We start from the raw sequence: 57,671 nt of genomic DNA, 5'->3' as shown, positions 1-57,671 counted from the left end.
TGCTGGACTTGTTGGGGTTATCTCATAAAGCTGCTTAATTGCTGTAATATAAGGCGTACTAGCATTACGAACGGTAAATGGCATTGGGAAATTTGCTGTCAGACCATTGTATGGCGTACTTTTAACGTAGAGTGTATACTTTCCATTCGTTCCCGTACTGAATGTTCCTGTAGACTGGAAAGAAAATTGCGTAAAATCAGTACTTGTTGATTCTTTTGTAACCGTGGTAGTGAGTGTATTTTCCAAAACACCAGCTTCATTATAAAGCTCTAACGTAACGGTAGGATCAGCAATCGTCGTTGTAGGTGTTTTGAACAATATCTTACCGCTAATTGTATTGGCAGAGATTTGTGCAATAACAGGATTGCCATCAAGCAAAGTATTAGACGGCGAAGCTATTACATTAAAAGGTGTAGCTGTATTGGCTGGAAAATAAACAACCTGGCGTTCAAGCGTAAAGCTTTTATCACCATTTTTAGAGACAATAGTAAGATAATTCAAACCTGCCTGCATAGTAAGCGAAGACATTACAAATGTACCTGCGCCACCATTAAACATGGCAACACCGTTGATCAATACATCAGTAGCATTGCTAGCTTTTACAGTAAAAGAAGTATTAGCATTTGTAACGATAACAGGCTGTCCTTCTAAAAGAGGAGTACCATTGCCAAGCTGAACGCTAGTAATGACAGGAACGTTGCCATAAGTAACATAGCTTGTTCCTTCAACTACGCTGCCGCTAGTGCCGGTGCTCGTACCCATAACTGTAATTTTATTAAGTCCATCATATAGCTGTACCCCTGCGAATAAGAAGGTATTGCCGATAATGGATGGGGTGAGTGCGCCGTTTGAAGAGGCTACAACCGAACCATTCACCAGTCGCTCTACTTTAAACGTAATGGAGTTTGGAGATACATCCGCGAATGAACCGCGCAGGTTAACCGTGTTTGTATTTACAATAGTCGGGCTTGACTCAATTGTGCTAAAGTCGGTGAACTGGAAATACAATGACGCAGCTTTCGCCGGTTGGAGCGGAGCCAACGTTACAATCAAAGCAATTGATAAAAATAAGCTAAACATTTGTTTCCACTTTCTCATCACACTGGTTCCTCCTTATATGCATTGCTTTTGAACAAATACCTCAATAGCCGATACTTGTTCGTCAAAAAAATGGTTTATGACCTTGCTGTATAGACAAACGTTGATATCTTACAAAAGAGCTTATCGTTCTCTACTCTATAAACTTTCCTCCTTCTCCCTCTTGAGTGAATGTTTGCCATCGATTGTTACAATTAGACGCAAAGACCCAAGAAAAGTTCCGTACTGTTGTTATCGGTTAATACGGCCTATATTTTTAGTCTATTTGGGAAAGTTACGCAAAAAAGCTCCACAGCCTTTGCAAAGGCTGTGGAGCTTCGTCATAAAATCCTATTAATAAATAATAGCGGGAATTCTAAATTATTTCGAACGCGATTGCGCATCTACCTTTGTCCGCAGCAGCACGCGATTAAAGAAGTTAATGACCGGGCGGCGCGTTTTGTCAACGATACCAATAAGTTCGGCGCCAATTTGCAGGCTGAACATCAGCAAACAAATGACGGAGAACGTGACCCAATTCGCTGCGGTAGACTGTATGACAGTAGACTGCAAAATCGCAAATCCTCCGAATATCGCCGCCACACCCCAGATAATCAGAACGGTACGGCGATGGCTAAAGCCAAGCTCCTGCAAGCAATGATGCAAGTGCCCTTTATCTGGCGCGAAAATCGGGCGCTTATTCACCCAGCGGCGGACGATGGCAAAAAAGGTATCCGAAAGCGGAACGCCAATAATCAGCAACGGTGTAACGAACGAAACAATTGTAACCTGCTTAAAGCCAATCATAGACAATGTGGCAAGGCTGAATCCAAGGAACAGCGAGCCCGAATCGCCCATAAAGATTTTCGCAGGATGGAAGTTGAAAAATAAAAATCCGACGATGCCGCCGAGCAGCAAGCTGCAGAGCAGAATAATAGGGATATTGCCCATTACAATCGCCATGATCAAAATAGTAGAGATCGCGATGCCAGAAACACCAGCCGCGAGCCCATCCAAGCCATCAATCAAATTAATCGCATTGGTTACGCCAACAATCCAGAGAATCGTAATCGGAACAGCGATCCAGCCTGCAATCGGCTGCATAGCATCTCCGAATGGAATGTTAACCAGATCAATTTTAATGCCAAAGCCAAAAACGACGACGCTTGCCGCAGCCAGCTGGCCCAGCAGCTTCACTTTGGCGGACAGCTCAAAACGGTCATCCAAGGCGCCTATTAAAATAATAATTGTGCCGCCTACAAGCAGCGCTTTAATCATATTCATATTTGCATCTGTCAGCATTCCATCAGGAATGAACGGGAACAGCAACAAAAACCCTGCAACAAATGCAGCATAAATTGCCAAACCACCCATGCGTGGCATAATGCGGGTATGAACCTTCCGATGATTCGGCTTATCAATCGCACCGACGAAAAAAGCGAATTTTTTTACAAGCGGTGTCATGACAAGCGCTAACGTCAGAGCAAGAATAAAACCAATTGAATACAATAAGCCTTCTGGCATGTAATGCAGCTCCCCTTTTGTTTCTACCGAAGTGAATTATACTCCGATCGAAAAAGAAACTCCAATCCCGTTTTCATTCAATTTCAACGGTTTTCACGAGTTTTTACGATAATGGCCCATGTTTTGTTACGTTTTCTTTGTCGCGCATCACTTTCACAACGAATTTCGGCAAAACGAGCATTCTTGGCAGCCTTTTTGGCTCCTGAAGCAAGCGGTAAAACCACTCTAAACGCAGCTTTTGAAAAATCATCGGCGCACGCTTGAGCTTGCCCGCAATAATATCGAAGCTGCCGCCAATGCCCATAATATAAGGGACGCCCAGCTGATGCTTATACTTCGCAATCCAAGGCTCCTGCGTCTCTGCTCCTCTGGCAACGAGCAATATGTGCGGCGCAGCCTGACGAATCTCCTCCACAACCTCCTGATCCTGATCTGGACCAAAAAATCCATTGCGATATCCTACGACTCGCACCTGCGGATATTGAAGCTGCAGCTTTTCCGCTGCCGCTTCAATAACCTCTTGAGATGTTCCGAGCAGGTAAGCCGTCCACTTGCGCTGCTCGCCTTCACGCATCAAACGATGCATCAGGTCAAAGCCGGCAACTCGCTCGGCTACAGGGGTACCTACATATTTGGCGGCCCATACAACGCCAGCGCCGTCAGGAACAATAAGCTCTGCCTTCGTCATCATCCGGTAGTAGTCAGGACTCTCCAAGGCAGACATCACCATAATCGGATTAGCTGTAATGACATGCGTTTGACGCTTCTCCTCAATTGCTTTCACTAAGTAGCTGACCGTCTCATCCATTGTCATTTTAGAGAAGGGTATGCCGTAAATAGATACGGTTGGAACTTGGTTCGACAAACGAATATCACCTCGATATGGGATGGAGCAGCAGCTTCATAATTTGCTCAGCAGGCTGCTGCGCTTGTTGCTTCAACTTTGAAATAGCTTCCTGATGCGATCTGCGCCAGCTGTCGCCGTTCTCCAGCATCCGCTCCGCCTCATCGGCGAAAGCTTCTGCATCAAGCAGCTCCGTTGAGCCAATTGGCTGCAAATCGATCCGTTTCAGAAATTGATCGATTTTCGGATCATAGGATAAGCCAAGCATCGGCACCATCTGATTGGCTGCATAAATTAATGCATGCAGCCGCATGCCGAATAAAATATTGCAATGGCTCACTTCCAGCAGCATTTGCTGCGGGTCATCGCCCGGCGACGCCAGCTCAGCGATGCTTCCGCTGGCCAGCTGCCCTTGCAGCCGTTCCATGACCTGCTCCGAGCTTTGCACATCATCTGGGGTATGGAACGGGAGAAACCGCAGCCGCACCTGGCGGCGGCGCGTCAGCGCGATTAGCGCATCGGCGGCGCGCGCAAGATCCGCGCCGTCTTCGCGCCAGCGGCGCAGGGACACGCCGACGACCGGCATAGCTTCGCTGCCGGCCTTCGCGGTCCCCGCACCGCCAGGCGCAGCCGCCGCGGTTGCTTCGCCGCCTGGCGCCCCGGCCGCCGCTGCGCCTAGCGGCAGCGGCAAGCCCATAACCGGATCGGGTACAACCTCGATCCGGTCATGCGGCAAGCCCATCCGCCCCAGCAAAGCGGCGGATTGCTCGTCCCGCACTGAAACATACGCGCTCCGCCGCATAATATGGCGGATCATCGGGTCCATCCATCGGCGGTTCACCGGCCCGATGCCCTGCGAATAAATGAACGTCGGCTTGCCTAGCAATTGGGCAAGCTTCACGATTCCGGTATAATACGGAATCGTCTTCGTGCCTGTGGCATCCTGCAGCAGGCTTCCGCCGCCGCTGATCAGCCCATCGCAGCTGCGCAGCGCGCCCCACACATCCGCGGGGCGCATCCGATGCACGGACTCTACGCCGTACATCGCCTTCGTCCAGGCCGGGTCGCCCGACAGCACGACTGGCTGCACCTCAAGTCCATGCGCCTTGCTCTGCTCGGCAAGCGCCAGCAAAATCGAGCGCAGCACCGCCTCGTCGCCGCTATTACTAAAGCCGTAGTAGCCAGAAATCGCTATTCGGCGAATATGCGTTTGAGGGCCGGCGACCATTTAGACCAGACTCCTTCCAGCAGCTGCCACACTCCGATGAGTATAAATCCGACTGCCGCACCAAGGCCAAGGCCAAGGAATACGCGGATGATGGAAATATGCAGCGGCGTATGGATATGCGCAAATGTATCGACCATCGAAAGCTGGCCAATTGAGCCAATAATAACGAACAGCCATGCTGCGCGGTAACGCAGCGCGGCGAACAATCCAACTAGCAGCAATGGATGCGCCAGCAAAAACTCTTTATTTCGCGGACGAACGCCGAACGTACCTTCCAGCCATTCGCGGAATGGACGTTCAAATGGCAGCGTCGTCCCTTCGTTGCCTGTACGTGATAAATAATACATACCCGCAGCTACAACAATTAAACCAACGACAACCATCAGCACATTAATCGGTGTAGACAGCATTTTGCGAACACGGGCGATTGGAGCATGTCCTGTATAAAACACAACATAAATCGCAACAAGCGCAATCGGCGCGAGATGCAGCAGGCTGACTCCACGGAATTGCTGGAGCACTAGCATATACGTTATATTGTTCAGCAAACCGAACACATAAGGCACTGCAATAAGCGACATAAGCGCTACTACAATAAACCAGCTAAAAGCAAGTCCCAGACGGCGGCGTGCCGGCAAGCCTTCGAATACCCACTTGCCGCCAGCATCAACGGAGCTGCTCAGCGGGATAACAACGCCTTGTCCTTTATCTTTGTTGCGAAAAGTCCAATCCGCTCCGCCAACAAAACGCTGGTTTCCTTCGGTCTTGGAGTAAATACGGTTCATGACCCAGATGAGCGCAAGTGTTGGCGCACTAATACCGGCTCCAAGCGCAAGCGCCTGCTCCAGCATGGAGCTGCTCAGCACATACAAGCCGGCACTTCCCACAATACCAAGTAGGAAAACTGCAATAAGCGTACCTGGCAGAAAAGCATTAACTAACAGCGCAATCAAGGCAATAGCACCAATGACGACGATTCCTTTCAGCATTTTAACCCATGACGGATATTCCCGATCAAAGGGCTCCGCTGTACCCGGAGCAAATCCGGCATCAGCCAGACGCTGAATCGTGCCTTTGTTGCCATCCTCCCCTTTAAGAGACAGGTAGAGGTTGTCCAGCGGATTTATAACAGCCGATTTTTCCTGGCTCGACGATGGAGCACCATTCAGGAAAAACATCCGAATATTGCGGTCCTTCGCTGCAAGCAGGAAGCGATCAGCAATATCTTCCGGCTTCATTCTCATTGCATCCGTAGGAGACAACGAATATAGACGTACAATATTATAGTCCGTCAGGTAGGCAAGTGTTGTCATGCCCGATTGCTCTTTTTTCAAATTCTCGATGGTCGTTACACCGATTTGATATTTGTTAAGCAGCTCGGCAAATGCGCGCAAGCTCTTATCCTCGGCATTATCGGTGTAGCCTTTTACTTTATCGCCGTCGAACAAAATCCGTGTAACGCCGTAATTCTTTAACTGAGCAAGAGTCGCCTCTGCTTCTTCCTGTGTATACGGAAGCACCCGGTCAGTCAAACGAGGCAAAACATCGAAGCCTGCTGCTTTGATCCTTTCCAGTGACATTGGATCAAAGCCAAGCGGTTGAAGCAGCGAATTTTGCAGCGGCAGCTCCACCACAAGGCCATCGCGGCCATCGAAGGACCAGTCCCGATAGACGACGCCCGCCCGGTCAAATGCTGCGCGAACAAGCGGCCCAATTTGCTCCTTCTCAACACTGCCAGAATACAAAATATAAGTGAAATTTTGACCTGGCGTCTCAAGCTTTCCTTGGAGCAAAGCCGCCTCCTTGGAGTTGTAGTAGGTCAATCTGCCCGCCTGCATCAGCTCGCGTAACGAGCTTTCATAGACAGCCATGGTCGAAATGCCGGCTTCTTTCATAAAAACAAGATGCTGCGATATAAAATCCTGCGGCTTTGCCGAATATTCCGCAATTTCGATCAAGTCGCGATAATCAAACACATATTCCACTTGCTTAGACGTCGACTCCGTATTCATACGATTATAACCAATAGGAAGTGCCGCCATCACGCCAATGAGCGTAATGATCCAGAGCCACTGCTTAGCTCTGCGATTCCATTGCAGCCAGTTTTGAAGCACGAAAATCCTCCGTTCATCTATCCTTGTCATTCCGCTTCCTACTGCTCTATTGTCGAGCGGTTGCCCACGGTTAAAGCCAAATAATCCTTACCCGTCTACTCTTGCCATAACCGCCTGGCGCAAAGCATCCAGCGCTTCTTCAGCTTGCACAGTCGATTCACCGCGAACCGCAAAATAAACTTTAATCTTCGGCTCGGTACCCGATGGACGAAGACAGAACCATGAGCCATCGGCAAGCATATATTTCAACACGTTTTCCGGGCGGAGACCGTCCAGTCCGAGCTTGTAATCCAATATCTGCTCTATCTTCACGCCGTTAATATCAACGGGCGGCTGATTACGCCAGCTGTCCATAATGCCAGCTATTTTTTGTACGCCGTCAAGACCCTTCAGCGTCCGCGACTCCAAACCTTCCAAATAAACGCCATGCTTCTCATACAGCTCAAGCAATACATCATATAGTGTTTTACCTAAGCTTCTATAATATGCTGCTGCTTCACAAATCAGCAAAGCCGCTACGATAGCATCCTTATCCCGTGCATAAGTTCCAGTCAAATAACCGTAGCTTTCTTCATAGCCGAAAAGGAACGAGCGCTCACCCGTTTTTTCATAACCTGTCATTTTCTCACCGATATATTTAAAGCCAGTAAGCGTATTTTCAACAGCTACACCGTAAGAGCGGGCAATATCCGCACCCATCTCGCTTGTAACAATCGTTTTGATAACAACACCATTATCCGGCAATTGTCCGCGCTCCGTGAGCTGGCTGAGCACATAATTCACCATCAAGGCGCCCGACTGGTTGCCTGTCAGCACAACATATTCGCCGTTATTGTTTTTTACAACTGCACCCATACGGTCTGCATCCGGGTCTGTTCCGATAATAATATCGGCATTAACCTGCTGCGCCAGCTTGATCGCTAGCGTAAACGCCTCGCGTTCTTCCGGATTAGGAGATTTGACCGTGCTAAAGTAGCCATCGGGCTGTTCCTGCTCCGCGACAATATGTACATTGCTGAATCCGACCTTCGCAAGCACCTCGCGTACTGGCATATTGCCTGTTCCATGAAGAGGGGTGAATACTACGCTGAACTGCTCGCCTACGCCACTGCGAAGAAGCTCCACATTCAAGCTTTGCGCGACCACCGTATTAATGTAGGATTCGTCGGCATCCTCGCCCAGCCATACGAGCAGGCCTTGCGCCTCTGCCTCATCACGGCTCATACGCTTCACCTGATCAAAACCCGTCACCTGCTGAATGGAAGCGATAACCTGCTCCGCATCCTCAGGAATAAGCTGGCAGCCGTCAGCTCCATACGCCTTATATCCATTATATTCAGGCGGATTATGGCTAGCTGTAATCACAATACCGCTGGAAGCTTTAAGCGAGCGTACCGCATACGACAGCTGTGGCGTTGCGCGAAGCGATTTGAACAAATAAGTTTTCACGCCGTTTGCCGCCAGTACAAGCGCTGAATCCAGCGCAAATTCCGGTGAATAGTTGCGGGAATCATGAGCAATAACCATTGATGGAGCATCGCCCGAAGCATGCCTTAGCAGCCAGTTCGCCAGCCCTTGCGTCGCTTTGCCGACGGTATACGTATTAAGACGGTTCGTGCCCGCGCCCATAACTCCGCGCAGTCCACCTGTTCCGAATTCCAGATCGCGATAGAAACGGTCTGTAATCTCCTTCTCATCGCCCGCGATGCCGCGAAGTTCCTCTTTTGTCGCATCATCGATCAATGGATCATTTAACCAAGCATGGTACCTCTGGATTGCCGCTTCATTTTGACTCATATGGATCTCTCCCTTATATATAAATTGAAACGGCTGTCGCCATCCTCTGGCGGTGCAGCTCGTTTCAGTCCGAGAAATATAAGTCCATTTATAAGAGTAAAACTTATAAATCCTTATATTTTAATAAATTTAGGCTGGATCGGACAGGGCAAACATGAGCTCGCCTTCAGCAACAACTTGGTCTCCCACTTTCGCAGTAGCTTGTCCTTTGCCGATGCTGCCTTTTAATCTCGTAATGACGACCTCAAGTGTAAGCGTATCGCCAGGCTTCACCTGACCACGGAATCGAAAGCCATCAATGCCTGCAAAAAAGCCTAATTTGCCTTTGTTGACCTCCAGCATGAGCATTGCTACAGTGCCGACTTGGGCCAGCGCCTCAACGATAAGTACGCCAGGCATAACCGGATAACCTGGAAAATGTCCTACAAAATAAGGTTCGTTCATCGTTACATTTTTAAGGCCAACCGCTCTGACACCCGGCTCTACCTCCAAAATACGGTCAATGAGCAGAAATGGCGGGCGATGGGGGATAATTTCCTGAATTTGATTAATATCGAGCATGAATAAAGCTCCTTCCTTGTTTTCGAGGGTATAAAAAATGCAATTTTTACTGACACTATAGATATCCTTCATGAAGCTGCAGTTTGTGAAGGTTGAGATAGAGGGCTTGGCTGTGCGGACCCGAAGCGTCTGCGGCCAAGCTTCTTTCATTTTACCGCGAATCCCTCTGGACTCCCTGGCGGCTCGCAAGCGCAGAATGGCAAGCATTCTACCCCTTGGCGGGCGCGGCATTAAGGCTCCAAACCATTATACAACTACCGTATCAAAAATAAAACTGCCATAGCCCCCGTATGTCTAAACTTGGGACTTGCAGGTACAATTGCGGCGGCAAATGATTTTTTTCAAACAAATTACGACATCTTTATTCATTTCCTCTATATGTAAACCGTTATATAGAATAGAGAGTTTTTTATTCTATAGACGAAGGGATAGGATGTAGTGAATTTAAGTGTAAACGGGAACAAGTCGCTCAGAGAAATCAGGAGATGGCTCGCCGCCGTTCTATCTGTCATGCTCATCGCTACCACATTCAGCAGCATTGCGAGTGCTGCGGACGAAACTGTAACAGGCATTGAACTAAGCTATGATTCTTGGGATTACAATAACAGCACTTCATCTCTGGAAGTATTTATTGATGACGATGCCGTTATCGTCTCCTTGCTAGCTGCCACTTCAAGCTCTTCCACCAAGAAGGACGTTAGCGCCTCCGCTACTTGGAAATCGTCTAACACCTCCTACGTCAAAGTGGACAAGGGCGTCCTGACGGCTGTGGGCAAAGGAACGGCTACGATCAGCGCTACTTATGGCGGTTACACCCAAAATATTAAAGTTACATCCGATTACGTGTACGATTCTGTACAAATTTTGAAAAACGGCAGCAACGCCGCAGAAAGCTACGACGTAAGTCTCGGCGCAGAGCAAGTGTTTACGCTAAGCGGGATTAAGAGCGGCGCCTCCAATGAAAACATTACGACCAATGCAACCTGGACATCCTCCAGCTCTTCCGTCGCGACAGTCGATGACGGTACGGTTACGCTAGTGGGTACAGGAACAACAACGATTACAGCAAAATACAAAGGAAAGTCCGACACGGTAAAGCTCGTCGTCACTTCTCCTTATAAATCATTGGCTTTGTCGCCAAAGACGCTGCTTGAAATCGATATGGGTGATGATGACCAGACGATTCAAGCAATCGCTACTACGACAAGCGGCTCGACAGAAACCGTAACAACAAAAGCAACTTGGACAACAAGCAGCGCTGCTGTTGCAACCGTCGAGGATGGCGTCGTAACTCCAGTTGCGACTGGCCAAACTAAAATCACCGCAACTTATTTGGGAGTAAGCTCGACTATTGATGTTGTCGTTCGCACACCATACCAATCGATCAAGCTGTCGCCAGCCAAGGAATATCAAATGATGCTGAACAGCCCAGGCTTGCAAATTACGGCTGAAGTTCAGGGGCTTTCCGGAAATGATGAAAACGTGACTACGCAGGCGGAATGGACATCCTCCAATCTGATCGTCGCTACAGTGACGAATGGGCTTGTTACACCTAAAGCGGTCGGAACAACTAAAATTACGGCATCCATTAAAGGCATCAGCCGGAGCATTGATATTACGGTTTTCCCTAGCGTCTCCGAGCTGACAATCGATAAAGAGTCTATCGATACATTCCCGGAAAAAAGCGAGACGCTGCCTAAAGTGAGCGGAACTACTTTCGGCGGAGATACAGCTGACGTTTCCAAAATCGTGAAATGGACCGTAGCCGATGAAAAAATCGCTACCATTGAAGATGGCAAATGGACAGCAGTAGCTGTAGGCAAAGCAGTTGTAACAGCTGAGCTTAATGGCCTGAAAGCGACATTTGAGCTCAATGTACACCTTACACCTGTGAAGCTCGTACCAAGCACCAAAGAACTTAGCGTAGTGATCGGCAAGGATTCGGCGCTGCCTACGATTACCGTTGTAAATCAAGATGGATCGGAAGAAGATGTTTCCTCTAAAGCAACATGGAAAGCATCATCGGACAATGCAATTGTCGTTAATGGCAAAGTAAAGGGGCTTGAAGCCTCTAAAGTGACGTTAACAGCAACCTATTTAAATAAAACAACTACCGTCAAAGCTTACGTGGAAGAAGAGATTGAGAAACTGGTAGCAGAACCATCCAGCCTTGAGCTCTACCCAGGCAAAAGCAAGTCGGTTAAAGTAACAGGCTACTATGTAAGCGGCAAAAAAGTGGTTCTGAGCTCCAAAATGAACTGGACCGTTTCTTCCAGCACCTTAGCAACGGTTAATGGCAGCACCGTCAAAGCGCTGGCTGTTGGCAGCGGCAAGCTGACTGGCTCTTATCAAGGCAAAACGCTGGAAATTCCGATCACGGTTTCACCTAAGCTTAAATCGCTAACCCTTTCGGATAAATCGCTTAAGCTTAGCCCAGGCGCTTCTTATTCGCTGAAGCTGCAAGCCAATTATACGACTGGCAATCCAGCAGACGTAACAACGAGCGCAGCTTGGGTAACAAGCAAAGCGAGCGTAGCTACTGTATCCAATGGCAAAATTATCGCGCTGAGCAAAGGTTCCGCTACCATTAAAGCTACCTTTGACGGCAAAACAGTATCGATGCGTGTAACTGTAAAATAAACATATGATATTATGAAAAAGAATACCTTCCGTTTGTTTTTTAAACAAACGGAGCGGTGTTCTTTTTTTATCTGCTGATTCCTCTCCCGCAAAAGACGCAAAAAAGCGGCATCCGCAAAAAGCTGCGAATACCGCCTTCAACCAATCGTACGGTGCGAACTACGAATCCGAGAATACAAGATCATAGACATGCTGCCAAGTTGACCACTCAAACACATCATCTCCCGATTGCTTGCCCAGCACCGTATAACCGATATAGAGGCCCGCAATCAGCATAATGACCATGATGCAAGGCACAATGCTGCGGCGCAAAATCCATAATATGATTCTCAGTACCAGGGGCCGCTTCTTCTTCTCTGGAGTGGAGCCTTGCCCCTTCCTGCGCGAGCTGCTGCGGGTCTGCTCTGCTTGTTCATCTTCCAGCCTCTCATCCGCAAAGTCAGCTCGTTCATTCGTCGTACTCATTACCACCATCACCCTATCTATCTGCGCAAGCCGTTCGCCAACCCCATCATCGAATCGCTTGATGTTAATGCCCTAGCTACCAGTTGGTAAGCACGTTGTACATTAATCAGCTCAGTCATCTCGCTGCTCATATCCACATTGGATTGCTCAAGAGAGCCTTGGCGCAGCGCGATCGCATTATCCGCGTCAGGAGTAACCTCTTGGATTACATCACCCACATTCAGTCCTTCAGCTACGGCAAACAAATTGTCATCCAGCTGAGTAAGAGCAGAAGGTCGGGTTGCTTGCATCAATTTAATTGTGCCTAAATTAATGGTTGTACCGTCAGCAGCAACACCTTGCGCACTGCCATCAGCGCCAATAACCAGCTTATAGCCATCTGGAACCGTTATGGGCTGCTCAACTACTACATTTCCTGGCTGGGTTACCATTGTCGAAACAATAGGATAGCCTTCAGCCGTTGCCAAAATGTTATCACCGTTTGCATTAACCGTCAACTGAAACGCACCGTTGCGCGTATAAGCACGGTCGCCATTAGCGTTCACAATGACCTCGAACAACGCATTTCCTTCAATAGCAAAATCCGTGTCCTTTCCTGTCGTTGCGATCGTTCCTTGCTCCAGATTCGGCTTAATCATCGTCAGCTGGGAGCCCCAGCCTTGGTTAAAATCAAGCGGCGTCATACGGCCCGGCTGTTTAAAATCATTGGGCTGCTTGTTGACATTCGTCAGCAAATCCTCGAAGGTTGCTTCCTTCCGCTTATAGCCTACTGTATTCACGTTGGCGATATTATCAGCGATCATATCAAGCTTCTGCTGGAGTCCACCCATCGAGACTACCGCATTAATCATTGAGCCGTTCATCGTCTGCCTCCTTCACGTTCCGTTGCTGACTTCGTCTTAAACGCGGCCTACTTCCGTTACAGCCTTCTCCAGACTTTGATCATAAAATTGTACAACCTTCTGGTTGGCTTCATAGGCGCGAAGCGCCGCCATTAAATCAACGGAGGATTGTGCCGCATCTACGTTGGAACGCTCCACATAGCCCTGCTGCACCTCCACCTGATCCGTTTCCTGAAGCGCTACGGCTTGCGCGGCGTCTCCATTAAAACGGAACTGGCCGTCTCCAGCGCGTACGAGTTGGTTCGGCTCGTTTATTCGCGTCACCAGAAGCGGCTGTGCGCCACTATCCACACCGGTTTGCGTATTAACAAAACGCAAATCCTTCGTCAGCGACAGCTGCTCAAGCCCAATGCCTGCTGCGAATTGAATAGGATTCCCATCAGCTCCCAGCACATTGGCGCCGTCTCCGTTAACGAGAAAACCGTCCGCTGTCAGCGTAAAGGAGCCGCCCCGCGTATAGCGAAGATCCCCTTGCGCATCCTGCAGCGTAAAGAATGCTTGCGGCTGGAACGTCACCGTACCGTCATCAGCCACGTATTTGCCGGACTCGTCAAACGCCGCACCCTCCACCGCAATGTTGGACACGAGTGCGAAGTCAGTAGGCTTGTCCGTCTGGGACAAGTCCCCTTGAACATGCAGCGACAAGCTCTCCTCTGCAAATACCCCCATGCCGAGACGACCGATGGACTTGCTTGACTCGCCCTGTACGCCTGTCATGGAAAGCAGCGTATCCGGGAACGAACGCGTGACCGCATTCGTCTGCTTATAGCCCGGTGTATTTATATTTGAAATATTATTCGTTACGGTATCATGTCTGCGCTGCTGGGCCGTCAAGCCTGCAGCTGCTGTGTAAAGCCCTCTAAGCATTGCAATTGCCTCCTCGAAGATCGTATAAGGCTGTTCCCTCTCGCTGTATATGCCACTATTTATATATCGGTTAAAGGCATGTCTTCAGTTATAGCTTCCTATGCGACCTTTGACTCAATTTAACGCCTCGGCGCGTCCCCTTTTAAACGCCCTACCCGCGCAAACGGCTATGCAAGCGCTGCTTCTGCCTAACTCCTTAGAAGCGAGGCTTCTTGCCAAGCTTGTCCAAGTTATCAAGCAGAATGCCGGTACCTTTAACGACGCAATGCATCGGATCTTCCGCAATCAGTACCGGAACCTTGAGTTCTTCCGCAAGCAGCGTATCCAGGCCATTCAGCAATGCACCGCCACCGGTCAAAATAACGCCCCTGTCAATAATATCTGCCGACAGCTCAGGCGGCGTTTTTTCCAGTACGGACTTCGCCGTTGCCACGATTGACATGACCGAATCCCAAAGCGCTTCTTGAATCTCTTCCGAATGAATCGTCATGGTAAGCGGCAAGCCCGTTACCATATCGCGTCCACGGATATCCATTTCCGAGCGTTGTCCGTCCTCGTAAACTTTACCGATTTTGATCTTGATATCCTCGCTTGTCCGCTCGCCGATCAGCAGCTTGTACTTATCTTTAATATACTTCATGATCGCAGCATCGAACTTGTCTCCTGCGATTTTAATAGAAGAGGCGGTCACGACGTCGCCCATGGACAGAACCGCTACATCCGTCGTGCCTCCGCCAATATCCACAACCATGTTGCCGCTAGGCTGGAAGATGTCCATTCCAGCCCCGATAGCGGCAGCTTTAGCTTCCTCTTCCAAAAATACTTCCTTGGCTCCGCTGCGTTCCGCCGCTTCACGAATCGCCTTCTGCTCAACGGATGTAATATTCGTTGGCGCACAAATCAAGATGCGCGGACGGCTCAGCCATTTACGCCCTTCTACTCGATCAATAAACGCTTTCAGCATAATTTCCGTTATTTCGAAGTCAGCAATAACCCCATCCCTTAACGGGCGGATTGCAATAATGTTGCCTGGCGTACGGCCGACCATCCGATGAGCTTCCTCACCAACGGCAAGCACCTTCTTCGTGTCGCTCTCAATCGCGACGACAGACGGCTCATCGAGCACAACGCCTCTCCCTTTTACATGAATAGATACGTTAGCCGTTCCCAAATCAATTCCAATGTCCTTGCTCAGCATAAGGCGTAAGTCCTCCAACGAATAGTGTAAACGCTACGGTCAATTAGTTCCCACGACGTAGAAACCCCTAACGTACATTATTCGCCAAAAAACTATAAAATCCTCTACCCGTTTGTAATAATTTGCGAATAAATTATGTTTTCCCGGCGGCCAGAACTTCCCTCTTCTTCGTGCTCGTTTTCTTATATTTGATTTTCGTTGCTTCACCCCCGCGCAGATGGCGGATTGACTTGTGATACTCCAAAATGTGCTTCACCTGATCCGCCAGGTCGGGGTTAATTTCCGGCAGCCGTTCGGTTAAATCCTTATGGACCGTACTCTTGGATACGCCGAACTCCTTGGCGATCGTTCGTACCGTGTGCTTCGTCTCCACGATGCAACGGCCTATTTTAATGGTTCGCTCTTTGATGTAATCGTGCACGTTCCCGCCTCCCTACTCGAGATAGTTTGGTACATTATATGAGGGGCGCGGGTATATATTCTTTATGGTCAAGCCTGACAAGCCAGTTTGTCATAAAATTTTCATAAAAATACAAAACAGGCAGGGGATATTCCCCTGCCTGCAAGGCCTGAAGACCTATTTTGTTAGCGTTTATTGCTCGCCGACTACGGTGCTTGGATTGACAGCTTTTCCGTTTTCACGCACTTCAAAGTGCAGATGGACGCCCAAATCCTTCTCCTGCTCGTTGCGAGCCGCTTTGGCAATAATCGTTCCCTGTTTCACTTCATCGCCAACTGCCACGTTCACGTCGCTAAGGCTTTGGTAAGTGGTCACCAGACCGTCGCCATGGTTGATTTCGATAATGCTGCCATTCGTCGGATGGTTAAGCACGAGGCTCACTTTGCCCGACATAGCGGCTACCACATCAAACGACCGGTCATTCGGGTCTACAAGATCGATACCCATGTGCGGCGAGAAGGTATTTCCCATCTGCACCATAGCTGCCTGACGCTCATCACTGCTCGCGTTAGCATCATAGAAAGGGGTTTCGATTTGCAGCGCGTCCTTGTTCACAACCGGCCATTGCAACTGCTCGCCTTCGCGAATGACTTCATCAACCGCGCCCTCCGGCTGTGTTACCGTACCCTCGCCTACTGCGGCTTCCGTTTGGCCCGGATGTTCTGAAGCTGTCGTTAGCTTGCTGTCATCCGCCCCCTGGTAGACCCACATTAAGGTTACGATAATTGCTGCCGCGGCCATAAATATTGCTGGCGAAACCCATTTGCGTGCCAGCAGCCTTTTAAATCCATTGCCTGAACCCGCGGCAGATGATGCTCCCAGTCCATTTTTGGGAGTTTCCTCTGAGCCTTGCTTTGGTTTGTTTTGATTGTTCATTTCTATCACCTCACTAGCCATTGTTGCCAGATTCGCTAGGTTTATACGTGAGGGCAGATGGAAAGATCGATAAAAATATAGAGACTTTAAGATTTCGAAAAAGCCTTTGTTTACCTGCGCTAGGAGCGACCAAGCAGCACTCCCGAGAACTTGGAAGCCTGCTCTACCTTCACATCGGTATAATAGTAGGTTAATATATCTTTCGCCGAATAGCCTAGCTTTGCCATGCCGTTCGCTCCCCATTGGCTCATGCCGACGCCATGTCCATAACCATAGGTAGTAATGGTAATGGTCTTATCGTTCATTTTCCATGTAAAAGCGGCTGAGGCTAGTCCCAATCGTTCGCGCACCTCGCGGCCAGTGAATACCGTTCCGGCGATTTCGATTTGGCTGATGCTTTTTCCTGCCGTCGCAGCTAATACCCGAATGGAAGGCTGAACCCTGCTCTCCCCCTGAAGGCCAAGCTTCTCATAAAATTGCGCCAGCGTCAGCTCCACGCTTTCTTTATATCGCGGTGAAAGCTCGATGTCCCATGGACTCGCGACGCTGCGCAAATAAGGAATCCCACTAGACCAATAGTCTTCGGAATTTTCCGTATACCCGCTGCTGGTGGAAAAAAAAGCGGCCTGGATCGGCTCGCCATTATAGGTGACGATTAGTCCCTCCGTCTGCTTCACCGCTTCATTCAGCTTTTTCATATTAGCGCTCTGCTTGGCTCGTTGCCAATGCTGCTTCAGCTGCGCGAGCGGCAAATAGGCCTGATGGGCAATTGTGTCCGTTACGTCTGCCTCTACATGCTCCACGCCGCTGTCATCACCAGAAACGAGGCGGCGTACGATATAGGTGCGTGCGGCTATCGCCTGAGCCTTGAGAGCCTCCAGCTCAAAATCGGCCGGCATTTCCGCTGCGATAACGCCGCGCACATACTCCTCCAACGGCAAGCTTTCCGTGCGCTGTTCCTTCATCATATAGGTGCGTACGATGAGCCCGTTAAGCGCGCCTGTCGTTTTGGGCAACAGCCCGCCCATATGCTGCGCGATGACGGCACTGCCCGCTTCGACTTTATTCGCCCCGCTGCCCCTACCCGTGCCGGGTGGCTCAAAAGCCATCCCCACTGCCTCTTCTGGCTGGGCATTCGCTAGAGTCGCGGGCATGCGAGCTGGCATGCCTCCAAGGGAAACTTTCATTAAAGCTACGGTAATGCCGAGCAATAGACCTATTGAAAATATTGGCACCCAGCGGCTGATCTTCAAGCGTTGCAGCTCTTCTGACACTCTGCGTTCGATTCTTCTTCGTCTCATCCCTGCTCCTTCCGCTACCTTTTTATAGCAATGCCATCCTGCTTAACTGGATAGTTCATTCTATGAGCGGATTTAATAGGGTAGAACAGAAAGGAGAGCTAATCGTGGCGCAGCGCGTCGACTGGCTTCAGCCTCGAAGCTTTATTGGCCGGGAAAATGCCGAACACGATTCCGACAAAAGCAGAGAAGGCAAACGACAAAATGACCGTATTAAACGGAACCGAAGTATCCGTCCCATTCACCACACCGATGACATAGGAACCCAAATAACCGAACCCAATGCCGAGTGCGCCGCCCATGCCGCTAATGACAACGGCCTCCACAAGAAATTGGAACAAAATATCTCTGCGCTTTGCGCCCAGCGACTTGCGAATGCCGATTTCCCGCGTCCGCTCCGTAACGGACACCAGCATAATATTCATGACTCCAATGCCGCCGACGAGCAGCGTAATAGCCGCCACATAAAGCAGCATCGTATTCATCGTCTCATTGACCGAATTAAGCGTCTCGACCGCATCCTGCTGGTTGAATACCCGATAGCTGCTGTCATCGCCCCTGAATTTCTCCAGCAGCTTGGCCTCAAGCGCTGCGACGGTTATATCCATCAGATCAAGATCGGTCACCTTGAGAGCGACTGTACGCACACCGACACTATCAAAAAGCTTTTGCGCCGTCGTGATCGGAATCGCAATTTTTTCATCATTGGAGCCGGTGAGCGAGCTGCCCTTCGCCTCCAACAGCCCGACGATCGTAAAGCGGCTGCCGTTCACTTGAATCGTTTTGCCAACCGGGTCCTCTTCTTCGAACAGCTCCGTTGCCGTATCAACCCCGATTAATGCAACCTTTTGGGTGCTTTTTACATCCATCGAGGCAATGTATCTGCCGGACTGCACGCTGAAATCGCTCACCTGCTCGTAATCCGGTGTAATGCCCTCTACTGTTACACTCGTACTATTTTTCGCATACTTCACCGTTGCACTGCCACTGACCGTCGGGGATACGCCCTCCACATTCGGAATATCAGCCAAAGCCATTGCATCGTCGAGTGAGAGGGAGGTTGCCGTTCCACGGCCTGTTATAGTTACCGACAAGGAGTTGGTACCAAGGCTGGCAACCTGCTCCTCCACTTGCTTCGTCGAGCCTTGCCCCATACCGACCAGCGCAATAACCGTCGCTACGCCGATCAGTATGCCCAGCATGGAGAGGGCTGTTCTAAGCTTGCTTGACAAGACGCTCTTGATCGCCATCCTGAACCCCTGCGTCAGCTTCATCCCTGTCCCTCCCTTCCTCGGTCAGCACGCCGTCCCGCATAATAACCGTACGGCTTGCCCGATGAGCAACCTCCATATCATGCGTAATCAGCACAATCGTGTGACCCTGCTGATTCAAGTCTTCCATAAGCTGCAGCACTTCCTGCCCCGTCTTCATATCAAGTGCTCCAGTCGGCTCATCCGCCAGCAAAATCGGCGGGTTCGTCGCCAGCGCCCGGGCGATGGCAACCCGCTGCTGCTGTCCGCCCGACAGCTCGCTCGGGCGGTGATGCACCCGCTCTCCAAGGCCGACCTGCTCCAGCGCCTTCATCGCCATAGCCCGGCGCTGCTTCGCAGGCAGCCCTCGATAAATGAGCGGCAGCTCGCAATTTTCAAGCGCGGTGAGCCGTGGCAGCAGGTGAAAGCCTTGAAAAATAAACCCGATCTTCTTGTTGCGAATATCCGCCAGCTTATTCTCACTCATTCCTCTAACCTCAATGCCGTCCAGCTTGTAGCTGCCGTCGGTCGGCGTATCCAGACAGCCGATAACATTCATCATCGTTGATTTTCCCGAGCCGGAGGGCCCGACAATGGCGACAAAATCACCTTTTTCCACCTGAAAGGATACGCCTTTAAGAATCGTCACCGTTTCCCGGCCCATCACATAATTTTTAACGAGATGGTTAATGTCGATTAAAATGCTGCTGCTTTCGCTGGTCATGGGCGCCCACCGCCTGCTCCGCCGCCGCCAGTGAATCCGCCGCCGAATCCGACACCTCCACCGCCGAAGCCACCCTGCATCATGCCGCCTCCCATAGTCGCTTGATTTTGCTGGGTCGTCGTTGTTGTCATGCCTACCGTGCCCTGCGGCGTTGGGATAAGCACCGAGTCGCCTTCATTCAGCCCCGAAATAATTTCCACATACGTTTCATCGCTGATTCCCGCTTCTACTTCGACTAACTGCCCTTCCATCTGAGCGCCACCGCGCTGCATGTTTGCCGTGCCTTGCGCCGTTCCACCCGTACCTGCCGCTCCCTGTGCACCATTCACACCTTGAGTGCCCGCTGCGCCTTGTGTTCCACGCGTTCCCTGCGTGCCAGCTGCACCTTGCGCAGCTCCGCCCGCAGCTTGGCCACCGGTTCCACCTTGTGCCCCACGTGTTCCTTGTGCACCCGTACCGTCTTGAGCATCGTTTGAACCTTGAGCTCCGGCAGCGCCTTGTGCCCCTGCTGCCCCGCTTGTACCTTGTGTCCCGCTCGCACCCTGCGTGCTCGTCGTTGGCACGCGAACGAAGGATTTGCCGCCACGTTCAATAACAGCGTCTACTGGTACAACGACGACATCATTTCTGGACTCCAAAATAATGTCCGCTTCCCCCGACATGCCCGTCATCACGCCCTCAATCGTATCAAGCGAAATCGTCACCTCATAAGCGGATACGCCATTAGATGCCGTGCCCTCACGTGCCAAGCTGGCTACTTTGCCTTCGATCGTCTTGTCCGTCAGCGCGCTCAAATACACTTGCACCACTTGGCCTGTTTTGACCGACGGAATGTCCAGCTCATCGACCTGCACGACAAAATCAAGCAAAGCATAATTGACGATAGACGCAATAACCGTATTCGCTACAACCTCGTCTCCAACGGAAACCTCGCTTTCCGTCACCTCGCCATCAATCGTCGCCACAACCTCAGTCACCTTTAGTTGATCTTCCCTCATGGTGCTCAGGCTGTCCTCGTTTTGCTTGATTTCCAGCGCCAGCATCTCCATATCTGTTTTGATGCTTTGCTGGGTCGCCAGTTCATCCTCCGTGCCCGCAGCTTCCTTATATTTGGTCTGATATTGCTCCATCTGCACCTGCTGCTTCTTAATAGAAAGCTCCGTCTGCTCAATCTGGCTATCGTAGTCCTTCTCGGATTCAAACGTTGCCAGCACTTGGCCTGCCTTCACCTTATCGCCGACTTTGAAGTTCAGCTTTGCAATCGTACCGGATACGCCGGACGTTACGGTTTCGCGAGAATTGGCTTCCACACTGCCTGTCGCGCTTATTTTCAGCTCAATATTGCCCCGCGTCGCTTTCACCGTTTGCGAGGTTGCCGCCTGCACCGTCGCCGGCTGCCCCATCTTCAAATAATAATAGGCACCGCCTCCCCCGGCCGCGCCTACTACAAGGATAATACCAAGCCATAGCTTCCACTTTTTCATCGACTGTATTCCACCCTCCGACTGACATATTCGTGACGAATATAGCATGAAAAAATGAACGGAGAATGAACAAGCCTGACCGGGTATCCGCCCTAGCTAGTTCCGCGCTGCAAGAACATCCATCGTTTCTGCCGCTGAAAATAAAAAAGAGAACAGGACATAACCTCTGTCCTGTTCTCAAACCTGGCATGCGCCAGTCACGCTCATGTTTACAGTACCGCTCTAAACTAGCCGCGATGTTGCCCTCGCCTATAGGGAAGCTGCATTAAAGCTGGCGCTCAATATCCCATTTTTTAAATGAAACGAGTGTACTCGTTCCGCCCGAGGCGAAGGCGGCAATGCCTGTCGAGGCTTCGCCCGGGTAAATACGTCCGGTCATCACTTTTTCCCCGCCCTGGAGAAACACCTCAACTGACGACTGATCGACGAAAATGCGCAGCGAAAGCTCGCCGCCTTCCGCCAGTGCAATAGCCGTCCTTCTTTCACCGCCTTGTCCGATACCGGAACAATCCCGATTGAAGCGAAACAGCCCCTCATCCGCATGATAAGCAAGCACCGTCTCTTCTCCTGCCCCATTCGTCCGCAGCTTCAAGCCAAGCTCACGGGCGCTGCCGATACGGAACACTACTTCAAGCTCATAGCAATCTCCCTGTGCAGCAAGCAATTGCTCCCCCGAAAGCTCCAGCCCACTCCGCTCATAGCCATCGCGGCGGTACGCCTTCAGCTCTTCCAGCGGCTGAAACAGCAGCTTCCTATCGCTGCTGCGCAGCACAGCTTCACGCGGCAGCGTCATCGCCCCGGCCCAATAATGGCCGAGCTGGGTCGGAATTTCCTGCTCCCACGTTTCCATCCAGCCGATGACGATGCGCCGGCCTTGCGAGTCCAGCGCCGTCTGCGGCGCATAAAAATCAAAGCCGAAATCAATCGGCTCATAGCCGTCATACGAGAACGATCCTGTCTCCGTATTTAATTTCCCTACCATATAAGTAGTAGAATGCAAATTACGATAGTGGTCGCCTTGAGCAGGCATCCGCTGCGGCGACATCACCAGCACATCATGGCCATCAAGCTCGAACAAATCTGGGCATTCCCAATTGTCGCCCATCTGTCCGTCGCTGCGCGCCATCTCGCCAACAAAGGTCCAATTCACGAGATTCTGTGAACGATAGAGCAAAATCAGGCCATGCCCTGCACCGTCATTTGAGCCGATGACTGTATAATAGCAGCCATCCCGAACAAACACCTTCGGATCGCGAAAATCTTTGCGGCTCGCTCCAGCCGGAATCTGCTCGAGCCCAAGTACTGGATTGCTCACCAGCTTGGCGAATTTCACGCCATCGTCTGATACCGCAATATTTTGCGTCTGATAATAATCCGTATCCGTATTCGGCCCCGTCACTACATGCCCCGTGTACATGAGATGAAGCTTGCCCTCGTGGACAACCGCGCTCCCAGAGAAGCAGCCCCCACTGTCATACGGCTGATCTGGCGCGAGCGCAACCGGCGCATACTCCCATGAAATCAAATCGCGGCTGATAGCATGGCCCCAATGCATCGGTCCCCACGCCGGCTGATACGGATAATATTGATAAAATAAATGATAATGCCCATTATGAAAAATAAAGCCGTTCGGGTCGTTCATCCAGCCAAACTCCGCCATTAAATGATAGCCAAGACGGTACTGCGGACGCAGCAAATGCTTTCTTTCCGCTACAAACTGCTCGGCATTTTCGAGCGTATACAACATGATCAATCATCCTATTCTTACGCGTTTATTTAATGGAGCCTTGCATGACACCTTGAATAATAAATTTTTGTGCGAACAAATAGACGACAAGTATTGGCAAAATAGTGAGCAGCAGGCCAGCCATCAGCGGACCGTAATCGACGGTATAAGTGCCATAGAAATAAAAGGTCGAGAGCGGCAGCGTTCGCTGCTCCGATGAAGTCAGCACAAGCGATGGAAGCAGGAAGTCATTCCAGATCCATAATACATTCAATATCGCAATTGTCACCGACGTTGGTGCGAGTACAGGGAACACAATGCGGAAAAACGTCTGTGTCCGCGTGCAGCCATCAATCATTGCGGCCTCCTCCAGCTCCGCCGGAATGCTTTTCACAAAACCGTGATAAATGAATACCGCAAGCGGGCTTCCAAAGCCGAGATACATATAAATCAGCGTCCATTTGTTATCCAGCAAATGCAGGTTGCCATACACCTTCACAAGCGGAATCATAATCGCCTGGAACGGGATAATCATCGCTGCTACCATCAGGAAAAACGTATATTGATTAAATTTGCTTTGGTTTCGCACCAAGAAATGGGCTGTCATGGCCGCAAGCACCGAGATGAGCAAGACGCTCAGCACCGTAATGATAACCGTGTTCGAAAACGCGGATACATAATTCATTTTCGTAAACGCCGACTCGTAATTCGCCAGATTGAAGCTCTCAGGCAAAGAAAGCGGCGATGCGGTGATCGCTTTATTTTCCTTAAAGGAATTGACGATTAGCAAAATAAATGGAAAGACGAAGGCCACAAGGCCAACCAGCAAAACAATAAACTTGCTCCATTCCATAGAGGCTTTCAAGCGCTTCATCAGGCCTCCACCTCCAGCTTCTTGCTGAAATACACTTGCAATAGCGTAATGCCCGCTACGAGCAGGAACAGTACAAGCGCTTCCGACTGACCTACCCCATAATCTCTTGAGAGGAACGCTTTCTCATACACATGCATCGAGACCATTTCCGTGCTTTTGAACGGTCCGCCCTTCGTCAGCGTCAGGTTCAAATCGTAAACCATAAACGTTCGCTGCAGCGATAAAAATACACATACGATAAAAGACGGCACCATCAGCGGCAAAATCATCGTCCGCAGCTTGCGGAATGCCGTTGCCCCATCAATGCTGGCTGCCTCCATAATATCCTTCGGCACATTCATGAGGCCCGCCACATAAATGACCATCATATAACCGGCATATTGCCACACCGTTACAATTATAAGCGCCAAAAATGCTTTATCCGGATCAGCAAGCCAGGACGTGCCGAATACGGAGATGCCTGCTTTTTGTCCAATGGATACAAGTACGTTAGAAAAAATAAATTGCCATACAAATCCAAGCACAATGCCGCCGACCAAATTCGGAATAAAAAATCCGGCCCGGAAAAAGCTCTGGCCCTTCAAGCCGCTCGATAAAAAATAGGCTAGCAAAAAGGCCACCACATTGACGAGCGCCACACTGATAAACACATATTTAAGCGTTAAATAAAAAGACTTCCAGAATACCGCGTCTTTCCACACATACGCATAGTTTTCAAAACCGACCATCGTACTCGTCGTGGAAATGCCATCCCAATTCGTGAAGGTTAAATAAATGCCGTACACAAACGGCACAATCATGACGGTGGCAAAAGCAAACAGGGTAGGCCCGGTGAACAATAGCCGCAGCCGAAGACGGCTCCAAAGTCCTTTTTCCGATATCATCGTTATCCCTCGCTAACGTTTCATGGAAGCGAAGCGATGGACAAGTCATGCAGGCCTGTCCATCGCATCCTCTTCTAAGCTGTTGTTTGTCGTCTAGTTCACGCTACTTTACAGTCGTCCAGTATTCCTGAATTTCCTTGGCAAGCGTAGCGCGGTCAGCTGCTCCAGCCAAATATTTTTGCATCGAAGCGCCTACCTTGCTCCAGTGATCTGCCGGGAGCGCACTCATCGATTCCTCGATTTTGCCGCCCGTGATATACGCTTGAATGGACTTAGCAAGCGGATCCTGCGGCTCCAGTGTAATGTTTTTGAACGCAGGCACAATGTTCGCTTTATTGATCAGGAAATCTTGGCCTTTCTCTTTATAAACCATCCACTCCAGGAACGTTTTCGCTGCTGCCTGCTGCTCCGGCGTGCTTTTCTCCTTGTCTAGAACGAGACGTTTCGAGACAGCGGCGGAAATTTGCGTGTTGCCGAAATCATCCGGATTGTTGCTGATCGGCACTGGCAGGAAGCCGTATGCGCCGCTTGCTGTATCAAAGCTGCTGATTTGCGGCCAAGCCCAGTTGCCCTGGAACCAAATGCCAACCTCGCCTTTGCCCAATACCTCAGGACCCTTCTCATATGTTCCTGCGAGCGGGGAAGCTTTATCAATGTTGTGCTCCTTCATAATGTCGAACGTATCCATCAGTCCGTTAAACACTTTGTTGGTCGCAAGATCAACACTTCCAGCCTTCAGGTCGGTAATAAACTGGTTCACCACTGCTTTATCGGCTGATTGCCCCGCATAAGCGAGTGGAAGGTAGTGGGCGGCAAGCGACCAATCCATTGGAGAGACGATCAGCGCGCCAGTACCGGAGGCTTCGATCTTTTTAAACAAATCTTCCAGTGCCTGCGTCGTCGTAATAGTAGCCGGATCGAAGCTGCCGCCAACTGCTTTGTCTACGACCGCTTTGTTGTAAATAAAACCGTAGCCTTCAATCGATAGCGGGAATGCATAGTTTTTGCCATCGAAGGTCGTCAGATCCGTGCTGCCGTCAACCTTGTCAGACATCCATTTTTCCCCGCTCAGATCGACGAGGCGATCCTTGAACTTCTCCACATCCCCTGTATCCAGCATCGTAATCGTCGATGGGCTATTCGCCGCATACAGCGCGGATGCTTTCTCAAATGGCGACTGTCCTGCCGGAACCGGAATGATCTCCAGCGTAATATTCGGATAATCCTCTTTAAACGCTTTCGCTGCATCTTCAAGCTGCGTTTGAATTTCCCCTTTGGAATTCAGCAGCGTAATTTTCACATCTCCTGAAGCACTTCCACTATTTACGCCGCCTTCAGCTGTGGATGAATCTGTAGGTGTTGAGCCAGCGTTGCCTCCGCACGCCGTTACTACGATAACCATTACCAAAGATACGAGCAGAGCCTGCAAGCTTTTCCAAGATTTCATTTGTTCGTCCCCCGATTCTAAATGATAAATATTCTATGCTGGAACCGATTTATAAACCGCTTTCATTACGTATTATAGTCTGTGATAAAAAATATGTCAATCGTTTGACATGTCAAACGATTGACATTTCGAAATAAAAATAAAAATCCCTTGCTGTATAAGGGATTTCAGCCTTTCCTAAGTCGTCAGGCGCTCCACCAGCTCGACATCCAAAACATACCGGTGCTCCAGCGGCTCATCGTTCATTTGCCGGATGATCGAGTCAACCGCAGTCCGCCCGATTTCGGCAATTGGCTGGCGAATCGTCGTTAGCGCCGGTGTTATCCAGTGGGCCGCGCTCACATCATCATAGCCAATAATTTTTATCTGCTCCGGAATATGTTTGTCGGCCTTGCGGCATTCCTTCACCGCAAAGGAAGCGATAATATCGCTAGTCGCAAACAAGCCATCGATATCAGGATGCTCCGCAAACAGACGGCTCATAATCTGCTCATACTGCTGCTCGTCAAATACATTCATATCCGTTTGGATGATAATTGGCTCGATCTCATTTTCCGCCATCACGTCACAAAAGGCAGCCGTCCGCTCGTTTGCCAGCAGCTGAAGCTCTAAATTCCCGCAAATATGCGCAATTTTTGTGCACCCTTTGTCTACAAGCAGCTGTGCCGCGAGCCTGCCGCCCTCGTAATTGTCCGATGAAATAAACGGGATTTCCTCGCTAATCTGTCGGTCTATCGTCACAATCGGAGAATGCAGCTCCTTGTACTCCTTAACCTCAAGTGTATGGCTGCCCATAATAATGCCATCTACCCGGTTCCGCTTGAGCATATCGATGTATTCCTTCTCCTTCACAGGATCAAGATGCGAGTTGCAGAGCATAATTTTATAGCCGTTTTCGTAGGCATAACGTTCAACATGGCTGGCCAGCTCGGCGAAGAAAGGATGCGCTACATTCGGAATAATGAGCCCGATCACATTGGACTGCTTGCGCAGCAAAGAACGCGCCAGCTCGTTCGGTTGATAATTCAGCTCCTTCATCGTCTGGAACACCTTATTGCGGGTCGTCTCGCTAATATACCCCCTGTTGTTTAATACGCGGGAGACCGTCGTAACCGATACTTTCGCTATCTTCGCGACATCATGAATAGTTGCCATAAAATCTCCTTCTCATTATCCAGAAAGTTATACGCTTACAAATTATGCTTTCATCATACCACACGAAAACAATCTTTATATGTAAAATGCAAACGGCGCTGCCCGTTATGGATGGCAACGCTCGTATAACGGAGAAAATAGAAACGCGAGTACAAAAGAACAGCTTATAATGCTTTAATTTCAAAAAAAGAGCCGTTCACATCGCCCCATCCGGCGCGTCTGCAAACAGCTCTGCTCTTATGCCTATTAAAGGGTTAAGCCCAAGTAGGCTGAACCTTCAAAACCGTTGCTTCCTTCTCACGCTTGAAGCTAGAAGCCGAATCCAGCTCAACTGCTGCAATAACAGCGGCCGTTTCCTTCGCTTGTTCTACAGCAGCGACCGCTTTAGCTTGAAGGACATTTTCCACAACAGCCGCCTGCTTCTCTTCCTCCTCCGCTTCAACGCGGTGAATGAGCGCTCCAAGCGAAGCCAGCTTGCCTGTAATATCTACATAACCGCGGTCTACGTGGTGGATACCCGTTACTTCCGTCTCGCCATCAGCACGCAATGCTGCACAGATCAGGGCTGCGCCTGCACGCAGGTCCGTCGCACATACTTTCGCGCCAGTTAGCGGCATATTGCCGCTAACGATAGCGGAGCGGCCTTCGATCTTAATATGTGCATTCATCTTCTGGAATTCTTCCACATGCATGAAGCGATTCTCAAAAACCGTTTCGGTTACGACCGACGTACCCTCGGATACGAGCAGCAGCGCCATCATTTGCGATTGCATATCCGTCGGGAAGCCCGGGTGCGGCAACGTCTTCACGTCTACCGATTTCAGCGGATAATCCGCTTTAACCCGAATGCCGTTATCCGACTCCAGCACCTCCACGCCCATCTCTTGCAGCTTGGAAATGACCGGTGTCAAATGATCGCCTATCGCTCCTTCTACAAACACGTCGCCGCCTGTAATCGCTGCAGCAATCATGTAAGTGCCTGCTTCTACACGGTCAGGAATAACATGATGCGTTACACCGTGCAAGCTTTCAACGCCTTCGATGCGAATGAGGCCTGTTCCTGCGCCGCGAACCTTCGCACCCATCGCATTCAAATAATTAGCGAGGTCGACGATTTCCGGCTCCTTCGCGGCATTTTCAAGCAGCGTTGTGCCTTCTGCGAGTGCAGCAGCCATCATAATGTTCTCAGTAGCGCCTACGCTTGCTACGTCGAGATATATTTTTGCGCCCTTGAGACGCGAGCTTGTGCTTGCTTCAATGAAGCCGTGTCCGAGCGTAATTTCCGCTCCCATCGCTTCGAAGCCTTTCAAATGCTGATCAATCGGACGTGTTCCAATCGCGCAGCCACCCGGAAGTGAAATACGCACCTTGCCAATCCGTGCAAGCAGCGGTCCCATAACAAGGAAGGAAGCACGCATTTTGCGAATCAGCTCATAGGGCGCCTCGTAAGAAGCAATCGTTCCCGCCGAAATTCTCATTGTTGTATCTTGATACGATATCGTTGCGCCTAATGATGCCAATACCTTCTGTATAGTCATGACATCGTCGAGGAGGGGAACGTCACAGATGACGCTGTCTCCTTCCGTCGCAAGTAAAGAGGCTGCTAGAATGGGGAGTACTGCATTTTTTGCACCGCTGACACGTACCGTTCCCGATAAACGCTTGCCTCCGCGGACGATAATTTTGGTCATCTTATGGTTCCCTCCGCGAACTGAATTTCTGTCTCTCGCTTTAAAATTATTGTTTAAAAGTGAAAAATTCCCGTCTTAATCCAAACTCCATATTAACACTTATCTACACTAATCGACAAGCTTTAAATTTCCTTGTAACCGCAGCATTTAAAGCAGCCCGATCCTGACCCTAACATCCTATGCTGAACGATGCTTTTAGGTGTTGCCCTGCCTGATACTGGAACAAAATTCCCGCACTTGTATAGCGTTCGGAAGCAGGCGGGATTTTAAGTCCGTCATGTATTACCCATTGTTAACATATTCCGCTCTCGTTATTCGACAAAACTCTTCAGCATTGTCGTCCAAGACCAGTAATCCAAAATGAAGCTGGCAAATGCGTGCCCCAATATGATTGCTACAACCGCCTGAAACATGCGAGCCTTGGGGCTGCGGGGAAACGCAAAAAACGCTTCCCATTTTATCTCCTGCATAATAAACCATATAAGTACAATGCTAACGAGCGTTACAACGATGGAGAACAGCCCCGTTACTCCTGTGGCTGTCTGCATGTTGTTCAACATATCCTGTGTCAAACCCATCTGTGCTTCAGATGCCTCCTTTTAATCGCCTTAAGTTCCGGTGACGCTTGATTGCTCATTTACTCTGCTATTGCACGAGCAGCCGCTCTTTCGCAAATGGCTCTCCACTGCTTTCCAAGGCAGGGTCCTCCACTCTAAACATGCGGCGTGCTTCAACGCCTCCCGCTCCGCTTACCGGAAGCTGTTGTACTGTAATCCCAGGAGCACTGGCAAAGGCTGTTTTGACCGTAACCTTGAAGCGGTAATATTGCTTGTCGAAGGGCTCATTGGCTGTCAGTTTAAAATAATAAACGCCCGCAGGAAGCCGCTTGTTTTTCACTTCCAGCTTGCCTGTACTGCCTGTTTTCTGTGTAAACAGCTGCTGCTGCTTTTTATCGTATGCTATGACTTGCATTACCTTTCCTGACGGAACATTAAACACTTGCAAATCAATTTGGCTCGCTTGGGTGAGGCGCAGCTGGAACCAATCCACATCGGTGCTGCTGTCAATGACACCTACATATTCTGTGCCGCTGCGTATGCTCAAGCCTTCGTAATATTGATTATTTGGCTCATTGGGATCATCGTATTTCGGCACATAATTGATTTTAAGCGTGTACTCCCCAATGACGGGGCTGGCCTCAGACGAAATGGCATTATGCACACGAATATAATATTTCCCGGGTGTTACTGTCAATGTTGGCGATATTTCAGCTTGGCCCTCCGACTCCTCGTCGTAGGTTCGAAGCGACTGTCCGGCCCGTTGAACGGCAAGGCCCGGATCGATTCGCGCCGTATTCCCCTCCAAGGTAAGGCGCAGCGTGCCGCTTTGCTTGAAGGTAATCGCATACCAGTCGCGATCCGCCTTCTGATGGAAGTTGCCCACTACCGTCTGGCTGCGCGGCGACAAAGCGAACGCTTCGTAAGTCTGGTCGTTCGATTCATAAGCATCTGGTTTCATAATAAAAGAGGAGTCAAGCAAATAGGGTTGACGAGTCCCGTTGTCGCTGTTCATGAACTGGACGCCTATTTTTTGCGTCCCTTTCTTTACCGTGAACTCGGCATTGCCGCTGGCAAGCTTTGTCGTATAAGTATTTTTCTGGACACCGTTCACATAATGCAGCATCCGAATAGGCGGAATCGCGGCCCCTGATTCAGTCAGTGATTGGTGCTTCATCGTGAGCTTGCCGTCATATGGCGCCTCCACGGTATACCAGTCGATATCCTTACCCGTATTGAGTACGGCAGATATTTGCTTATTCAAGGGGAGAAAGGCGGCTGTGCCCCTCGTATCATTCGGCTCAAAACCATCCGCTATAACAGGTGTGCTCAGCGCTTTATCGATTTGCAGCAGCCCATAGCCTGTGCGATTATCGAAGCCCGACTCGCCAATGTTTCGCGTCGTTTGGCGCAGCAGCTCCCTGACTTGATACGTTTTGAGCTTCGGATAACGGGCCCAGATGAGTGCCGCTGCTGCTGCTACCTGAGGTGCGGCCATCGATGTGCCCTCTTCCTTCTTGTAGCTACCGCCCAGCGCTGTCGTATAAACGTTCCAGGCCGCAGACAAATCCAGCTCCGTACCGGGATTCGAACGCAAATCTGGCGAATTGTCCGCTTTTACGCCGCCAACTGCCAGCACCGTCGAATAGGCGGCGGGATATTTTACAGCTGCCATACTTCCAAGCGTCTGTCCATCATTGCCCGCTGCTGCTACCAGCAGCACCCCTTTGCTCTCTGCATAATTTACAATATCCTGCATATAAGGAGAATAGCGATATAATCCAACGGAGAGCACGACGATCTTGGCCTGCTTGCGCACCGCGTACAAAATCGCTTCGCCCAAATCCTGCTCTGTCCCATCGCCATTATGATCAAGCGCTTTGATCGGCATCAGCTTCGCCTTCCACAAAATGCCGGATACGCCAATGCCATTGTTGCCGGAAGCGGCAATTACTCCGGCCACGCTTGTCCCGTGGCCGTTATTGTCCTCAGGCGGCGTATCCGTGTCGATTAAGTTGATGCCGGGGACTAGATTTTTTTTGAGATCGGGATGGTCGAGATCGATCCCCGTATCGACAATCGCGATCGTCAGCGCGGTTTGCTCGCGCACGGTTTTCCAAGCGGATAGCGCGCCGATCTGCTTGAGATAGCTTTGCTTCGCAAGCTCGGGGTCGCTGGCCGCCGCTGCTTTCGCGGCGGCGGCTGTGAGGACCGAAGCCTCGCCGGAGGCAGCTTCGGCTGGAGAGCTGTCGTCCGCCTGCTGTGCGGCGGACAGCTCTAAGGCGTGTACCCGTCCATTCGGGTACACGTATTCGACGCCCGGCGTGCTTCGCAGCCGGCGCAGCCATGCTTCGACGTCCGCCGATGCTTCGGCCGGACGTACGACATCGACCGCCGCCTCAGCCTGGCGGCGGATCACGAGCGTCCCGCGCAGCTCAGCTGCTTGCGCGGGATCGCTCCATTTGAGGAGCCAGCTTTGCGGCGGCTCCTCTTTTGCACTTGGGGCGGCGTCAATACGCTCCGCCGCCCAAGGCTCTGCGGCGGATACAACGCCGCAGAGCAACATAACCGCCAGCAGCGCAGCAAGCTGGCGGCGCAAACTGCGGAACCTACCATGATTAAACTTCATGTTATTTATTCTGCCTTTGCATTCGTATTTTTCTCGTGCTTTTCTTTCGTACTTTGCTTCATATTCGCTTGCACCTTAACCTGTCGCTTGCCGTTGCATCTGCTAACTCTTCCATTAACTTTCGCGTTTGAAGCAGGCTTGTCCTTGTTCCCGCTTAAGATAGCGACCAAAGGCCCAGCTTCCTGAATCCATATTGTCCTCTTACCCTAGTGGGTTCCTTCCAATCAGAGGCTGTTTACTTCATCAGCAGGCCTGGGAACAAGCCAAGCACGACAAGAGCGACGGCGCAGATGGCGATGCCCGCAGATGCAGCAAGCGGAAGCGAAAGCGCACGCTCGTCGCTGCCCGTTCTCATGAACATTTGCCGGATGAAGCCGAAATAAGCATATGCGGCTGCGAGGCTGCATGCGGCCATGACGCCCAGCAGCCAATAGGCCTCTGCTGCAATGCTGCCCAGCCATATATACACTTTGGCAAAAAAGCCACCCGTAAGCGGCAAGCCTGCAAGCGACAGCACGAAAACAGCCATCGCTGCCGCAAGCCAAGGTGACCGATGATACAAACCAGCCAGGCCACTGAGCTTTCCATGCCCTGTCACTTCCCGAACAGCTGCCAAAATAGCTGTAGCTCCAAACATCGCCAGCATATACACGGCAAATTGATAGCCGAGCGGTGCGAATAAGCTGCTATGAGTGGGCGCAAGACTAAGTGCGACCGGAACAAGCAAATAGCCGCTGTTGATGACGCTTGACCAGCCTAATAGGTTAGAAGCCTGCTTTTGCCTCAGCATCGCGACTGTGCCCCAAGCAATTTGGCAGGCCGCAATCGCCTGCAAGCCGATATAAGCGCTGTTTAAACGTAATAGCTGGACAATTTCCGTTCCATGGAGCAGATGATATAATGTAGCCGCGGTTGCACCTTGGCCTGCTACCACTAGAAACATCGCGCCAGCCATATAAGGAAATCCCGTGTTGTTCCCATTCTCGTTGGACATCCAAATGCTAAAGGGCAGGGCCGCCACTTTAACGCCTAAACCGCATGCCATTAGCAAAATGGCCAAGTATAAAAGCGAAGCATAAGACTGCATAACAGGAATGGCTGCACGAATAGCAGCTAAGTCCATCTCGCCAGTCAAGCCATAAAGATAAGACATGCCGAACAGCAGCAGGGCAGTTCCAACGCCAGAACGGGCCGAGATGCGCACTGCCGGGCGCTCAGGCCGAGACAAATGCTTATGCCGCTTGTTCAACGTAGCCAAAATCAGGCTCAACGCCGCCAAGCTAAATAGCTCAAGTCCTATATAGAGCGTAATGAGATTGGAAGGCGCAAGCAGCAAACGTATGCCAAGCAGAGCAGCAGGAATATATAAATAATCGTTAATACGCTGCTCCTGCTCTTCTCCCAAATTGAGCAGCACTACTACGATTGCGCCCGCAATACCCAGCAAAAACATGAAGCTCTCCGCATTTAAGCCAAGATATGTGATTCCCGCGACTACGTCAGGCTGACCGCCATCGGCAATTGCTATTACCGCTTCTGTGCCGTTCGCTGCCATCCGCCATAAAGCTGCCGCCAATACGACGACCAGCCAAGACAGTGTCAACCAGCCTGACGCCGATCCCGCTTGGTACCACAAGCGATACCGGAGGCCTGCGGCAAATGTAATCAGCAGCAAAAGGAGGAGCAGCTCAGGAATAAGCTGCACCGTACCCAACCAAAACTGCGATCCCAGCGCTTCACTATTTGTCATGAGCTTATCCCTCCATCCTGACTGCCAGCAATTGACTATAAAGCCCCTTGATGCTTTGCTGCACCGTATCAGTCAAAAATGATGGGAAGCAGCCCAGCAGCACGATAAAAGCAAGCAATATAATCATCGGTGCCGCCTCAATAAAGCGGGCATCCTTGAAAGCCGCATGCCCCTCAGCAATCGGCCCGAAGATTACGCTCAGCAGGCCACGCAGCATATAAGCGGCAGTAAGTATGATTCCCGGTATTGCGGCAGCAGCAAGCCATGGCATCGGATCGAATAAACCAAGCAGCGACAGTAAAATCCCGGGAAAGCCCGCCAATCCGGGAATGCCGATAAGCGACAGCCCTGCGGCCATGAGTATGCCGCAAATAAACGGGAGCGAGCGGGCCAAGCCGCCGAGCTCGGAAATTGTCGTTGTTTTCGCCCTCTCCTGCAAGCTGCCGACAACGAGCCATAACAGGGCAAAGCATAAGCTGCCCGCCATAAGTTGAAAGATCGTCCCTTGCAGCCCTGTCTCATTAAAGGCGGCAATGCCAAGCCAAATGAATCCCATTTGACTAAGCGAGGCATAAGCAAGCAGCTGCCTCATATCCGTCTGGCGCAGAGCCAGCAAAGCCCCGTACAGAAGCTGAATAATACCGATAACAGCGATAGTCAGGGCCATTTTTTCCGCTTGCTCTGGAAACAAAAATACGCCATAGCGCAGCAGTCCATATGCCCCGGCAGCCGGGAGCAGACCGGAAATAATCATCGCGACCGGCGTTGGTACGCTGGCCTGCGCTTTCATTAGCCATGTATGAAATGGCAGAAGCGGCATAAGCAGTCCGAAGCCGATGAGCTGCAAAATAAACAGCACCATCTTTACACCCTCGGTCAATGGCGCCGCGGCGGCCGCTCTCATATTCGGCACCTCTTGGCTCATTGCCATTTCTCCCATAAGCAGTCCACGGGCGATTCCGCCGTATCCTCCGCTGTATACCGCTTGGAGCTGCTCACCAGCCTTTTCAACACGAAGGCCCGCCGTACAGGTCAAAATGAGAAATACGGCAAGCAGCAGCACAGAGCCTAGCCCTGCCCCAGCCAATAGCCGATTCGCCGTCCGCTCACCGTCTGGATTGCCCCAAATGCCCAGCAGAAAATAAAGAGCGACCAGCGCGACCTGTAAAAATACAATAAACAGCAAAACATCCCTGGCGATAAAAAGCCCTATCAGTGAAGCTTCCAACCACAGCAGCCAAAAATAAAACGCTTTTCGCCGCTTCCTAAGCTGAACAGCGGTTACAGCAGCGAGTCCTGTTACCAGCGCTGCGGCAAGCAGCAACGGAAGCGAGAGCCCGTCTACCGCAACCGTGTAGGAAAAGGATAATTTTGCTTCGCTATATGCATGTCCCATAGTTGAAGCAAAAGGGAGCGGGACCTCAATCCACGGATACTGCTCCGTATAAGCGCCGGCCCCTTGCTGTTGATCAAATGTTGCATATAAAAATGCGGCAATAAGAAGCGGTAGCAGTGCCGCAAGCACAGCAAGCGACTGCATCACTCTTCCTTGCCCTGTCGGCGTGAGCAGCACAAGCAGCATTCCGGCAGCAGGGGTCAGCCACATTAAAGACAAAAGTGGCAGCTCTGTCAAAAATGCCATTTTACCACTCCCCCTTTGCAGCCATGATGATGATCGTGATGATCAGTCCAAAAATGATCGCTAGTCCCATCCCTCGAATCGTACTGCGAAGGCTCCAGCTCACAGCAAGCCTTCCCATCGCATACAACAGTCGAGCCGCCAGCTTGAGCGGCATGCCCATGGCATGCTCAATTGCCGCTAATACCGCACCAGCAGCGGCAAACAACTGCTTGAGTGCACTCGCTTTGCCTGCTGCCCATCCAGCAGAAGCATCCTTCAGCTTATTTAGGCCTGAGCGCATTGCGCTCGCATCACGTTTGTTTTTCAACCATCCGAGCCAAGCACCACCTAGTAGGATTGCAATAGCAGCCAGCATTGATGCTAAGGACATATTGCCTTCCGCGATGGCCGCTTCCCCATCGAGCCATCGTTCAGGCAATCTGCCCCACACCAATTGAAAGAAGCTTGAAAGGACAACGATCGCGGCAAGTGCAATTGCCGAATAGCTCATAAGGCGCGAATGCTTATGGCCTTGATCAAGCATAGCCGCTACAGTTGAACGCGGCTTCCCTTCAAATATAAGAAGATACATGCGGGACATGTAAGCTGCGGTCAAAAGCAGTACAAGCATAATCGCAGCCAGCCATAATAGATGCCGCTCTGATGCTTCCGACCAAATCGACTGCTGCAGCCAGAAGCCCATAAGCGGGGGAATGCCGCACAAAGCCAGGCCGCCAATGAAAAACGTCCACGCTGCAAGCGGCATATGCTTGCGCAAACCATCCATGCTCCCTATATCCGCTGTTCCAACTGCCTTCAATAGTTGACCTGCTGCCAGCACAAGCAGCGTTTTGCAAATCGCATGGACCAGCACATAAAGCATGCTGCTTGTGGCGGCCCCAACGGCAAGCGAAAGCTGAACGACCCCTAATTGGCTGATTGTCGAATAAATCAATATTTTGTTCACATTCCGCTCCATTAGTGCCCTTACAGCAGCGTAGAGCGCTGTCGCAACGCCAATATAGAGCGCTGCTTCCGTTACGGCTGGAGCCGATTGGAAGATTTCTGTCGTTTTGGACAGAAGCAGCGCTCCTGTCATCATGCCTGCTCCTTGCAGCAGCGCGCTCGCTGGAGCAGGAGCCTGCTCAGCACTGCTTAGCCAAGCGTAGAGCGGAAGCTGCGCAGCCATTCCCGCCGCCCCAAGCAGCAGCAAGCTTGCAATCAATGCCGTTATATTTTTCGCAATCGCACCAGATTGCCCTTCAAAAACGTTATGTATAGCAGCAAAATCCAGCGCATGCTCCGGCATGAACCAGAACAGCATCAGCGTTGCAAGCAGCAATCCCGCACTCGCTAAACGCATTATTATAAAAGCCTTCTTGGCAGCTGCTCGTGCTGCGCTCTTCGCATACCAGAAACCAAACAACAAAAATATGCTGACGGAAGCAAGCTCCCAGAACAAATAAAACGCCAATACGTTATCTGCAAGTGTGAGCGCCTGCAGCGAGAAGGTGAATAAGGACATATAGCTGTAGAACACCGTCAAGCGTTCATCCTTCTTCATATAACCAGCGGCATAAATATGAACCACCACGCTTAGCAAGCTGACACCTGCCAGCAGCAGCGCGCTCATACTGGTAACCTCAAATCCAATTCGCAGCGTCAGGCGATCTATCGAAATCCAATTAAAGCTATCATTATAATCGACTGCCCTATAGCGGAATCGCTCGATCCAAACCAGAAGCGACAACAGCAGCGAGGCAGCAGCACCCCCTGTTCCTACCCAGACGCCAGCAGTATGAGACCCTCGGCCAAGCGCCATCAGGATCAAAAAAGAAGCTAGCGGCAGCAGCGGAATAAGAAAAGCAGCCTCAGCATACATTTGCATCTGCTACGATCACCTCCTGTTTAACTATTATTCATGATTAGAGACTGCGACGAAATTAAAGTACTGCTAATTTCCTCGCGACTCCTTAGAGGTGGAGTCTCGCTTGTATAAAACAATTAATACGGCCGCTCCAATTGAAGCTTGCGCGAAAAAAAACACCAAGGGAAGTGTTCGAAGCCCTTCCGCTATTCCTTGCACATATAAGCTTAATGCAGCAATATTCAACTGGGCTCCGCCTAAAATGACACTTACACACAGCAAGGCCACCAATGAATTTCTTTTGACAATTGCCCCATACACACCAATAGCCATCAGCGTCGCCGCTGTCATCAAATGGGCAGGAAGCAGCGGCATTTCATCACTAGAATAGGGTATTTCCACAATGACATACAATAAAATAGCAAGCAAAAGCGGAATGCCTGCAGCAGCTGCCATTTCCCGGGAAGCGATTGCAATCGCCCGGTTATACCGGCCTATTTCCGAATGTCTCCTAATCTCGGAGCCTAGCAAAATCCCCATTGTCCCCACATATAGGAATGCCTGAAAAAGCGCAATCGGACCCGCTTCCAATCGGACGAGCAGTCCTGAATTGCCAATAATCGTAAACACAACGCCTAGTGCCAGCCTGGGCAGCATCCTGGCGTGAATCATAATGATAGAGCCCACGATAGCAAGGGCCGAATAAAGGAAGAACGCGGTTGTTTCTGCTGTAAACCATCCATTAACCAATGAACCGCACTCTCCCTCTCCTAAGTTTAACACAAAAGGACCGAGCTAATCATAAGCGTCGGTCCTTGTAAAAAAGGGATTTGCCTCGCCAATGCATGCCTGCTTAACCTGGCGTTATCGTCCCTTTGCCGTCACCTTCAACTATCTGATGAAAAAGGGGTGAATTTTGCTGCCTTTCTAATCTAATAATCGTTACAATTATAACAAATGCTCCCACTACCGTCTATGATGGAGTTTTAGGTGCACCCCCAGCAAAAAGGCCTGCCAAACCGCTGGAAACCGCGATTCGCAAGCCTTTTTCCACTCTACTATTCTGTTATTGGGACGCCCTGGGACACTATCTGATTCTAGACTCTGTTAACTTGAATTGGCCCACGAGCTGTTGAAGCAGCATTGTAATAGATTCGACATTCGTTGAGGTATGGCGAACGTTGTCCATCTCCACAATCAGCTCCTGCACTTGTCCTTCCACATCAGAGGAAACCGAACGGTTTTGCAAGCTGACTTCGGCAATTTGCTCCATCAGTTTTACCACTTCCTCCACAACCTGCGTTTTGCGCTGATCGTCCGCCTGCGCCGATTGCAGTGTGCGGGCTGCAGCAGCAACGAGATCAGTACCCTCTACTACAACTTTAGTACCCTCGTCCATTGAATGATAGGCCTGCTCGGCTTCTGAATAAATTTGCCGCGTAATGCCGTGCACTTCCTCTGTCGATTTTTTCGTCAAGTCCGCCAGCTTGCGGATTTCGGATGCAACGACCGCGAAGCCGCGACCCTGCTCACCAACACGCGCCGCTTCAATAGAAGCATTAAGGGCCAGCAAATTGGTTTGCGACGATATCTCCTCAATCACTTGAAGCACATCGCGAATTTCTTCCACCGTCTTCATGAACTTGCGAATCGTACCGTTCGTATCTTCTACCTTCGTGGAAATATGCTGCATCTTCTCCCCAATGCGGCCAACCTCGGTTTGCGCCATCGCAATTTGCTCTGCCGCTTGGCGCTCCAGTACAGATAGCGTATCGCGCATTTCACCCGCAGCATTTTTTGCCTTGTCGATATCCTTCAACTGATGACGAATGCTGCCAATCATATGGCCCACCTTACTGCCTACACGCTCCGTTGACAAGGCGGTATGGGCAGACGACTCATTCATGACGGACTGGCTGCTCAGCACCTCGGCAGCGGTGAGCTTCACCTGCAGCATAATGCCTTCGAGTGAATCAATCATATTGTTAATCCATTTTGCCAGCTCCTGCGTCTCGTCGCAATCGAACTCTTTCGTCGACAGCCGCTGGGTCAAATCACCTTTCCCCTCGGCATTAATACGAATAAAACGGTTGATCCGCTCTAAATGCCCTGTTACCCGCTGCGATTCCTTGCGCTGTATCGATATCGCAAACAAAATGCCAAACAGCAAATTAAATCCGCCAAGCACTGTTGCCGCTCCCCATAGCGGCATATAGCCAATTACCAGAGAAGCAAGCAGAAACGTTAGAACGCTTTGCAGCAGCGCTGCATACATTTGCAGCTTGCGCTGCCGCCAGCCAATACTGCGCAGCCGATACACCTCTTCCAGATCGCCCTCGCACATCATCCCCCATAGATCAGGGCAATGCGGCATTCGGAAGGTGACGCCTTTGCCGATGACGGCAATATGGCGATAATCCGAGTAGCCAGGAAACTGAGCGAACAAATTGCTGCCATTGCGAATGGTTCCTGCGACGCCAGGATGCAGCTCCCCCGTTGCTGGATCGGTAAAAACAATCTCCAGCTCGGTATGCTCCTTAATCGACACGGTTCCCCAGTCTGTCGTTACGCCATCCTTTAAATTTTCGCCATGGGTGAATGTACGGTCCTCAAAGCGGCTGCGGGATAGCGCTGTACCGGGTACGATATTACGCTGAAGACTAGGCTCGGCCATAAACAAATAATTGTCGCCCGAATCCGGATATACATGTCCTGACTCACGCTGGATCAAATCACCCAGCACATCATTAGGCACTCTCCCGCATAGGGTTCCCACTCTGCTGCCGTCCACAATTAGCGGCTGCATGAACATAATCGTCATTTTGTCATGAAAAGAGGAGGTTCGGGCCCCTAGCTTGAGTGTAATTCCGTCTTCGAAAGGACCAAAAAAACAGCGTCTGCCTGCTGGATCGCCTTTTTGGGAATACTGCATGCCCGGAGACAGCGCGCTGCCCTCTCCATAATGTGTGCCTATATGTGTGGGATAGGTGGAGTGAGCTACATGGTTGTGGTTGTCTAGGAGGAACAGCTCCGTAAAATCCATCCCCCTCGCATAGGATCGTTCGAGCAAAGGAGCTATCCATTTCTGCTGTTCTTTAGAGAACGCAGCGGTTTGTAATGCCGATAGGCCATCCAATAATTGATTCGACAGGCGCTCCATATGCCCCCAATACTCATCCGCCCATTGCAGCAGCAGCTCTTTGCGAGTATCTGCAACACCTTCGAAAATGTGCTCGACATCTTCCTTAATGCCAGAATTGAGCTTCCATGATACCCACAGTGGAAACCCCGTCCTTGTACCTAGCCAATCAAACATATGCACTCCCCCTATGCCCTTCCTTAATTTTCTTGTATGTAAAGTATATTAACATACATTTGAGCCGTTTTCCTAGGATAATGTTAGCTTTTATAACCAAAAATGTTTAGAAAAATGTGATTTGATCGAAAAAAAACCAATCATCTGCACGAATCCCGTACAATTGATTGGTTTACTCATTATATTGAACGATTAGTTCAAAAGGCTCATTTGATAATGATAAACGAAAATCCGCTTATTTCTTGAAAAAAGCTTTCAAAGCTTGCCAGCGGTTTGCCGCAGCACTGCCCTGCCAATCTGGTGGATCAGTAAGAACCTCACCCCTGAACAGCGAAGAAGCATTTTGCTGAAAATAATCCGACCACTCCGAGCCCATAACTTTCTGTATTCGATCATACGCTTCCTTTAACCTAAATCCTCGGCGCTCTACATGATGTGCATCAGATGATACAAGATGAATGAGGCCCGCTTCACATAGCTTCCATGAGGCCCGCTCCACCGTCTTGCCGAAAGCGCCAAGCAAGGAATGGCTCGTCACTTGGCCAAATGCCCCCAACCGAACAAGCTCTACCAGCCGCTCAGGCTGCTGAATGATGGCTGCGTTCCGCTCCGGATGAGCGATAACCACATGAATCCCAAGCAATCCAAGCTCATAGACGGTCTGCTCCGTATTTTTCGGAACATGGGAGGATGGCAGCTCCAGCAGCATGTAGGATGAACCCGCCAGCGTAAGCAAGCTTCCTTCCTTATAGTGGTCGAGCAGCTCCCGGTGCAGCCGAACCTCCTGTCCGGCATGCACGACAAGCGGAATATTCAGCTCCTGAAGCAGCTTATTGAGCGTACGGGTCAGCTCCTCTACAACTTGAGCCGGATTCACATAGCGACCGTTATGGTGATGGGGAGTTGCGATAATGGTTCTGATTCCCTCGGCAGCAGCCGCTCTTGCCAGCGCAAGCGAATCCTCCAGGCGGGCCGCACCATCATCAATACCGGGAAGAATATGTGTATGAATATCAATCATAGTGGAGGGCTCCTCTCCGGCTGTTTTATTTACAAAAAACACCGCTAACGCCTCTTTCAGGACATTAACGGTGTTTGGGTATCAAATCTTATTTATGCGCTATGCCAATACGGTTCATTGCACGCTGCAAAGCAAGCTCCGCACGGCGGAAATCGATCTCATCGCGTTTGGCAGACAGAAGCTGCTCCGCGCGTGCTTTCGCTGCTTTCGCACGATCAAGATCAATATCGGTCGCAAGCTCGGCGCTTTCCGCCAAAATAACGATTTTATCTTTACGAACCTCGATAAAACCACCATTTACAGCAATAACATCAGCTTTTCCATCGCGCTTGATTACAACTGGTGCAATACGAAGCTGTGTTACGAGCGGAATGTGGTTTGGCAAAATGCCAAGCTCGCCTTCAACGCCTTTTACACTAACCATATTCGCATTCTCCGCGTACACTTTACGCTCAGGAGTAACGACTTCTACCAAAAAGGTACTCATGTGGATTCCTCCCGCCTTTCGCTACTACAGCGTTTTGGCTTTCTCCACGGCCTCTTCAATCACACCTACATACCGGAAAGCTTCTTCCGGAAGGTCGTCATGTTTGCCCTCGAGAATTTCTTTGAAGCTGCGCACGGATTCTTTAACTGGTACATATTTACCTTTGATGCCTGTGAAAGGCTCGGCAACGTGGAACGGCTGGGACAAGAAAAGTTGAATTTTACGTGCGCGAGCAACGGTCAATTTATCTTCCTCGGACAGCTCATCCATACCAAGAATCGCGATAATATCTTGAAGCTCTTTATAGCGCTGAAGAATTTTCTTAACGCCTTGAGCTACATTGTAATGCTCTTCGCCAAGAATATCCGGGCTAAGGATACGGGAAGATGAAGCAAGTGGATCTACCGCTGGGAAAATACCCATCTCGGAAATTTTACGCTCAAGGTTAGTCGTTGCATCCAAGTGGGCAAACGTCGTTGCTGGAGCTGGATCCGTATAGTCATCGGCAGGTACATAGATCGCTTGGATCGATGTAACCGAGCCTTTTTTCGTTGAAGTAATACGCTCTTGCAGTTGACCCATTTCAGTTGCCAGCGTTGGCTGGTAACCTACCGCGGAAGGCATACGGCCTAGAAGGGCCGAAACCTCGGAGCCTGCTTGTGTGAAACGGAAGATGTTATCGACGAACAGAAGTACGTCTTTGCCTTCCTCATCACGGAAATATTCAGCCATTGTCAGACCCGTCAGAGCTACACGCTGACGTGCGCCTGGCGGCTCGTTCATTTGTCCGAATACCATTGCTGTTTTGCTAAGTACGCCGGAGTCCTTCATCTCGTGGTACAAGTCATTACCCTCACGCGTACGCTCACCAACACCCGCGAATACGGAAATACCGCCGTGCTCTTGTGCAATGTTGTTGATCAGCTCTTGAATCGTTACCGTCTTACCTACGCCCGCGCCGCCGAAGAGGCCGATTTTACCGCCTTTTGCATATGGTGCGAGCAAGTCGATAACTTTAATTCCTGTTTCGAGAATTTCCGATTGTGTCGACAATTCGTCGAAAGCAGGAGCTTCACGGTGAATAGGAAGATTGATTGAAGAAGTAGCATCGCCAGCTTCATCGATCGGTTGTCCAAGTACGTTAAATACACGGCCAAGTGTTGGAGCGCCAACCGGAATCGTGATTGGAGCGCCAGTATCAATGGCTTCAGTACCGCGTACAAGACCGTCCGTTGTGCTCATCGCTACAGCACGGACTTTATTGTCACCGAGGTGAACAGCGACTTCAAGCGTTAGATTAATATCTACACCGCCATTTTCGCCCTTCTTCTCGATTTTGACAGCGTTCAAAATTTCCGGCAGGTTGCCGCGTTCGAACTCTAGATCGACGACCGGACCCATGACGGATACAACGCGTCCTTTTTTCATGGTATTCCCTCCTGGTTCCTTCTTGTTACTAGCCAGCAGAGCAGCCACTCTCAGGGCTTCTGCTAGCGTAGTGTGTTACCTAAGATTGAGCATTTGCTCCTGCAACGATCTCGGAAATTTCCTGTGTGATTGCCGCTTGACGAGCACGGTTGTACGTAAGCGTCAAACCGCTGATCATCTTCGTCGCATTTTTCGTCGCACTGCCCATAGCCGTCATCCTGGCACCGAACTCACTTGCCTTGCCGTCCAGCAATGCGCTGTAAATAAGCGTCTCCGCATATTTAGGCAGCAATGCCTCCAGCACGCCTTCCGGCGATGGCTCGTATTCGTACGCTGCTGTAGAAGCTGCGCTTCCATCTACCGAATCAAGCGGCAGCAGGCGCATTTCCGTAGGAATTTGGGTAATGGCATTAACGAATTTATTGTAATACACGTACAGCTCGTCAAAAGTGCCGTCGGCAAATTTCTGAACGGCTGTCGAAGCTACGATCTTGATATCTGCAAACGTAGGAGCATCCGGAAGTCCCGTTACTTCTTCTACGATCGGCATATTGCGGCGGCGGAAATAATCCCGGCCCTTCTTGCCGATGACGAACAATACGAAATCATCGTTCGACTTATGCTTGGTGCGAATCGTGTCCGTTACCTTACGAAGCACATTGGCGTTGTAGCCGCCTGCCAGACCACGATCAGACGTGATGACAAGATAACCTGTCTTTTTGATCGGACGGGTTTCCAGCATCGGGTGCTTAACGTCTTTCGTACCAGCAGCGATGCTAGCCACAACTTCCTTCAGCTTCTCTGAATACGGACGGGATGCCTGTGCAGCTTCCTGCGCTCTTCTCAGCCTGGAAGCTGCGACCATTTCCATCGCCTTCGTAATCTGCTTCGTATTTTGTTTACTCTTGATTTCGCGTTTAATATCGCGCATACCTTTAGCCATTTGGTTTCACCCGCCTTTGTTGCCTCGCAGCTTTCCTGTACGCAAGCTCGGATATAGTGCCGCGCAAGCTATAAGGGATGGCTGCGAAGCCTAATGATTGGTACGAGCAGCATATATAAGAACTGAGAGGAACCTATCGTTCCTCGCAAGTTCCAAAATTAAGCCGTTACGGCAAAGCTTTTCTTAAATTTGTTGATCGCATCAACAAGGGCTTTCTCGTTGTCAGCAACCAGATCCTTCGTATCACGGATCGAATTGCCGATTTCCGGGTGATTGGAATCGAGGAACGCCAGGAATTCTTTCTCAAAGCGCAAAATGTCGGCAACCGGAATTTCATCCAAATGACCTTTAACCGCGGAGTAGATCGAGATAACTTGCTTCTCAACCGGCATCGGCTGGTTAACGCCTTGTTTCAGGATTTCCATTGTGCGAGCACCACGGTTCAGACGGGCAAGCGTTGATTTATCAAGGTCGGAACCGAATTGCGAGAACGCTTGAAGCTCACGGTAAGCCGCAAGGTCAAGACGGAGCGTACCGGCAACCTTTTTCATCGCTTTAATTTGTGCGGAACCGCCGACACGGGATACCGAGATACCAACGTTAACCGCTGGACGTTGACCAGAGTAGAACAGATCCGCTTCCAGGAAGATTTGACCGTCAGTGATCGAGATAACGTTCGTCGGGATGTAAGCCGATACGTCAGAAGCTTGTGTCTCGATGAAAGGAAGGGCAGTCAAGGAACCGCCGCCTCTTGCATCGCTCAGCTTAGCTGCGCGCTCAAGCAAACGGGAGTGAAGATAGAATACGTCACCTGGGTAAGCTTCCCGACCCGGTGGACGGCGAAGCAGCAAGGAAAGCTCACGGTATGCTGCCGCTTGTTTCGACAAATCATCGTAAATAACGAGTACATGCTCGCCTTTGTACATGAAGTATTCGCCCATCGAGCAGCCTGCATAAGGAGCCAGGAACAAGAGTGGAGCTGGCTCGGAAGCGCCCGCAGTTACAACGATTGTATATTCCAAAGCGCCGTGACGGCGAAGGGTTTCTACAACGTTAGCAACAGTGGATTGCTTTTGGCCGACAGCGACATAAATACATTTTACGCCGTTGCCTTTTTGGTTGATGATCGCATCAATCGCAATAGCTGTTTTACCTGTTTGACGGTCGCCGATAATAAGCTCACGTTGACCACGGCCAACTGGAACCATTGCGTCGATCGCTTTAATACCTGTTTGCATAGGCTCATGAACCGATTTACGGTCGATAACGCCTGGAGCTGGAGATTCAACCGGACGGGAATGCTTCGTGTTGATTGGACCTTTGCCGTCGAGCGGCTGTCCAAGCGGGTTCACGACGCGGCCCAGCAGCTCTTCGCCAACTGGAACTTCCATAATACGGCCTGTACGTTTTACTTGATCGCCTTCACGAATGTCCTTGTAAGGACCGAGAATAACGACACCGACGTTGCTTTCTTCAAGGTTCAATGCCATGCCGACAACACCGTTGGAGAATTCGAGCAATTCGCCTTGCATCGCATTTTCCAAACCATGAACGCGAGCGATACCGTCACCGATGCTAATAACGGTGCCAACATCCACGACTTGAATTTCGGATTTATATTGTTCGATCTGCTGCTTAATCAGCGTGCTGATTTCATCAGGTCTGATACTCAATTCGCTCACCCCTATCTACAGTGCTTTAGATTTTAACTGTTTTTCTAACCGTTCAAGCTTGCCGGACAAGCTGCCATCGTAAAGGCGGTCGCCAATGCGGACCTTCACTCCACCTAGAAGGGCAGGCTCTACGACTTGCTCAGCAATAATAGTTTTGCCTGTCAATCCGCCAAACTGTGCTGCAACCTCTGCCAGTTCCGCGTCATTCAAAAGACGAGCTGTATATACCGTCGCATGCGCTTGCTTAAGCACATCGCCTGCGATTTTTGTAAATGCTTCGTAGATTTCCACAATTAGCTCCTGACGCCCGCGCACAAAAACCAGCTCCAGCGTATTCAGCAGCAATTCGGAAATACTTCCACCGAAAGCGGCTTTAAGAACGGCCAGCTTCTTCGAAGCATCGATATTCGGATAACTTAGAAACTTTTGGATTTCCAAATCTTCTCCAAGCGTTTGTGCAATAGCTTGCAGCTGCTGCTCTACCTCAGAAATAATGCCGCCTTGCTGTGCAAGCTCGAACAACGCTTTGGCGTAGCGCTTCGCTACCGCTGCGTCCCGGCTCATTTGCCGCTTACTTCTTTCAGGTATTGATTAACAAGCTGCTCTTGCGATTTCTCATCAACTTGCTTCTCAATGATTTTAGAAGCGATTTGAACGGAGATGCCGCCAACTTCAGAACGAAGGGCTGCAATTGCCTTGTTTTTCTCGCTTTCGATGTCTTTAAGAGCATCATCTTTCAAGCGCGACGCTTCTGTCTTAGCCGTGTTCACAATCTCATCGGCTTGCTTGCTGCTTGTCACTCTTGATTGCTCAATAATCTCGTAAGCCTCTTTACGCGCCTGCTCAAGAGCCGCTTTCTGCTCGACCATTTGCTGCTCAGCTTGCTTACGGCTGGATTCAGCTGTATTCATCTGTTCAAGCACGAGTTGTCTCCGTTTCTCCATAACGCTGAGCAGCGGACCGAATGCGTACTTGTTCAGCAACCAGTACAATACTAGAAAAGCTACTATCGCATATACTGTCGATTCCCAATGCCATCCCATTAAAGACACTCCTTTCCTACCACAAAATTGTCTAAATCACAACGAAGGCGAAGAGGGCTAGGCCTTCCCCGCCAGATACGTGTTTTTAATTAGCTAAAGAATGCAAGGAAGCCGATAACTACGCCGATAATCGGCACAACTTCGACGATACCTACACCGATAAACATTGTTGTTTGCAGTTTGCCTTGAAGCTCAGGCTGACGAGCGATACCTTCAACTGTTTTGCTGACGATCATACCGTTACCTACACCTGCGCCAATTGCGGCCAAACCAACTGCCAATGCTGCTGCCAATACTTCCATTTTAAAAATCCTCCTCAATAATATCTCGTTTTGGTTTTGTATTGCTGACCTAGGGGTAATTAAATCCCAGGCATAAAGCTTAAATTAATGGTCTTCCTCGTGAATTGCAGCCTGTGAAATGTACACCATCGTAAGCATAGTGAACAAGAAGGCCTGAATCGCACCGACAAAGATACTGAATGCTTGCCAAGCGGCGAGGAACGGAGTTCCGATAACCCCCAGCATCAATATGGTCGAGATCAGCACTTCGCCCGCATAAATGTTGGCGAATAGCCGCAGTGCCAAAGTTACTGGCTTCGAGATTGTCTCGATCAAGTTGATCGGCAGAAAAATTGGGAACGGATGGAAATAATGTTTCACGTAATGCTTGCTGTTCATTCTCACGCCCAGATAATGCACGAGTATGAATACGATCAGCGCCAGACCAGCCGTTACGGAAAGGTCAGCCGTTGGCGATTTCCACCAAGCCAGCTCCAAATGTCCACCCTTCTCCTGAAGCAGCTCCTCTGTAATACCTAGTGCTGGATAAGCGTGATGGACATCTGTCACGATACCGAAAGGCAAACCAAGCAGGTTGGAGATGAAAATAAACATAATCAACGTCATACCCAAGGAAATGAAAGGCTTGACGCGGTTAAGCGGCATTGCGCTGGAAATCAGATTGTGAACAAATTCGACGGCCCACTCCAAAAAGTTTTGCATCTTGGAAGGGTTGTCCACCGATAAATTGCGCACAGCAAGTCTCGCCACAACAAAGGTGATAATGGCGGAAACCGTTATCGCAATAAACGTTGAAATGTCGATCTGTAGCGATCCGAGCTGCCACACCGGAAATTCATGCATGTAAAATTCTCACCCCTTTCCACTAAAGTTTATTTCTATTATGAATATAAGCTGCTACCAGAAGAATAAAAGGCATAACCATACAGCCAATTAATGCGGCTGGCATGCTGAAGTCTTCCGGAAAGCGATAAGCAACCATGGCAACCAGCAGCACCATAGCGATGCGACTTCCAAGTCCCATACCCATTCTGCGAGAGGTTCCTCCTGCTGCTTTAAGCGTAATCATTTCCACTCTGCGCCTCAGTAAAAACGCATTCATGAAACTCGCTGCAAGTCCCAGTAGAAGACCGAGTGCGACTGTTCGCCAGTTCGGCATAAACGCCCAGACAAGCAGACATACACCCATCGCGAACAGCAGTGACCTTACTGCAGTGTTCATTATTTTATCCATCGGCATCCTCCATTACCTTCTTCACAAGCAGAATGCCTGAGAGAAGACCGACAGCCAGACCGACCAGTATGCCTCCAACCGTCCAACCCGAACCTCCGCCAAAGCGTTCACCGAGCGACGATCCGAGAAAGTACCCTAAAAAGATACAAATAGCGACTTGCAGTCCGAGTCCGCCGACAAGACCTGCGGCAAACAGCGGATTGTCTCTTCTGTTCTTTTTATCCATGGCCCATACCCCTGTCAATCCTCATTTATTTTATCCAAGCGGCGCAAGGTTTGTCAATTGATAATCCTGTATAGTTTTACTGTACAGATTGCCCAAAAGCCAGTCAAATCAAGCCCTCAGAGCCGACAAAACCATACAGTACAACTGTATGCTGTGCATTGCGCCGCTATTTATAAGTCCATGTGTAAACTATGAACGTTGTGTGAACGGATCGGGACGCTCAGCATTTCTTCCAAAATGATGCAGCAAAGCTTGCACGATACGTGTCGAAGCTTGTCCATCACCGTACGGATTTGCCGCATGGCTCATCTTTTCATACAAGGAAGCATCATTCAGCAAGGCGCTTGCCCGGCTGTAAACAACCTCTTCATCCGTACCCACAAGCTCAAGCGTACCCGCCTCAATGCCCTCAGGACGCTCTGTTGTATCGCGCAGCACCAGCGTTGGCACTCCAAACGAAGGAGCTTCCTCCTGCAAGCCGCCGGAATCGGTCAAAATCATATAGGCATGTGGATAAAAATTGTGGAATTCGAACACATCCAGCGGATCGATAAGCTGAATGCGCGGATGTCCGCCAAGAATTTCCGTTGCCGGCTCTTTGACGGCCGGGTTCGGGTGAACGGCATACACTATGGCTACATCTTCATGCTCATCGGCAATGCGTTTTACCGCACGGAAAATATTGCGATGCGGCTCGCCCAGCGACTCGCGGCGGTGCGCTGTCATCAAAATCATCCGTTTGCCCTTCGCCCAGTCGATAACCGGATGAGCAAAGGAAGGATCAACCGTGTACTGGAATACGTCCGTTGCCGTATTGCCCGTTACATAAATGGTCGACTCCGACTTGTTCTCCTTGAGCAAATTGCTTGCCGACCAAGAGGTTGGGGCAAAATGCACATCGGACAATACGCCTGCAAGCTGGCGGTTCATCTCTTCCGGGTACGGGGACAGCTTATTCCAAGTGCGAAGACCTGCTTCGACATGACCAACCTGAATTTGCTTCAGGAAAGCCGCGTAGCTGGCAAGGAACGTCGTCTGCGTGTCGCCATGGACAAGCACGATATCCGGCTTAGCCTCCGCCAAAATCGGATCAAGGCCCTCCAAAACGCGCACGGTCGTTTCCGTTAGCGTCTGGCGGTCCTTCATCACATTCAAATCATAATTTGGTTGGATTTCAAAAAAATCCAGCACCTGATCGAGCATATGACGGTGCTGCGCAGTTACGCAGACGATGGATTCAATATCGTCCGAGTGCTTGTTCAGTTCAAGAACAAGCGGCGCCATTTTAACTGCCTCCGGGCGCGTACCGAAAATAGTCATTACTTTTAATTTGGACAAAACAATTCACTCCTATAATCTGCTTGCGCCAGGCAGGCGCTAATTAGTGCCGAACATGCGGTCGCCCGCGTCGCCAAGACCTGGAACAATATAGCCTTTCTCGTTCAGACACTCATCCAGCGCAGCAATATAAATATCGATGTCCGGGTGCGCTTCCTGTACCGCTTTTACGCCTTCAGGCGCAGCAATGAGACACATCAGCTTAATATGCTCGCAGTCGCGTTTTTTGAGCGCAGTAATAGCCGCGATAGCGGAGCCGCCAGTCGCCAGCATCGGATCTACAACAACGAGCAGGCGATTCGGAGCATCCGTCGGCAGGTTGATATAATATTCCGTTGGCTGCAGCGTTTCATGATCGCGGAACAAGCCGATATGGCCAACCTTTGCAGCAGGAATAAGCTTCAAAATACCCTCTACCATGCCAAGGCCGGCGCGCAAAATCGGAACAAGTCCCAGCATGCGTCCCGATACGACCTTCGATGACGTCTCGGCAACCGGCGTCTGTACCGTAATCGTTTCAAGCGGGATGTCCCTTGTAATTTCATATGCCATTAATGTTGCTACTTCATCAACCAGTTCCCGAAAATCTTTCGTATTCGTATCTTTATTTCGAATAAAGGTCAGCTTATGCTGGATTAACGGATGGTCGCAGATGACCAATTTGCTCATGGAGCGTTATTCCTCCTGTGTGATAACTTATTTCTGTATCAGTAGACACAATCCCGTATATTATAGCATTGTAAAAGGCCTGTTGCATCCTGTGATTTTTCACTTTGAAAAATCGTCCGTTTTTAGCTGCTGCACCCACCGCCACAGCCTCCCCCGCCGTCTCCTCCACTAGAGCCTCCGCAGGAGCTGGATGAATCGCTGCCACTATCATGGCCACCGCTATCATGATCCCCGTTAGAATCATGACGATCATGTGTGGAGCCCAAGCCGTCACAGCCGTATGTCGAGGACCCGCTGCCATTTGCCTCTCTTTGAGCCTTAGTCTGAGCTGCATTCATTTGCTCGGCAAAGTCATCAGGCGAAGAAGCGGACACCGAATGGAATATGAGCATGCCAGACAGCATCCCTGTCGCTCCAACTACCGGATCATAGCCGCCCTTCCAGGAGGAAGAAGCGCCCACCGGGTAAGGCTTAACTTGCTCATCGCTATTATGAAGCTGCGATTTCAAGCGCCACAGCAAATAATCGATCGTCTTCTGCATATCGGTGTATGCTGCCGCTGATTTGGCATTAAACCATTTTTCCGTTAGCGCCTGCTCCGTTTGCCCGGCAAACTCATCCGTCCAATTGCGAGGAAGCGGCGTCTTGAAAAATGCGCCCCACACCCGTCCGCTTGCCGGCGTTTGCTGAAAAAGCTCGCCGTATACCCAGTCAAACCAGGCCCGGCCATCGACATTCGGGCGCTCATTTTCGGCATGCGGGGCATGATGAATCAGCCCGCCGCAGAAGGCGGTGCAAAACTGCTCGTACTCCCGTGTAAACATAAGCATTTCATGCCAAATGACATCTGCCCTGCTGCTATACATCGGCACGCCGCGCAGCAGGCCGCACATTAGGAAGAAGCGCTTCAGCTCGAAGAAGGTCCATTTCCATTCCTTATCGGACAGGCTCGGCAGCTGCTTGAGCACGCGGTCCTTAATCCGGCTTTCAAAGTCATTCGTAAGGGCGGCCTCAAGACGTTCAGCAGCTGGACGGGCAGGATGCTCGTAAGGCACGCCTAATGCAAGCGGCGGCTCCTCAGCCGGCCATGAGGCTAAAGACAGGCTTCGCTTGCCCGGCGAATGGCCAGTATCATTTCTTTTTCGCGAACGCTTGGCTCGGGTTGCGATTACAATTACAATTACGATAATTACAACGTAAATCAGAACGAGAAGAATCGTATTACTCATGGCTGTACCATCACCTTCCATTCAGCATTGTCTGTACTATTGTAGCATGCGGAATGGAATTTCTGCATATTATATTTACCATAAATGAACAAAAATTCCTTTCAGTAGTGTGACGGCACCTTCAAACGCTTGTATACACGCAAAAATGCCGCATAGGGGCCGAAGCCCTATGCAGCATTTTATCAAAAGTTAAAAATTAGTATTTCAATTCTGGATAAAGCGGGTATTGCGCAGTCAGATCGCGAACGATTTGGCGGGATTTTTCCAGCGTTGCCTCATCCTTCGGATTTTTCAGCGTAACAGCGATCACTTCGCCGATTACTTTCATCGCCTTCTCATCCATGCCGCGCGAAGTGGCAGCTGGCGTTCCAAGACGGATACCGCTAGTAATGAACGGGCTCGTTGGATCGAAAGGAATCGCGTTTTTGTTAGCTGTAATACCGATTGAATCCAATACGTGCTCCGCTTCTTTGCCTGTGATGTTCAGGGAACGCGTGTCGATCAGCATTAGGTGGTTGTCTGTGCCGCCGGATACGATGTTAATGCCTGCTGCAACGAGTGTATCGGAAAGAACCGCCGCATTTTTCACAACGTTTTGCGCATACGTCTTGAACGATGGCTGCAAAGCTTCGCCCAGTGCCACTGCTTTAGCAGCAATAACGTGCATCAAAGGACCGCCTTGTGTGCCTGGGAATACCGCTTTGTCGATTGCAGCTGCCCACTCTTTACGGCACAAGATCAAGCCGCCGCGAGGACCGCGAAGCGTTTTGTGCGTTGTCGTTGTAACGAAATGCGCATGAGGCACTGGGCTTGGGTGAAGACCAGCAGCTACAAGGCCTGCAATATGAGCCATATCTACGAAAAATAGCGCGCCTACATCGTTGGCGATTTTAGCCATTTTTTCGAAATCAATAATGCGCGGGTACGCAGATGCACCAGCTACGATCATGCGAGGGCGATGCTTGAATGCCGCTTTGCGAACTTCTTCATAATCAATCGTGAAGGAATCTTCATTTACACCGTAAGCTACAAAATTGTAAAGCAAGCCGGAAGCGTTAACCGGACTGCCGTGCGTCAAGTGGCCGCCATGAGCCAAATTCATGCCCAGTACCGTGTCGCCAGGCTTAAGCGCCGCCAAATAAACAGCCATGTTCGCTTGTGCGCCGGAATGCGGTTGTACGTTGGCATGGTCTGCGCCAAACAGTTCTTTTGCACGATCGCGTGCGATGTCTTCCACGATGTCGACATGCTCACAGCCGCCGTAGAAACGTTTGCCTGGGTAGCCTTCAGCATATTTGTTCGTCAAAGCAGAACCCAATGCTTCAAGTACAGCTTCGCTTACGATATTTTCCGATGCGATTAGCTCGATGTTATCGCGTTGACGCTGCAATTCCAGTCCCATTGCTTTCAAAACTTCCGGATCTTGTTTACGTAGATTTTCCATTATAAATGCCTCCTTAGTTGTGTGTGCTTGTTATATAGATAAGGATTAAGCATGATAGGCTCGTCAGATACTTGTTCTACGGGTTGCATGCTCCATCCGCCAATAATAAAATCTTTATAGAATGCTTGCGACTAATCGCAAGTCCCAGCTGATTGCTCCGGGGTCAAGACAACAGCATCACGGCTGTCTGCCACACCGTCCAGCTCATACACCGCACGTACACCGCCAATAAGCTTTGGCCGCGTAACCGCCATCGTGACATGCGCCTCGCCAATGCTGCGAATCGAAGGCCGCACCGGAACCGCCACTCTGCGCAAATGCATACCGATGAAAGTATCGCCGATATCTATTCCTGCATGCGCGGCTACCGTCTCGACGAGACAGGCATCGTTGATGTGCCGATACGCATAAGCCGCCATGGAGCCGCCCGCCTTCGGAACGGGAATTGCCGCTACCTGCTCTAGTCCGTAGCGTTCAGCCGCTGCACGCTCGATAACGAGCGCACGGTTCAAATGCTCGCAGCATTGATACACCGGATAAAAACCAATATCGCGGCGCACAGCCTCTACTCCAGCGTAAATTTCCGCAGCAGTTTGGGGCGTGCCCGACGTCCCAATACGCCGGCCCAGCACCTCGCTCGTGCTCGTGCCGATGACGAGAAGCTGTCCAGCCCGCAGGCTGCCCGCTGCCGCAAGCTCGCGAACAATGGTCTCTACTGCGCTTGCTATCGCTATCGTTTCTTCGTTTGCTTCCATAGCAGGCGGCCTCCTTGTCTAACTAACCGTATCCATACAAGCATGGAACAAAGCCTTTTTACATGCTCTTTTAGCTTAAGCGTTATATTTTTGCTCGATTTGGCCTACTTTATGAATGCGTCCCGCATGACGTTCTCCGCCGGAGAATGGCGTGTCCAGCCAAATACGAAGAATTTCCTGTGCAACGCCCGGGCCAATGACCCGCTCGCCAAGGGCAATCACATTCGTATCATTATGCTCGCGCGTCGCTTTGGCGGAAAATAAATCGTGCACCAGCGCGCAGCGGATGCCTTTAACCTTATTAGCCGCAATCGACATGCCAATGCCTGTTCCGCAAATGAGAATACCGCGATCTACTTCCCCGTTTGCCACCTTTTCTGCTACAGGCAGTGCATAATCCGGGTAATCGACCGATTGATTGCAGTCACAACCGAAATCTTCAATTTCGTGTCCAAGCGATAGCAGAAATGGTACAATTTCGTCCTTCAGCCGGTAGCCGGCATGATCCGCGCCAATGGCAATTTTCACGTATAAACCTCCTCCAAAGTATGACGATGCTGCACTTGCAATGATGCTTGCGGCGCCCGGCACATGAACTCCGCTTCCGCAATTCGACGCTTTTATTATACCTAAATTTGTCCCAAAAGACGAAAAAAGAGCATGACATGCTCTTCAGCATGCTGCTCTTTGCCCAGGCGACCGGCCGTATGTTCCGATGCTCCACCGTGGTTACCCACTTCCGTCGCCAGTCACATCGGAAACCGTATATCTGTACCCATCATAGCCGAATTTTAGTGAAAAATCAATCGGTTCCGCGCCTAAATTCGTGCTTTTCCATTTGCACTGCCGCAGTCAACCGCTTATTCCTGCTTTAACCGCAAGAGCAGCTGCTGCAAGCAGCTATGAATTTCCTCAGCGCAGCTTCTGTAATTTCCAAGTGTTCCGCCAAACGGATCTATAATATCAAAGCTTGGTATACGGCGCTCCAGCTCCAGCAGACGATTGCGTTCGCCATCCGTCAGCTGCTGTCCCAGCGTCTGCTTCATGTGCAGCTCCGTATACAGCCGCTCCAGCTCCCTAATGTCTGCCAGGACGCCCGTATCTTGATTGACATACTCTTTGAGCGTATGCGCTTTGTCAACGGCTTCAGGAAACCATTGGAGCAGTCCTCTTTTGTGGCTGGCGGTCATCGTCAGCACGAGGTCGGCCCATTTTACCGCTTCTCCTGTCAGCGCGCACGAAGAGCTCTGTTGTTCAATGCCATAACCGCGCAGCACCTCTGTCGCATGGCCGGAAACGGCCAAACCGTCAATCGTTGAAATGCCTGCCGAACGCACCTCAACCGCTACGCCTTGCTGGCTCGCCATATTTTTCAGCATCGCCTCCGCCATCGGAGAACGACAAGTATTTCCCGTACAAATGAACAAAATGCGCTTCACGCCGCATACCCCTTTCTATGTGTACCAAGGTGAAACGGCTGCCCTTGTCCTCTGGCGGTGCAGCTCGTTTCAGTCCGAGAAATATAAGCGTATTTATAGATGTCCAACTTATAAATTCTTATATTTCAAGCGTAAACGGCTGTCGCCGTCCTTTGGCGGCAAAGCTTCCGTTTCGCGATAAAACATAAGTCTATTTATACATGTAAACTTATAAATTATTATATTTTCAGAAAATAAACATTAAACCGAACACCAGCAGCACCGAGCCGCCGCATGCTTCGCCGTAGCCGCCCAGCTTATGGCTGACCCTTTGCCCTAGCAGCAGTCCCATAATAGACATCAGGCTGCCAAAAAAACCAAACAACAGCACCGTCAACAGCAAATCGGCTGCAAACATGCCGAGCGTTACGCCAACAGAGAAAGAATCGGCGCTGACGCCCAGCGCGAACAGCATCGTTCCCCAAATCGTTCGGTGATCAAAGGCTTGCACATCTTCTCCCCGCAAGGAGCTATAAATCATATGCCCGCCGAGCAGCACCAGCAGCACGCCAGCAGCCGCAGTCGCTACATGACCAAGCAAGTCGCTGACGAATCCCCCAGCGTACATGCCCCCAAGCGGCATAATAATATGAAATATACCGATAATAGCACTTAATCTTATTATATGGAGCCAGCGAATACCGCGCAGCCCAATTCCAATTCCTAGCGAAAAAGCATCCATGCCAAGCGCAACTGCCATAAGCAGCAGTGTAACAAATTGCCCTCCAAGCATATGGCTACCCCACAAAATGATCTCCCCCCGCGTCCGCAAACCTTCTTAACCCAACATATGCGGGAATGGGGACAAACATACTATAGCTTGTTTAATCAGTCTTGGAGATATTCTTACCCTTGTAAGGCGCCAGGCAAACCGCAAAACCTGAGTCAAAAAACCGCATGAACGATTTGACAGGCACGGGCTTCCATTTTCTAGTGAAAAATAGTTCGCCGGCTTAAACTGGTCTTGTCTTATACCTGATGCGTGCGATGACCGGCTGCCTTGAGCAGCCGATTCATAAGTGCGGCTCCGATACCATCTGGCTCGCAGCCTTCTGCCCAAATTCGCTGAACGCCAGCAGCATCAAACTGCCGCAACGCTGCATACAGGCGATGCGCAGCCTGCTCCAGCTTCTGCCCGCTTCCATAGGTCAGCACGAGAGCGGAGCCGTCCCCCATCGCAGCGACCTGTTCATCGAATACAAGAACGCCTGCTTTCAGTCCGGCGTTCGCAGCCTGTGACACCTGCTCCTGCATATAAGCAACACGCTTGGCGGCTGAGCTTCCTTGTACGACGCTAAGCTCGCCCTTCGGTGCATAATGCGTATATTTCATGCCTGGCGAACGTGGTGCAGATAGCTCCTCCACTGCCGACTCGGCTTCCGCAGGAGCGTCAATCTCCGCTTGCGGCACCGCATTGCGCAGCTGCTCCACCGTTACACCGCCTGGGCGCAAAATGCGAAATGCCTGTTCGCCCGTCAGTTCAATAACGGTCGATTCAAGGCCGATGCCTGTAGCGCCGCCATCGACAATGCCGCTAACCCGGCCGCTGAGGTCTTCTGCCACATGCTCGGCGAG

At 50.4% G+C, this 57,671-nt stretch carries 51 protein-coding genes and 1 riboswitch (2 of these 52 cut by a window edge); of the genes, 1 reads left to right on the top strand and 50 read right to left on the bottom strand.

Annotation, left to right across the window (positions count from 1 at the left end; genetic code table 11):
* From ABEW34_RS17035 to fabZ, 7 genes are all read right to left on the bottom strand, one after another.
* Positions 1-1,098: the 5' end (the start) of an S-layer homology domain-containing protein gene (locus ABEW34_RS17035; RefSeq protein WP_430160356.1), read on the bottom strand. Its footprint begins 2,574 nt before the window's first position; 1,098 of the gene's 3,672 nt are visible here — the first part of the coding sequence; the start codon lies at positions 1,096-1,098; its stop codon lies beyond the left edge, outside the window.
* A 360-nt stretch (positions 1,099-1,458) separates the two neighbouring features.
* Positions 1,459-2,601, bottom strand: coding sequence for a glycosyltransferase family 4 protein (locus ABEW34_RS17030; RefSeq protein ID WP_430160355.1), 1,143 nt, complete (start codon positions 2,599-2,601; stop codon positions 1,459-1,461).
* Positions 2,602-2,704: 103 nt separating this feature from the next.
* On the bottom strand, positions 2,705-3,415 hold the full coding sequence (locus ABEW34_RS17025; RefSeq protein WP_430160453.1) for a WecB/TagA/CpsF family glycosyltransferase: 711 nt from the start codon (positions 3,413-3,415) through the stop codon (positions 2,705-2,707).
* Positions 3,416-3,473: 58 nt separating this feature from the next.
* Entirely contained in the window at positions 3,474-4,673 is a 1,200-nt protein-coding gene (gene csaB, locus ABEW34_RS17020) for a polysaccharide pyruvyl transferase CsaB (protein ID WP_430160354.1), read from the bottom strand.
* The gene (locus ABEW34_RS17015) at positions 4,637-6,787 is read right to left on the bottom strand and encodes a DUF5693 family protein (protein ID WP_430160353.1); all 2,151 of its coding nucleotides are present in this window, start codon (positions 6,785-6,787) and stop codon (positions 4,637-4,639) included. The genes csaB and ABEW34_RS17015 overlap by 37 nt, the downstream gene beginning before the upstream one ends.
* An 87-nt stretch (positions 6,788-6,874) precedes the next feature.
* On the bottom strand, positions 6,875-8,584 hold the full coding sequence (locus tag ABEW34_RS17010; protein WP_430160352.1) for a phospho-sugar mutase: 1,710 nt from the start codon (positions 8,582-8,584) through the stop codon (positions 6,875-6,877).
* A 129-nt stretch (positions 8,585-8,713) separates the two neighbouring features.
* Positions 8,714-9,145 (bottom strand): 3-hydroxyacyl-ACP dehydratase FabZ, encoded by a 432-nt coding sequence (gene fabZ, locus ABEW34_RS17005; protein WP_430160351.1) that lies wholly within the window; start codon positions 9,143-9,145, stop codon positions 8,714-8,716.
* 438 nt (positions 9,146-9,583) lie between these two features.
* On the opposite strand from fabZ, the gene ABEW34_RS17000 reads away from it, so the two are divergent.
* The gene (locus tag ABEW34_RS17000; RefSeq protein WP_430160350.1) at positions 9,584-11,785 is read left to right on the top strand and encodes an Ig-like domain-containing protein; all 2,202 of its coding nucleotides are present in this window, start codon (positions 9,584-9,586) and stop codon (positions 11,783-11,785) included.
* A 159-nt stretch (positions 11,786-11,944) separates the two neighbouring features.
* On the opposite strand, the gene ABEW34_RS16995 is transcribed toward ABEW34_RS17000, so the two are convergent.
* From ABEW34_RS16995 to ABEW34_RS16785, 43 genes are all read right to left on the bottom strand, one after another.
* Complete coding sequence (locus ABEW34_RS16995) at positions 11,945-12,250, bottom strand: DNA-directed RNA polymerase subunit beta (protein WP_430160349.1); 306 nt, start codon at positions 12,248-12,250, stop codon at positions 11,945-11,947.
* Between the two features lie 17 nt (positions 12,251-12,267).
* Entirely contained in the window at positions 12,268-13,113 is an 846-nt protein-coding gene (locus tag ABEW34_RS16990) for a flagellar hook-basal body protein (RefSeq protein ID WP_430160348.1), read from the bottom strand.
* A 36-nt stretch (positions 13,114-13,149) separates the two neighbouring features.
* A complete protein-coding gene (locus tag ABEW34_RS16985; protein ID WP_430160347.1) occupies positions 13,150-14,019 on the bottom strand; it encodes a flagellar hook-basal body protein in 870 nt (289 codons plus the stop codon).
* Between the two features lie 196 nt (positions 14,020-14,215).
* Positions 14,216-15,217 carry a rod shape-determining protein gene (locus ABEW34_RS16980; protein ID WP_056036837.1) on the bottom strand — a complete coding sequence of 334 codons (1,002 nt, stop codon included), beginning with the start codon at positions 15,215-15,217 and terminating at the stop codon, positions 14,216-14,218.
* Positions 15,218-15,350: 133 nt separating this feature from the next.
* Entirely contained in the window at positions 15,351-15,638 is a 288-nt protein-coding gene (gene spoIIID, locus ABEW34_RS16975) for a sporulation transcriptional regulator SpoIIID (RefSeq protein ID WP_046231346.1), read from the bottom strand.
* A gap of 171 nt (positions 15,639-15,809) precedes the next feature.
* The gene (locus tag ABEW34_RS16970; protein ID WP_430160346.1) at positions 15,810-16,553 is read right to left on the bottom strand and encodes a peptidoglycan DD-metalloendopeptidase family protein; all 744 of its coding nucleotides are present in this window, start codon (positions 16,551-16,553) and stop codon (positions 15,810-15,812) included.
* A 119-nt stretch (positions 16,554-16,672) separates the two neighbouring features.
* A complete protein-coding gene (spoIID, locus tag ABEW34_RS16965; protein ID WP_430160345.1) occupies positions 16,673-17,854 on the bottom strand; it encodes a stage II sporulation protein D in 1,182 nt (393 codons plus the stop codon).
* Between the two features lie 98 nt (positions 17,855-17,952).
* On the bottom strand, positions 17,953-19,125 hold the full coding sequence (locus ABEW34_RS16960) for an ABC transporter permease (protein ID WP_430160344.1): 1,173 nt from the start codon (positions 19,123-19,125) through the stop codon (positions 17,953-17,955).
* Entirely contained in the window at positions 19,067-19,825 is a 759-nt protein-coding gene (locus ABEW34_RS16955; protein WP_430160343.1) for an ABC transporter ATP-binding protein, read from the bottom strand. Before ABEW34_RS16955 ends, ABEW34_RS16960 begins: the two co-directional genes overlap by 59 nt.
* On the bottom strand, positions 19,822-21,309 hold the full coding sequence (locus ABEW34_RS16950; RefSeq protein WP_430160342.1) for an efflux RND transporter periplasmic adaptor subunit: 1,488 nt from the start codon (positions 21,307-21,309) through the stop codon (positions 19,822-19,824). Before ABEW34_RS16950 ends, ABEW34_RS16955 begins: the two co-directional genes overlap by 4 nt.
* 265 nt (positions 21,310-21,574) lie before the next feature.
* Positions 21,575-23,056 carry a glycoside hydrolase family 32 protein gene (locus tag ABEW34_RS16945; RefSeq protein WP_430160341.1) on the bottom strand — a complete coding sequence of 494 codons (1,482 nt, stop codon included), beginning with the start codon at positions 23,054-23,056 and terminating at the stop codon, positions 21,575-21,577.
* A 25-nt stretch (positions 23,057-23,081) separates the two neighbouring features.
* Entirely contained in the window at positions 23,082-23,909 is an 828-nt protein-coding gene (locus tag ABEW34_RS16940) for a carbohydrate ABC transporter permease (RefSeq protein ID WP_430160340.1), read from the bottom strand.
* Positions 23,909-24,793: a carbohydrate ABC transporter permease gene (locus ABEW34_RS16935; RefSeq protein WP_430160339.1), complete on the bottom strand. Its 885-nt coding sequence runs from the start codon at positions 24,791-24,793 to the stop codon at positions 23,909-23,911. The genes ABEW34_RS16940 and ABEW34_RS16935 overlap by 1 nt, the downstream gene beginning before the upstream one ends.
* A 103-nt stretch (positions 24,794-24,896) precedes the next feature.
* Positions 24,897-26,240: an ABC transporter substrate-binding protein gene (locus ABEW34_RS16930; RefSeq protein WP_430160338.1), complete on the bottom strand. Its 1,344-nt coding sequence runs from the start codon at positions 26,238-26,240 to the stop codon at positions 24,897-24,899.
* Between the two features lie 177 nt (positions 26,241-26,417).
* A complete protein-coding gene (locus ABEW34_RS16925) occupies positions 26,418-27,395 on the bottom strand; it encodes a LacI family DNA-binding transcriptional regulator (protein WP_430160337.1) in 978 nt (325 codons plus the stop codon).
* A 254-nt stretch (positions 27,396-27,649) separates the two neighbouring features.
* Positions 27,650-29,086 (bottom strand): UDP-N-acetylglucosamine 1-carboxyvinyltransferase, encoded by a 1,437-nt coding sequence (gene murA / locus ABEW34_RS16920; RefSeq protein ID WP_430160336.1) that lies wholly within the window; start codon positions 29,084-29,086, stop codon positions 27,650-27,652.
* A gap of 311 nt (positions 29,087-29,397) precedes the next feature.
* Entirely contained in the window at positions 29,398-29,664 is a 267-nt protein-coding gene (locus ABEW34_RS16915; RefSeq protein ID WP_430160335.1) for a DUF1146 domain-containing protein, read from the bottom strand.
* Between the two features lie 67 nt (positions 29,665-29,731).
* Positions 29,732-32,272, bottom strand: a complete 2,541-nt coding sequence (locus ABEW34_RS16910) for a S8 family serine peptidase (protein WP_430160334.1) — start codon at positions 32,270-32,272, stop codon at positions 29,732-29,734.
* A gap of 235 nt (positions 32,273-32,507) precedes the next feature.
* Positions 32,508-34,022, bottom strand: coding sequence for an NADH-quinone oxidoreductase subunit N (locus ABEW34_RS16905; RefSeq protein WP_430160333.1), 1,515 nt, complete (start codon positions 34,020-34,022; stop codon positions 32,508-32,510).
* A 4-nt stretch (positions 34,023-34,026) separates the two neighbouring features.
* Positions 34,027-35,664 (bottom strand): complex I subunit 4 family protein, encoded by a 1,638-nt coding sequence (locus ABEW34_RS16900; protein WP_430160332.1) that lies wholly within the window; start codon positions 35,662-35,664, stop codon positions 34,027-34,029.
* Position 35,665: 1 nt separating this feature from the next.
* Positions 35,666-37,531, bottom strand: a complete 1,866-nt coding sequence (locus ABEW34_RS16895) for an NADH-quinone oxidoreductase subunit L (protein ID WP_430160331.1) — start codon at positions 37,529-37,531, stop codon at positions 35,666-35,668.
* Positions 37,532-37,597: 66 nt separating this feature from the next.
* The gene (locus tag ABEW34_RS16890; protein ID WP_430160330.1) at positions 37,598-38,260 is read right to left on the bottom strand and encodes an NADH-quinone oxidoreductase subunit K; all 663 of its coding nucleotides are present in this window, start codon (positions 38,258-38,260) and stop codon (positions 37,598-37,600) included.
* Between the two features lie 337 nt (positions 38,261-38,597).
* Positions 38,598-40,826 carry a methyl-accepting chemotaxis protein gene (locus ABEW34_RS16885; protein ID WP_430160329.1) on the bottom strand — a complete coding sequence of 743 codons (2,229 nt, stop codon included), beginning with the start codon at positions 40,824-40,826 and terminating at the stop codon, positions 38,598-38,600.
* A gap of 235 nt (positions 40,827-41,061) precedes the next feature.
* Positions 41,062-41,847 carry a tyrosine-protein phosphatase gene (locus ABEW34_RS16880; RefSeq protein ID WP_430160328.1) on the bottom strand — a complete coding sequence of 262 codons (786 nt, stop codon included), beginning with the start codon at positions 41,845-41,847 and terminating at the stop codon, positions 41,062-41,064.
* A gap of 88 nt (positions 41,848-41,935) precedes the next feature.
* The gene (locus ABEW34_RS16875) at positions 41,936-42,334 is read right to left on the bottom strand and encodes a F0F1 ATP synthase subunit epsilon (protein WP_430160327.1); all 399 of its coding nucleotides are present in this window, start codon (positions 42,332-42,334) and stop codon (positions 41,936-41,938) included.
* A 24-nt stretch (positions 42,335-42,358) separates the two neighbouring features.
* Complete coding sequence (gene atpD / locus ABEW34_RS16870; RefSeq protein ID WP_046231329.1) at positions 42,359-43,762, bottom strand: F0F1 ATP synthase subunit beta; 1,404 nt, start codon at positions 43,760-43,762, stop codon at positions 42,359-42,361.
* Positions 43,763-43,841: 79 nt separating this feature from the next.
* Complete coding sequence (gene atpG, locus ABEW34_RS16865) at positions 43,842-44,705, bottom strand: ATP synthase F1 subunit gamma (RefSeq protein WP_099518193.1); 864 nt, start codon at positions 44,703-44,705, stop codon at positions 43,842-43,844.
* 158 nt (positions 44,706-44,863) lie between these two features.
* Complete coding sequence (atpA, locus tag ABEW34_RS16860; RefSeq protein WP_046231327.1) at positions 44,864-46,378, bottom strand: F0F1 ATP synthase subunit alpha; 1,515 nt, start codon at positions 46,376-46,378, stop codon at positions 44,864-44,866.
* 15 nt (positions 46,379-46,393) lie between these two features.
* On the bottom strand, positions 46,394-46,942 hold the full coding sequence (locus ABEW34_RS16855; protein ID WP_430160326.1) for a F0F1 ATP synthase subunit delta: 549 nt from the start codon (positions 46,940-46,942) through the stop codon (positions 46,394-46,396).
* Positions 46,939-47,421, bottom strand: coding sequence for a F0F1 ATP synthase subunit B (atpF, locus tag ABEW34_RS16850; RefSeq protein ID WP_056036774.1), 483 nt, complete (start codon positions 47,419-47,421; stop codon positions 46,939-46,941). The genes ABEW34_RS16855 and atpF overlap by 4 nt, the downstream gene beginning before the upstream one ends.
* 89 nt (positions 47,422-47,510) lie before the next feature.
* Complete coding sequence (gene atpE / locus ABEW34_RS16845; protein WP_046231324.1) at positions 47,511-47,723, bottom strand: F0F1 ATP synthase subunit C; 213 nt, start codon at positions 47,721-47,723, stop codon at positions 47,511-47,513.
* A gap of 84 nt (positions 47,724-47,807) precedes the next feature.
* On the bottom strand, positions 47,808-48,566 hold the full coding sequence (gene atpB, locus ABEW34_RS16840) for a F0F1 ATP synthase subunit A (protein ID WP_430160325.1): 759 nt from the start codon (positions 48,564-48,566) through the stop codon (positions 47,808-47,810).
* Positions 48,567-48,588: 22 nt separating this feature from the next.
* Positions 48,589-48,957: an ATP synthase subunit I gene (locus ABEW34_RS16835; RefSeq protein WP_430160324.1), complete on the bottom strand. Its 369-nt coding sequence runs from the start codon at positions 48,955-48,957 to the stop codon at positions 48,589-48,591.
* Entirely contained in the window at positions 48,950-49,183 is a 234-nt protein-coding gene (locus ABEW34_RS16830) for an AtpZ/AtpI family protein (protein WP_099518189.1), read from the bottom strand. Before ABEW34_RS16830 ends, ABEW34_RS16835 begins: the two co-directional genes overlap by 8 nt.
* A 189-nt stretch (positions 49,184-49,372) precedes the next feature.
* Complete coding sequence (wecB, locus tag ABEW34_RS16825; protein ID WP_430160323.1) at positions 49,373-50,521, bottom strand: non-hydrolyzing UDP-N-acetylglucosamine 2-epimerase; 1,149 nt, start codon at positions 50,519-50,521, stop codon at positions 49,373-49,375.
* Positions 50,522-50,560: 39 nt separating this feature from the next.
* The gene (upp, locus tag ABEW34_RS16820) at positions 50,561-51,190 is read right to left on the bottom strand and encodes a uracil phosphoribosyltransferase (protein WP_430160322.1); all 630 of its coding nucleotides are present in this window, start codon (positions 51,188-51,190) and stop codon (positions 50,561-50,563) included.
* Between the two features lie 122 nt (positions 51,191-51,312).
* On the bottom strand, positions 51,313-52,419 hold the full coding sequence (locus tag ABEW34_RS16815) for a hypothetical protein (protein ID WP_430160321.1): 1,107 nt from the start codon (positions 52,417-52,419) through the stop codon (positions 51,313-51,315).
* 196 nt (positions 52,420-52,615) lie between these two features.
* Entirely contained in the window at positions 52,616-53,863 is a 1,248-nt protein-coding gene (glyA, locus tag ABEW34_RS16810; RefSeq protein WP_172455458.1) for a serine hydroxymethyltransferase, read from the bottom strand.
* A 131-nt stretch (positions 53,864-53,994) separates the two neighbouring features.
* A complete protein-coding gene (locus ABEW34_RS16805) occupies positions 53,995-54,618 on the bottom strand; it encodes a TIGR01440 family protein (protein WP_430160320.1) in 624 nt (207 codons plus the stop codon).
* A gap of 75 nt (positions 54,619-54,693) precedes the next feature.
* Positions 54,694-55,146, bottom strand: coding sequence for a ribose 5-phosphate isomerase B (gene rpiB, locus ABEW34_RS16800; RefSeq protein ID WP_056036754.1), 453 nt, complete (start codon positions 55,144-55,146; stop codon positions 54,694-54,696).
* Positions 55,147-55,300: 154 nt separating this feature from the next.
* Positions 55,301-55,381: riboswitch (ZMP/ZTP riboswitch) on the bottom strand.
* A 97-nt stretch (positions 55,382-55,478) separates the two neighbouring features.
* A complete protein-coding gene (locus tag ABEW34_RS16795) occupies positions 55,479-56,057 on the bottom strand; it encodes a low molecular weight protein arginine phosphatase (RefSeq protein ID WP_430160319.1) in 579 nt (192 codons plus the stop codon).
* Between the two features lie 226 nt (positions 56,058-56,283).
* Complete coding sequence (locus ABEW34_RS16790; protein WP_430160452.1) at positions 56,284-56,829, bottom strand: manganese efflux pump MntP family protein; 546 nt, start codon at positions 56,827-56,829, stop codon at positions 56,284-56,286.
* Positions 56,830-57,065: 236 nt separating this feature from the next.
* Positions 57,066-57,671 carry the 3' portion of an L-threonylcarbamoyladenylate synthase gene (locus tag ABEW34_RS16785; RefSeq protein WP_430160318.1) on the bottom strand. The gene runs 468 nt beyond the window's last position, so the window shows 606 of its 1,074 coding nt (coding positions 469-1,074); its start codon lies off the right edge, out of view; it ends in the stop codon at positions 57,066-57,068.

It is taken from the genome of Paenibacillus algorifonticola (assembly GCF_050481745.1).
Lineage (GTDB): Bacteria > Bacillota > Bacilli > Paenibacillales > Paenibacillaceae > Pristimantibacillus > Pristimantibacillus algorifonticola_A.
This window is presented reverse-complemented; position numbering and strand designations above follow the sequence as displayed.

Bases quoted from the DNA above. Each gene is read 5' to 3' on its own strand.
- ABEW34_RS17030 (WP_430160355.1), bottom strand. From the start codon at position 2,601: ATGCCAGAAGGCTTATTGTATTCAATTGGTTTTATTCTTGCTCTGACG.
- ABEW34_RS17025 (WP_430160453.1), bottom strand. From the start codon at position 3,415: ATGACAATGGATGAGACGGTCAGCTACTTAGTGAAAGCAATTGAGGAG.
- csaB (WP_430160354.1), bottom strand. From the start codon at position 4,673: ATGGTCGCCGGCCCTCAAACGCATATTCGCCGAATAGCGATTTCTGGC.
- ABEW34_RS17010 (WP_430160352.1), bottom strand. From the start codon at position 8,584: ATGAGTCAAAATGAAGCGGCAATCCAGAGGTACCATGCTTGGTTAAAT.
- fabZ (WP_430160351.1), bottom strand. From the start codon at position 9,145: ATGCTCGATATTAATCAAATTCAGGAAATTATCCCCCATCGCCCGCCA.
- ABEW34_RS16995 (WP_430160349.1), bottom strand. From the start codon at position 12,250: ATGAGTACGACGAATGAACGAGCTGACTTTGCGGATGAGAGGCTGGAA.
- ABEW34_RS16990 (WP_430160348.1), bottom strand. From the start codon at position 13,113: ATGAACGGCTCAATGATTAATGCGGTAGTCTCGATGGGTGGACTCCAG.
- ABEW34_RS16985 (WP_430160347.1), bottom strand. From the start codon at position 14,019: ATGCTTAGAGGGCTTTACACAGCAGCTGCAGGCTTGACGGCCCAGCAG.
- ABEW34_RS16980 (WP_056036837.1), bottom strand. From the start codon at position 15,217: ATGCTGAGCAAGGACATTGGAATTGATTTGGGAACGGCTAACGTATCT.
- ABEW34_RS16970 (WP_430160346.1), bottom strand. From the start codon at position 16,553: ATGAACAATCAAAACAAACCAAAGCAAGGCTCAGAGGAAACTCCCAAA.
- spoIID (WP_430160345.1), bottom strand. From the start codon at position 17,854: ATGAGACGAAGAAGAATCGAACGCAGAGTGTCAGAAGAGCTGCAACGC.
- ABEW34_RS16960 (WP_430160344.1), bottom strand. From the start codon at position 19,125: ATGAAGCTGACGCAGGGGTTCAGGATGGCGATCAAGAGCGTCTTGTCA.
- ABEW34_RS16955 (WP_430160343.1), bottom strand. From the start codon at position 19,825: ATGACCAGCGAAAGCAGCAGCATTTTAATCGACATTAACCATCTCGTT.
- ABEW34_RS16950 (WP_430160342.1), bottom strand. From the start codon at position 21,309: ATGAAAAAGTGGAAGCTATGGCTTGGTATTATCCTTGTAGTAGGCGCG.
- ABEW34_RS16945 (WP_430160341.1), bottom strand. From the start codon at position 23,056: ATGTTGTATACGCTCGAAAATGCCGAGCAGTTTGTAGCGGAAAGAAAG.
- ABEW34_RS16940 (WP_430160340.1), bottom strand. From the start codon at position 23,909: ATGAAGCGCTTGAAAGCCTCTATGGAATGGAGCAAGTTTATTGTTTTG.
- ABEW34_RS16935 (WP_430160339.1), bottom strand. From the start codon at position 24,793: ATGATATCGGAAAAAGGACTTTGGAGCCGTCTTCGGCTGCGGCTATTG.
- ABEW34_RS16930 (WP_430160338.1), bottom strand. From the start codon at position 26,240: ATGAAATCTTGGAAAAGCTTGCAGGCTCTGCTCGTATCTTTGGTAATG.
- ABEW34_RS16925 (WP_430160337.1), bottom strand. From the start codon at position 27,395: ATGGCAACTATTCATGATGTCGCGAAGATAGCGAAAGTATCGGTTACG.
- murA (WP_430160336.1), bottom strand. From the start codon at position 29,086: ATGACCAAAATTATCGTCCGCGGAGGCAAGCGTTTATCGGGAACGGTA.
- ABEW34_RS16915 (WP_430160335.1), bottom strand. From the start codon at position 29,664: ATGGGTTTGACACAGGATATGTTGAACAACATGCAGACAGCCACAGGA.
- ABEW34_RS16910 (WP_430160334.1), bottom strand. From the start codon at position 32,272: ATGAAGTTTAATCATGGTAGGTTCCGCAGTTTGCGCCGCCAGCTTGCT.
- ABEW34_RS16905 (WP_430160333.1), bottom strand. From the start codon at position 34,022: ATGACAAATAGTGAAGCGCTGGGATCGCAGTTTTGGTTGGGTACGGTG.
- ABEW34_RS16900 (WP_430160332.1), bottom strand. From the start codon at position 35,664: ATGGCATTTTTGACAGAGCTGCCACTTTTGTCTTTAATGTGGCTGACC.
- ABEW34_RS16895 (WP_430160331.1), bottom strand. From the start codon at position 37,531: ATGCAAATGTATGCTGAGGCTGCTTTTCTTATTCCGCTGCTGCCGCTA.
- ABEW34_RS16885 (WP_430160329.1), bottom strand. From the start codon at position 40,826: ATGTTTGATTGGCTAGGTACAAGGACGGGGTTTCCACTGTGGGTATCA.
- ABEW34_RS16880 (WP_430160328.1), bottom strand. From the start codon at position 41,847: ATGATTGATATTCATACACATATTCTTCCCGGTATTGATGATGGTGCG.
- ABEW34_RS16875 (WP_430160327.1), bottom strand. From the start codon at position 42,334: ATGAGTACCTTTTTGGTAGAAGTCGTTACTCCTGAGCGTAAAGTGTAC.
- atpD (WP_046231329.1), bottom strand. From the start codon at position 43,762: ATGAAAAAAGGACGCGTTGTATCCGTCATGGGTCCGGTCGTCGATCTA.
- atpG (WP_099518193.1), bottom strand. From the start codon at position 44,705: ATGGCTAAAGGTATGCGCGATATTAAACGCGAAATCAAGAGTAAACAA.
- ABEW34_RS16855 (WP_430160326.1), bottom strand. From the start codon at position 46,942: ATGAGCCGGGACGCAGCGGTAGCGAAGCGCTACGCCAAAGCGTTGTTC.
- atpF (WP_056036774.1), bottom strand. From the start codon at position 47,421: ATGGGATGGCATTGGGAATCGACAGTATATGCGATAGTAGCTTTTCTA.
- atpE (WP_046231324.1), bottom strand. From the start codon at position 47,723: ATGGAAGTATTGGCAGCAGCATTGGCAGTTGGTTTGGCCGCAATTGGC.
- atpB (WP_430160325.1), bottom strand. From the start codon at position 48,566: ATGCATGAATTTCCGGTGTGGCAGCTCGGATCGCTACAGATCGACATT.
- ABEW34_RS16835 (WP_430160324.1), bottom strand. From the start codon at position 48,957: ATGGATAAAATAATGAACACTGCAGTAAGGTCACTGCTGTTCGCGATG.
- ABEW34_RS16830 (WP_099518189.1), bottom strand. From the start codon at position 49,183: ATGGATAAAAAGAACAGAAGAGACAATCCGCTGTTTGCCGCAGGTCTT.
- upp (WP_430160322.1), bottom strand. From the start codon at position 51,190: ATGAGCAAATTGGTCATCTGCGACCATCCGTTAATCCAGCATAAGCTG.
- ABEW34_RS16815 (WP_430160321.1), bottom strand. From the start codon at position 52,419: ATGAGTAATACGATTCTTCTCGTTCTGATTTACGTTGTAATTATCGTA.
- glyA (WP_172455458.1), bottom strand. From the start codon at position 53,863: ATGGAAAATCTACGTAAACAAGATCCGGAAGTTTTGAAAGCAATGGGA.
- ABEW34_RS16805 (WP_430160320.1), bottom strand. From the start codon at position 54,618: ATGGAAGCAAACGAAGAAACGATAGCGATAGCAAGCGCAGTAGAGACC.
- ABEW34_RS16790 (WP_430160452.1), bottom strand. From the start codon at position 56,829: ATGCTTGGAGGGCAATTTGTTACACTGCTGCTTATGGCAGTTGCGCTT.